The organism is Nonomuraea sp. NPDC049028 (assembly GCF_043197735.1).
In the GTDB taxonomy this organism is placed as follows: domain Bacteria; phylum Actinomycetota; class Actinomycetes; order Streptosporangiales; family Streptosporangiaceae; genus Nonomuraea.
In genome coordinates this window covers 226,429-282,351 of record NZ_JBICTR010000006.1, presented here as the reverse complement: position 1 = coordinate 282,351, position 55,923 = coordinate 226,429, and the positions used below count along the sequence as shown (strand labels likewise).

Sequence of the window (55,923 nt, the reverse complement as noted above, 5' to 3'; positions counted from 1 at the left end):
CCGTACTTGGCGTGGCCCAGCTCGTGCGCCACGACCAGCTCGACCTCGGACTGCGGGGCCCGCAGCAGCGTGTCGTACACGACGATCCGGCGCGTGGCGCCGAAGCCGGAGACGTAGGCGTTGAGCGCGTTCGTCCGGCGGGAGGCGTCGGCGATCAGCACGTCCTCGACCGGGACATGGGCGCGCTCGGCCAGCATCATCAGGTTCGCCCTGAGCGCGCCGCCCGGCATCGGCCGGAAGTCGTTGAACAGCGGCTCGAACACGACCGGGTACACGAACGAGGCCACCAAGGTGAACGCGAACGCGCCCGCGGCGGCCGGGATCCACCAGCGCCGCAGCCACCTGGCCAGCGCCACCACGACCAGCACCATGATGGACTGCAGCACCACGTTCACGGCCAGGCTCTTGAGCCGGTCGCCGGTCCAGCCGGCCCAGTCCTGCGTGGACAGGCCGTAGTCGCGCAGCCGCACCTCGTACCAGATGCCCAGGGGCCACCTGATCGCCTCGACGATCGCGGTCAGCACCACCACCCCGAGCACGACCCGCACCCACCACGGCCCGCGCAGCTTACTCAGCACCTTGGCACCGAACGGCGTGAGCACGAGCAACCCCGCGAACAGCACGGTCAGCCCGAGGGAGAGGTAACCGGGCAGGCTCGTGGCCGCGTCGAAGGCGGCGGCCCTGGCGATCTCGGCGGCACTGAAGTCGCGCGCCGGATCCGGCGTCACCGTGGGGGTGCCCGAGGGCATCACCCGCCAGGGCGTCGTGAACGCCACCACGGCCAGGATCACCACACCGAGCACGACCAGCGCCCAACCGGCACCGGCCCGGCCGAACGCGACGTCCCCACCGTCCGCGACCCAGCCACCTGACACGGCACGGTCGCTCGGCGCGGCACGGTCGTCTGGCGCGGCACGGTCGCTCGCTGTGGCACGGTCGTCTGGCACGGCGCGGTCCCTTGGTGCGGCGCGGTCGTGTGGCGCGGCGGTACCGCCTGACGTGGCGGGGTCGCTTGATGCGGCGTCCTCGCCGGGCTGTGGTGCCGGGTTCCGATCGGGGCCCGCGTCGTCGTCAGGCGGCGGCATGCTGTCGTCGGTGCCCTGCAGATCGTCCATCCGCGTTCCCCTTACGCAAGCTGGTCCCGCACGTAGTCGCGCCACCGTGCCGTCAGCGTCCCTGCCGAGAGCCCGAGCCTGGTGAGCCCCCGGTCGATGCCACCCGTCTGGGCATCACGGTAGAGCCTCACCAGAGTCCCCTCACCGAACCGCTCGGCGATGAAGCGACACGCCAGCCACGCCTCCTGGTACGCCCGTGCCAGACGTGCAGGCTCCCGGCTGGACGGTGCGAATGCCGCAGGCCCTGGCAATTCGCCCGGCAAGTGCCCGGCCCGCACCTCGGCGGCCAACTCAGCGGCGGCCACCCGGACCGGCAACCCCGCGTCCCGGTAGCCCACGTAGTCGGCGAACCCCTCATAGAGCCACACCGGCAACCGCTTCGTCCCGGCCGCGACGTGAGTGAGCTCGTGCGTGAGCACGATGTCCCGCCCGGTGGGGGTCAGCCGGGCGAAGTTCTCGGGCACCACGACCACTCTCCCGCCATCGGCCACCGCCGCCAGCCCGTCGACACTCCCCACCCCGGCCACCCGAGCAGCCTCGGCCGCCGAGCCGGGCACGAGCACCACGGGCCGTACGGGGCGGCCGAGCACGGCGGAGACCCGCGACCCGGCGGCATCGGCCCGGCGCGCCAGATCACGAAGCGACTCGGGCGCCGCGTGCTGACCGACGACGACCGAACGCACACCTCGTACGACCTCGGAGCCGTCCCCCCAGAGTCCCCGCGCCTCCGCCGGAAGCTCACGATCACCGGCCGCCGGGGTGTGGACGGTCGCCGACTGATCAGGCCCACCGGTCGACAGGTCACGAACCGCTGCCGAGAGGCCGTCCGTCCCTGGAGACCGGTGCGGGGCGGCGCTGGCCGAGGCGAGGGCCAGGAGCAGCACCCCCACCCCCAAGACTCGGCGGCTCACCTGCACGGACACGTTCCCCGATCGTAGTCGTCCCGCGCCGCGAACCGGCCGTCGCGGAGAGACCCGGCTCCTCGTCGCGCAGAGGCCCGGCACGTCGTCGCGCAAAGCGTCGGCTCGTCGTCGCGGAAGGGCCCGGAACACGCGAAGGTCCCGTCCCAGCTGGGACGGGACCTTCGTGACGGTCTTGCAGGCCGGATCAGGCCGGACTTACAGGCCGGGACGCACCGCGCCCACGAACGACGCCTTGCGCCATCCGCTGAGCTTCTCGACGCGCACCGTCGAACCCGTCCTCGGCGAATGGACCATCTTGCCGTTGCCGACATACATGCCCACATGGCCGAGCCCATAGAAGAACATCAGGTCACCTGGCTTCAGATTCTTCCAGGAGACCTTCTTCTTGATGCGGGCGAACTGGCTGTTCGTCACGCGCGGGATCTTGACGCCGGCCTTCTTCCAGGCGTACTGGACGAGACCGGAGCAGTCGAAGGAACCAGGTCCTGTGGCCCCGTAACTGTACGGGTCACCGATCTGGTCCTTGGCCACGGCGACGGCCGTACGGGCCTTCACCTTTTGCCGAGCGACCGCTGTTTGTTGCGCGACCTTCTTCACGGACCTGACGGCTTTCGCCGCTGTATTGGTCCCGGAAACTTCGGCCGCATCACGCGTTGTCGCCGCCTGCGCCGTCGGGGCAGGGAGGACCAAACCTCCGGCCGTCACGGTCATCGTGAGCGCTGCGCCACTCAGGGCAATGCGGGACAGACGGGGGTTACTGGGGGAGGTAGACAGGATTTCTCCTTGGGACTTCCACGAACGCCTACCGGGTTAGCTGACGGATTCGGGCCTGGAAGTCGCCCTACGGCGCAATACGCGCCGATTCACCCCTGATCCCGGGAGCGGGATCGCTGGGTCCCCGGCTCCGTGCCTCCTGGCTGCACGGACTCGGCAGGCCACCGCCACGTAATGACATGTAGAAGGGCGGCGACCTAACGGATTTCTTTTCTGTCCACATCGGGGACCCGATGGAGAGTCGCGACGCCATGGCTTGTTCGCCGCGACGCCAGAAGCTACGCCCTTGAGTAACGAGCTGGCAAAGCCGTCATGGGGTTGTCAGGATCACTCAGAGGTGTCAGTAAAGTCCCCAACCCCAGCTGGAGCGCCGGGTTATGTTATTCAAATGTGACCCTTCTCACACTTGACGACACAGTGATCTGTCAGGTCCCTTTTGTCACTCTTGTCACACTGGTCCCGCTAGCAACACGCCCAGAGGGCGCGTGATCGTGTCGCGACTGCGCGGATGTGGCCGTCGCCAGGGTCGCCGACGGGCCGGGATCAGTGATCGTCGTCACCCGCTGAAGGCGTTCCAGCAGCGTTCAGCGACCCGGCCAGCGGCATCGGCCTGCGCGCCGAGGTCCGGCGACCAGCAAATCGGGATCAGTTGAACAGCCGGTCGGGTGCAGTTGAATAAGCGGCCAGAGCCCGTTGAACAGCCGGTCGGAGCCCGCTGACCACCGGGCCGAGTTCGTTGACCACCGGGCCGAGTTCGTTGACCACCCGGCCGAGGTCCATTGACCACCCGGCCGAGGTCCATTGACCACCGGGCCGAGGTCCGTTGGCCGGCAAGCCGGCAAGCCCACGTGGACCGCCAAGCGTTAATCGGCGGACCATCCGGTCCATGGCCACCGGAAACCACGGACCGGGTCAAGAGGACGCACGTCACGGCGCCCAGCGCGCTCCACCGGAGGAGCGTGTCCCTGGACAGAGCCCAGCCACGGACGGCGGGTGGGGCTCACCGTGCTTGCCGTACAGAAATCAGTGGTTCTTCACCCGGAACAACCTACGGACGGATAGCTCCCACCAGGGTGCCGCCATAGGAGGACAGAGTGACGACCTTGACCACGTCGCCGGTCTGGGGGGCGTGCACGATCTGCCCGTTGCCCGCATAAATGCTGACATGCCCAAGCCCTGAGCTGAAGATCAGGTCGCCGGGCTGCAGGTCCTTCAGATCCACCTTGCGGGACGACCCCCAGGCCCACTGCTGCCACGTGGTCCGGGGCAGCGACACGCCCCCAGCGCGCCACGACGCCTGCGTGAGGCCCGAGCAGTCCCAGCCGCTCGGTCCCGTGCCGCCGAACACGTACGGCTTGCCCACCTGCGCGTAAGCGAACCTGAGCACCGCCGCCGCGTTGCCGGAGGCCGAGCCCGTGTACTTGATGCCGGTGCTGTTGGGGTCACCGGTCTTGTAGGCGCCGAGCTTGTCCAGCAGCTTCTTCTGCTTCGCGATCAGCTTGCGGACCTCCGAGCGCTCCTTCTCGACCCCGTCGCGCTCCTTGTCGGCCGCCTGCAGCGCCGCCTCGGCCTTGTCGCGTTCGTCCTTGAGCCCGCGGTTCTCGCGATCGAAGGCCGCCAGCCGCGCCACCTTCTCCTCCGACAGCTGCCCCGCGAGCGCCATGCCGCCCAGCAGGCCCGTGGGATCCGGCTGGCCGATCATCGTGGGCCAGGAAGTGGCGTCGGGGCCGCGCGTGTAGGTATCGACGGCCATGTCGATGACCTGGGCGCGCAGGGTGGCGACCGTCTCAAGCTTGCGTTTGTAGCTGGCGTTCAGCTTGCCGTATTCGCCTTGGGCCGCCTTGTACTTCTCGGTCGCCGTGTTGTAGCGGTCGACGACCTTGTCGGCCTGATCGTTCAGCTTCTTGAGCTTGGCTTTCGCCTGTTTGATCGTGGGCTTCGGCGCGGCCAGTGCCTCGCTTGTGGGGAAAAGCAGCAGCCCGATCGCGAGTCCCGCGGCCAGTGGCGCCCGGCCAAACCTCACAGTGTCGCCTCCAGGGGAATATATCTGGGGCGAAATGGTACAGAAGTGGCGGGTGTGCTTTCACCCTAACAACCGATTCGTAATCTACGCGCGGCCCAGCCTGCGCAGCAGCAGAGCCGACGGAACCGGTCTGGCTCCCATACGCCGGACGGACTCGGCCACCTCACGGTCAGAGGAGACCACCGCCATGGCCCGGCCCGGCGGCTCGGCGCGGACGAGCTGGCGGATCAGGTCGTCGGCGATCTCGCCGGGTGCGCTGAAGAGCACCCGCACCCCGCGCGGCGCCACCACCTGGACGGGCGCGTTGAGCTCGGCGCCGTCGAAGACCACGGTCACCTCGACCCTGGTCTGCGCGACCAGCCCGCCGAGGCCGGTCATCAGCCGGTTGCGCTGATCGGCCAGGGTCAGCGTGCCGTAGCCGGTCTTGGTCACGTTGTAGCCATCGATGATCAGGTGCACCTGCGGCAGCGCGAGCAGCTGGTCGAGCAGCTGCGGGTCGTCGTCGGCCAGCGCGCGGGCGGGCACGCCCCTGACGCCGGGGCGCTCGCCCGTGAGCGCGGCCACCGAGTCGGCGGGCCTGCTGATCATGGTGGGCAGAGCCAGCTCCCTGCGCAGCCCGGCGGAGGCGTCCTGGAGCGCGTCGAGCAGCACCCTGACGCGGGCGTCCTCGATGCTCCTGCCCTCACGCGCGGCCCGGCGCGAGGCTTCGAGCTGCTTCTCCACGTCGGCCAGCCGCTCGCGGAGCCGGCGCAGCTCGGACTCGCCCGCGCTGCCCGCGGCCGTGGCGGCGGACCTGGCGTCGTCGGCCGCGTGCTCCATCTCCTCGGCGCGGCGCACCGCCGCCTTGCTCCGCTCGCGGGCCTCGTGGAGCTTGCGGCGCAGGTCGGAGTTCTCGGCGCGGGCCGCCCTGAGCTGCTCGCGCAGCCGGTCGGACTCGTCCTTGGCGGCGCTCTTCTGGGCGGCGAGCTGCTCGCGCAGCCGGGTCACCACCTCCTCGCGCTCGGTCCCCTCGGCCGCGACCGCCGACTGCTCGAGATCGGCCCGAGCGGCCTCGACCATCTCCGCCCAGCCGACCGGCCGCGTCAGATAGGCCGCGGCGGCCACCAGCACGGGGTCGGCGGCGGGTGGCACGTTGCCCTCGATCAGCGAGGCGACGAGCTCGGGCCATCCGGCGGCCACCGACTCGGCGACCACCTCGCGGAACTCTTTGTCGTTCTCCAGCTGGGCGGCGATGGGCGCGCTGCCCAGTTTGGCGCGCTTGCGCGGGTCGAACTTGGCGATGCCGCGCAGCGGCGGCGGAATCGTGGCAGCGGGCATGGACCCGAGGACCTGCGCCGCCAGATCGACGACGTTGAGTCTCACCTGCTCGGGAAGCGGGCGAGACAGACCTTCACCCGCTGAACTCATCCCACGGTCCCTTCGTGACATGCCCTTTCAGACAAGGGTACGGCTGTCGTGTACCTGTCCGTAACGGCAGGTCGGATATGGACAAGCGCTTGCTAGGGGTATACGACTGGGCCGGGACCCGCGTTCACCCGGTGTTCATCCAGGAGGCCCACCGTGACGGACGAGATGCGCACCTCCACCCGTGACCTGGAGGAACTGCACGATCGGCTGGGAATCTGGCTCAGCGGGCGAGTTGACCGGCCGGTGACGGTGTCCGAGCTGTCGAGGCCGATGGAAAACGGCATGTCCAGCGAAACGCTCTTCTTCACCGCGTCCTGGCCCGGAGAGCGCGTCCGGTGCGTGGCCAGGATGGCGCCCGCCCAGGAAGCGGTGCCCGTCTTCCCTTCCTACGATCTGCGGGCCCAGTTCGAGATCATGCGCTCGGCCAGGGAGAAAGCTGGAATTCCAGCACCCAGGGCCCTCTGGTTCGAGCCCGACCCCGGCCCGCTGGGCACTCCCTTTTTCATCATGGAACGGGAGGATGGTGACGTACCGCCCGACGTCCTGCCGTACACGTTCGAGGGCTGGATGCTCGACGCGGCGCCGCATGATCGGCGCCGGCTGCAGGACGCGACAGTGGCGATCGTGGCCGCGCTGCACGACGCGCCGTTCACCGAGGGGGACCTGGCCGTACTCCCGGAGGGCGGGCTGCGCCGCCACGTGGACGGGCAGCGCGCCTATTACGAGTGGGCGCACGGCGGGATGCGGATCCCGCTGCTGGAGCGGGGCTTCGACTGGCTGGAGGCGCACTGGCCGCGCGACCCTGGACCCGACGTGCTCTGCTGGGGCGACGCCCGCATCGGGAACGTGATGTATCGGGACTTCAGGCCGGTGGCGGTGTTCGACTGGGAGATGGCCGCGGTGGGGCCGCGCGAGCTCGATCTGGCGTGGATGATCTTCCTGCACCGTTTCTTCCAGGACATTACCGAGGCCATCGGCATGCCCGGAATTCCCGACTTCATGCGACGCGAAGACGTTTGCGGGAAATATCGGGAGCTGACGGGTTATCAGGTGCGGGACATGGAGTTCTACGAGATGTACGCGGCGCTGCGGCACGGGGCCATCATGGCCAGGGTGTGGCAGCGCCGGATCCACTTCGGCGAGCAGCCCATGCCGGACGACCCCGACGACCTGGTGCTGCACCGGGCCACGATCGAGCGGATGCTCAAAGGCTGGCGTCGTACACCGTGAGCGCGATCTGCACCCGGTTGTTGAGGTCCAGCTTGGTGAGGATCCGCGAGACGTGCGCCTTGACCGTGGCCACGCTCATGTAGAGCTCGCGGCCGATGGCGGCGTTCGACTTCCCCTGGCCGACGGCCAGCGCCACGTCGCGCTCGCGCTCGCTGAGCTTGGCCAGCAGGTCACGGGCCCTGTCCGTACGCCGGCCCGCGTGGCCGCCGTCCTCGGAGACGTGCGTGATGAGCTGGCGGGTCACGGCGGGCGACAGGATCGGCTCGCCGGCCGTCACCTTCCGGATCGCCTCGACCAGCTCGCGCGGCGGAATGTCCTTCAGCAGGAACCCCGCCGCCCCCGCGCGCAGCGCCCGCACCACCTGGGCGTCGGCATGGAAGGTGGTCAGCACCACCACCTCGGGCGGCGACTCGGCCGCGCGCAGCGCCTCCGTCGCGGTGAGCCCGTCGACGTCGGGCATCCGGATGTCCATCAGCACCACGTCGGGCCGGTGCGCGGCGATCAGCGGCGGCACCTCCGAGCCGTCGCCCGCCTCGGCCACGATCTCGATGTCGCCCGTCCCGCCGAGGATCATCGACAGTCCGGCTCGCACCAGGGCGTCGTCGTCGACGATCAGCACGCGGATCGGCGCGGTCATGCGTCCTCCCGGGAAGTCTCCACCGGCCAAGGTAACCAGGCGCGCACCAGGAAGTCGCCTTCGCGGGTCGCGCCGTGCTCGAGTCGCCCGCCCGCGAGCTGGGCCCGCTCGGTCAGGCCGATGAGCCCGGCACCGGCTCCGGGGATGCGCGTGCTCTGGCGTACCCGAAGCGGGTTACGGACCTCGGCCGTCAGGCCCGCCCCCGGACCGCCGGCGACCGTGACCGTCACGGGAGCACCGCTCGCGTGCTTGCGCGCGTTCGTGAGCGCCTCCTGGACGATGCGGTAGACGTTGCGGCCCAGCCCCTCCGGCGCGTCACCGGCGTCGAGCGCGAAGTCCACCTCCATGCCCGCCTCATGGCACTCCTCGATCAGCGGGGACAGGTCGGCCAGCGTGGGCTGCGGGCGGTCGGGGACGGGGTCACCGGCCGCGGGTGCCGAGTGGCGCAGCACGCCGATCACCTCGCGCAGGTCCTGCAGCGCGTGGTGGGCGCTGTTCCTGATCGCCCCGGCGGCTCTGGCGATCTCCTCGGCGGGCGCGTCCGGCCGGAACTCCAGCGCGCCCGCGTGCAGGCTGAGCATGGAGATGCGGTGCGCGAGCACGTCGTGCATCTCCCTGGCGATCCGCTCGCGCTCGAGCCGCTTGGCCTCCTCCGCCGCGCTGTCGGCGCGCTGCCTGAGCGACCAGACGAGCTGCCGCCTGGCCCGGACCACGATGCCCCAGGCGAACACGGTCAGCACGATGGCCGCCCCGAAGACGTTCTGCCCCAGCAGGCCCAGCTCCTTGTCGGGCCTGAGCATGGAGAACGGGATCAGCGTCAGGATGCCGAGCAGTGCGACCGGCCCGGAGATCTTGAACGGCCGGTGCACCGCCACGGTGAACAGGGCGACGACCGCGGGCCCGCCCACCAGCGTCAGATAGATCGACAGCACCGTGGTCACCAGCGCCAGCCCGACCGGCCACCTGCGGCGCAACCACACCGCCGCGCAGGCCAGCGCGCCGACCACCTGCTCGATCGCCACCACGGGCGTCGGCTGCCCCTCCAGGTCCGGCATGCTCAGCAGAGCCAGCCCGCAAGCGGCCAGGAACATCAGGACGTCGACGATCCAGTCGCGGGTCGAGCGCCGCACCGGACGCCGCTCGTCGCCGTCCCCCAGCAGGACCGAGGGCAGCAGCCACCGGTATTCCGTCACGTTCCACGAGGTTAGAGCCTGCCCGGGCCCAAGGACAGCGACCAAAGTCGATGGTCGCCGAGACCTACGGCCGACGCGGCGGGCATCGCGGGCGCGGAACGCTGGATGGCGTGAAAGTGATTCTGTACCTGTTGGGCTGGCTGCTGGTGGCGCAGGGCGTCGGCGGCGTGGTCAACACCCTGCTGGGCTGGTGGCGGTGGGCCCACGACCTGCTGCTGGTCAACATCCTGCCGTTCCTCCACGGCCGCGAGATCTTCGCCGCCATCGTGATCGGCGTGCTCGGGCTGGTGCTGCTCTCGGCCTCGGCGTCGATGCGCAAGACGGAGGGCCGGACGTGAGCACCGCCGCGCGACCACGCGAGCCGGACGTGAGCACGACGACGCTGCGTCCGCCGCGCAACCAGGCCGACAGGCGGGCTATCTCCTGGTGGACGGTCCAGGCGATGATCCTGGCCGTGCCGGTGGCCGCCGCCGCGGTGGCGGCCTACTGGCTGTTCACCGAGCGGTCCGTCTGGCTGGGGATCGTGACGGCCGTCTTCGCGGCGGGCTGCCTGCTGCTGGCAGTGGCCGCGCCACGCGCGTACTACCGGGTGGAGCGCTGGGAGGTCACCGGCGAGGCCGTCTACACGCGCAAGGGCTGGCTGACCCACACCTGGCGGGTCGCGCCGATGTCGCGCATCCAGACGGTCGACACCGCGCGGGGGCCGGTGCAGCGGCTGTTCGGGCTGGCGGACGTCACGGTGACCACGGGCTCGGCGGCGGGCGCGATCAAGATCGAGGCGCTGGACCACGAGCTGGCGGCCGAGCTGGCACAGCGGCTCACCACGATCACCCAGGCGACACCGGGGGACGCGACGTGAGCTGGCGGAAACTCTCCTCACGGAGCCTGGGCGCATCGGCGGTGCTGTCGCTGGCGATCGTGGTGCCCGCGGTGACCGTCTTGGTGCGCACGCTGATCGGGCTCGACTGGTCGCTGGGCGCCACGGTCGCGGCGGGCGCGGGCGCGGCGGCGCTGATCGTGGCCGGGGTCCTGGCGTACGACGGGGCCCGGCTCCGCTCCACCCAGTGGCGGCTCACCACGGAGCGCCTGGAACTGCGCTCGGGCATCGCCGTACGGCAGCACCGCTCGATCCCGCGCGACCGCGTGCGCAGCGTCGACCTCACGGCGGATCCGGTACGGCGGGTGTTCGGGCTGACCGTCGTCAAGGTCGGCACCGGAGAGCACCCGGGCGAGGGGACCGAGCTCACCCTTGACCCGCTGGCCAGGTGGGAGGCCGAGGAGCTGCGCCGTACCCTGCTGCGGACCGGCGAGGTCCCGCTCGGGGACGACCGCGCGATGGCGGAGCTGCGGTGGGCCTGGATCAGGTACGCGCCGCTGTCGGTGTGGTCGTTCGCGGGCGGCGCGCTGGTGCTGGGGGCGCTCTACAAGCTGCTGGACGCGTTCGGCGTGAACCTGTTCACCACCGGGACGGCGGCGGGTGCCTGGGGCTGGGTCACGGGGCAGCCGTGGCTGGCGGTGCCGCTGCTCGTGGCGGCCAACGTGGTGATCGGGGTGGCGGGCGCGCTGCTGCTGTTCGCCGAGTCGTGGGGGCGCTACCGGCTGGAGCGCGAACCGGGGCGGCTACGGCTGCGACGTGGGCTGCTGACCAGCCGGTCCCTGACGCTGGAGGAGCGGCGGCTGCGCGGCGTGGAGATCAGCGAGCCACTGCTGCTGCGGCTGGGCGGCGGCGCGCGGGTCAAGGCCGTCGCCACCGGGCTGCGCAAGGCGGCCGAGAACGAAACGGAGGACGTGGCCGCGCTCACCCCACCACTCCCCCGCCCGGTGGCCGAACAGATCGCCGAACGCGTCATGGGTCTGGGACGGCCCGGAGCGGTGGCCTCGCGGGCGGAGCCGGGGCAGGCCGCGACGTCGCCCGCAGTGGGACCGTGGCGGGCCGGGCTGGTGGCGCATCCTGCGGCGGCCCGGCGCAGGCGCCTCGTCCGCGCGGTCGTCGCCGTCGTGGTGCTGGCCGCGTTGGCCGGGGTGCCGCCGCTCCTCTGGACGTGGCAGGCGGGCTGGATCTGGCCTGCGGCCGTGCTGGTCATCGGGCTCCCGACCGGCCTGTGGCTGGCCGCCGACGCCTACCGGGGGCTCGGCCACGCGCTCGGTCCGCACCACCTGATCACCAGGAAGGGCTCGGCCGCACGGCGTACGGTCGCGCTCGACCGGAGCGGCATCGTCGGCTGGACGGTCGAGCAGTCGTTCTTCCAGCGCCGCGCCGGTCTGCTCACGCTTTCGGCGACGACGGCGGCGGGAGACGGGCACTACGACGTGGTCGACGTCGGCACGGGCGAGGGGCTCGACCTGGCGGCACGCGCCGTACCCGGCCTGCTGGAGCCCTTCCTCGCCGGGAAAAGCAGCGAGCCGCGGATCTCCCCCGGCTTGCCCACGCCCCTGTATTGGACAAGCTAGATCACGCGGCTCATTTGCTTTGCGGGGCCCACGCTATTTGCCGCACTTGCAACGCACTTGCAGAGCTGTAACCGTCGCCGTCAAGCTCAGGCCGGGTGGACGATCCACGACGGGAGGATTCGCGGCGGCTCGAAGGGCGGGCTCACCTGCCGAGCCCGCGCCACGCGAGCCGCCAGCGGGCGGCCGGGTGCCTCTGCGGGGAGCTGAGCGGCCCCCAGAGGTCCGGCGCGACGCCGGTCATGCCGGTGACCGTGAGCGAGCTCGCGATGCGCGACAGCGGCCACTGGACGGCCTGAAGCGCCCAGCCAGGCCGGACGCCCACCATCCGGTCGGGCCGGTCGGGCCCGCTGGCCGGTCAGCTGCCGATCGGCTTCTTGGCCAGCTCGGCCAGGTACGTCTTGGCCAGGGACAGCGCCCCGTCACGCGCTTCCTTGTCGGACATCAGCTTGACCTTGGGCGAGTTGACGGGCTCGTCCTTGGGCCGCTCGGCGCCCGAGTAGTCCACCACGATCACCATCGCCCCCTGCCGCAGCAGCACCGTGCCCGTGGAGGCGAACGTCTCGCCGTGCGTGATCCGCACGTACTGGCTGAAGGCCGCCTCTCCCAGGCCCTTGACCTCGGACAGCCCGCTCCACGAGATGCCGCCGATGGTGGAGCCCGCGTTGGCGCCGCGGCTGCCGCGCTGCCCCGTGTAGTAGGCGCGCGCGGCCGGCGCGTCCTCGACGCCGGCCCGGTTGGTGAAGCGGTGCGTGGTGATCAGCGCGCTGCGGATCCGCTTGACATCGGCGCCCACGGGGATGTCCAGGTTCAGCCACCGGCACTCGGTCTGCGCGTCGTTGCCCACCTCGGTGCCGCGGGCGCGCGGCGTGGGAGTGGGGACCAGCCGGCTGACCGGGTCTTTCATGGCCTGGCAGGCGGCCGGGAAGATGGCGAGGTTCGTGGGCGAGGGCGTCCCCTCGGGCTTGGGCGTGCTGGTGACGGCGGCCTTGTCCGGCTGGGCCAGCACGTTGGGGTGCTGCGCCTTCCAGGCCGCTACGCCCTTGGCGATGTGCCCGAGTACGGTGCTGGCCTCGCGGATCCCGTTGGCCTCGGTGACCGACTGGGTGGTCGCGTTACTGAGGATCTGCGCGTCCTTGCGCTGCTGGTCGGCTTGGTACTTGACCTTGATCGTCATGTCGTCGACGCGGGCGTGGGCCTCGCCGAAGGAGTACCACAGCAGCTTGCCGGAACGGCGCCAGGTGTATTGGGCGAACGCGGCGTCACCGATGCCGGGCACGTCCTTGACCGGGGAGACGTACTCCTTCTCCCCCTTCTTCGGCGTGGGCTTGGCCGTCTCGGCGTACTTGCCGCCGCCGTAGTCGATGTCGTAGGAGTTCTGGGCCATGGTCCGGCCGGTCTTGGCGCCGTCGCCGCGGTGCTGCTCGACGCGGACGTCGATCTCCCGGCTGCGCCAGTATTCGCCGAACGAGATGCGGCGGTTGACCCAGTTGCAGGTGAAGCTGAGCGTGTAGTCGGAGTCGTTGGAGCCCTTGGCCACCGTCGCCTGAGGCACGAGGCGATCGGCCTCGCTCTTGGGCAGCATCGAGCACACGTCGAGCGCCGGCGCCGCCGCCGAGACGGGCGACTTGACCGGCTTGGCGCCGGTCGAAGGTGTGGAGCGGGCGACCTTCCCGTACACGATGTACGCACCCGCGCCGCCCCCGATCAGCACGACCACCGCGACGGCCACCACGGGCAGGATCCACGACCGCCTGCGCGGCGGAGGCGGAGGCGGGGGCGGGGGCGGCCCCCAGGGCGATCCGGGCGGTCCGGGTGGCATGGTCGGCTGCTCGAACTGCCTGCCCTGGATCGGATAGGGGTTGGTCGGCGGCTCGAACGCGCTACCGGGATTCACGAGGAACTCCTGAGGTTGCCCTGACTTGCGGGGAAACATGCTAGTCACACCACTTGCAAGATGCTTGCGAAGGGCTTCAGTCGCGCAGCGCCGCGGAGACCACGCGGGCGGACTCGATCGCCGTCTCCCTGTCGGCCGGGGAACTCGGCGGAACGTCCTCGCGGCGCAGGATGACCTCGCCCACGAGATTACTCGTACGGAAGAGCAGCGTGGTGTCCGATCGGCCGGATTTGGTGCTGCTCATGTAGAGCTCGTAGGTGTCCTGCACGAACGCCGCCTCGCCCACGCCCGGCACGTCGGCCAGGGGACCGACGGTCTTGCGGAAGACCGTGCCCTTCGCCGCCGCGCGGCTGCCGCGCTCGCTGTCGAACCGCAGCCGGGCCACGGCGGGACCGCTGTAGTCGCCGTCGGGCTGCTCGGCCCTGGTCCGCACGGTGATCGAGCGGACGATCCGGGAGCCGTCGCGCACCTGCCACACGCACTCGCCCGGCCTGGTGCGTTGCCGCTGCACCGCGCCCGTAGACGCCTGCCCGGGATCCTTCAGCAGTTGCCCGGCCTTTGCGTCACCGATCAGCCCGCACGGGTCGGGCGCCGCCGCGTAGCTGCCCGTCTCCTTCGGCCCGTTCAGTACGCTCACGCCGTACCAGCCGCCCACCCCCACCACGGCGACGGCGGCCAGCACGGCGGGCACGAGCCACCATCGGCGAGCACCGGAAGCGGGCACGAGGCGAGCGCCGGAAGCGGGCACGCCGCTCAACCGCTCGCCGACCTGCTCGGCCGACGGCCGGGCCGCGGGGTCCTTGGCCAACATGGCCATCAGCAGCCCGCCGAGCTCGCGCCCCGCCCTGGCCGGAAACGGCGGGTCGTGCAGCAGCACCGCGGCGGCCACCGCGGCCGGCAGGGCGCGCTCGAACGGCGGCCGGCCCTCCACCGCGGTGTAGAGGCTCGCGCCGAGCGACCACAGGTCGGAGGCGGGGCCGGCGGCATGCTCGTTCAGCCGCTCGGGGGCCATGTAGCCGGGCGAGCCCGCCGTGCCCCGCCGATCGCCCCGGCCGCCCATCGGAGTCGCGATGCCGAAGTCGGTGAGCATGGCCGAGCCGTCGGCGTCGAGCATGATGTTGCCCGGCTTGACGTCCTGATGGAGGATGCCGTGCGCGTGCGCCACCCGCAGCGCCGACAGCACCTGCGCCCCGATGCGGGCCACGGCCTGCGGCGGCAGCGGGCCGCGCTCCTCGATGACCTTGTCCAGCGAGCGCCCGGCGACCAGGTCCATGACGATCCACGGCTGGTCGCCGTCGAGCACCACGTCGTGGACGAGCACGATGGCGGGATCGCGCAGCCGCCCCGCGGACCTGGCCTCATGGATCGCCCGATCGGCGAACTCGGCCCGCTGGCGCGGCGTCAGCCCGGCCGGCACCCGCATCTGCTTGACCGCGACCTGCCGGTCGAGCGTCTGGTCGAGCGCCCGCCACACGGTGCCCGCGCCGCCCTCGCCGAGCCGCTCCACCAGGCGGTAACGGCCGGCCAGGAGGTAGAAGTCAGCCTGCACTGCGCAACGCCCGCTCGCTGGCCCGTGCAGCCTTCAGCGCCGACTGCCTGATGTCCTCGTCGGTGGGCTTGGTGGCGAGCGTGGTGTACTCGACGCTCACCACCAGGTTGGCCAGCCGGTAGTAGACGTGGGCGGAGTGCACCCGCCCCGACGGCCCGGCGAGCTCGAAGGCGAAGCCCTCCTCCCCGACGCCGGTGAGGGCGTGGACCGGAGTGCGCTTGGCCTTGAGTGAGTTCTTCACCCCGATCTCCGGCCAGGTCCAGTCGACCTGGTCGTACTTGGCCCAGTAGCGCTGCTGGTTGCCCAGCAGCGTGTGGGCCGTCACCGGAGTCATCGACCAGGGGTCGGCGGTGTCGGAGTCCTTCTGGAGCTGCAGCCCCACGCCGCTGCCCTGAACCGGCCAGCCGCACTTGGGGCCCACCTCGTCGGAGCCGGGCTGTGGCTTGGGCGGCTGCCGGGTGTTCAGCAGCTCGCCGATCTCGGCCTGGGCGAGGAGCGAGCACACGTTCATGGGGACGCTGAAGGCTTCTGGCACCTTGTCCTGATTTTTCGTCACAAAGTAGGTGACGCCGACGGCGATCAGCAGCACCGCCACGGCGGCGGCGATCCAGACGATCGCCTTACCGCGGCGCTTCACCCGGCCGGGCGCGGTGAGATCGTGCTGCGTCGCGAGCCGGACCGTCCGCCCCGCCGCGACCTCCCCGAGCGCGTGCATGGCGGCCCGCGCGTCGAGGCGGGCGGCGGGATGGCGCGCCATCATGGCGGCGAGGACCGGCCCGATCGGACCGGGCACGACCGGCGGCGGCAGCGTCAGCGTCGCCCTGATCCGCTCGGCCGGCGAGCCGCCGTAGGCCGGCCCACCCGCGGCGGCGGTGAACAGCGTGGCGCCCAGCGACCAGATGTCGCTGGCCGAGCCGCCCGGCTCACCCTCCAGCCGCTCGGGCGCGATGAAGCCGGGCGAGCCGATCATCAGCCCCTGCTCCGTCAGCGTCGCCTGCCCCTCCTGCCGGGCGATGCCGAAGTCGGTGAGCACCACCCGGCCGCCGTCGGTGAGGAAGACGTTGCCCGGCTTGACGTCGCGATGCTGCAACCCCTGCGCGTGCGCGGCGGACAGCGCGTCCAGGACGCGCGCCCCGATGTCGGCGACCTGCTCCTGCGGCATCGCCCCGCGCTCCCGGACCGCGTCCGCGAGCGTCCGGCCCCGCAGCAGCTCCATGACCAGCCACGGCCGCTCGTGCTCGACGATGACGTCGTGCAGCGCCACGATGCCCGGATGCCGCAGCCGCGCGGTCGCCTGCGCCTCGCGTACGGCCCGAGTCACGAGGTCGCCGCGCTCCTTGGCGGACAGGCCCTCGGGCAGCGTGAGCTCCTTGACCGCCACCTCGCGGTCAAGCATCTCGTCCCTGGCCAGCCACACCCTGCCCATGCCGCCGCTACCGAGCGGCCGCAGCAGTGAGTAGCGGCTGGCGAGTCTTCCCCCGGACATAAACGGAAGGGTAACTAAGGATCAAGCCAGACAGTTATTCGTTCGAAACTGATAACTGTCGGTCTACCTCTCTATGGTCTTGGTTCGTGGATCCGGTTCAAGGCACTCTCGACGAGCTCGGCACTCCGCTGAGCGACGTCACGTTCGTCGTGTTCGACCTCGAGACGACCGGGGGTTCCCCGGCCGATCACATGATCACCGAGATCGGCGCGGTCAAGGTGCGGGCGGGCGAGGTGCTCGGGGAGTTCTCCACGCTGGTCGATCCCGGCGGGCCGATCCCGCCGTTCATCTCCGTGCTGACCGGCATCACCGACGCCATGGTGGTGGCCGCGCCGCGCATCGAGTCGGTGCTGCCGGCCTTCCTCGAGTTCATCCGCGGCACGACCCTGGTCGCCCACAACGCGAGCTTCGACACCCGTTTCGTCAAGGCGGCCTGCGCGGCCCACGGCTATCCCCCACCGGCCAACCCGGTCGTCGACACCGTCGACCTGGCCCGCCGCGTGCTGACTCGTGACGAGACGCCCAACGCCAAGCTCGCCACGCTGGCCAGGTTCTTCCGCAGCCCGACCGACCCCTGCCACCGCGCCCTGCAGGACGCCAAGGCCACCGTCCACGTGCTCCACGGGCTGATCGAGCGGGCCGGCTCCTTCCAGGTCCACACGCTCGAAGAGCTCAAGTCCTTCGTCCGCGCCCCCACTCCCGAGCAGCAGCGCAAGCGCCACCTGGCCGAGTCGGTGCCCCACTCCCCCGGCGTCTACCTCTTCGAGGACGAACGCGGCGAGGTCCTCTACATCGGCAAGAGCACCAACCTGCGCAACCGCGTCCGCTCCTACTTCACCGCCAGCGAGACCCGCCCGCGCATCCGCGAGATGATCGGCATCGCCGAGCGGGTCCGCCACATCGTCTGCGCCACCGCCCTCGAAGCCGAAGTACGCGAGCTGCGCCTGATCGGCGGCGCCAAACCCCGCTACAACCGCAGGTCGCGCTTCCCGGAGAAGGTCGTCTGGCTCAAGCTGACCGACGAGCCGTTCCCCCGCCTGTCGATCGTGCGCGAGCTCAAGGACGACGGCGCCGCCTACCTCGGTCCCTTCTCCAGCAGCCGCTCGGCCGACGACGCCCGCATCGCCCTGCACGAGGCGGTGCCGCTGCGCCAATGCACGCAGCCGATCAGCCTGCGCACCCACCGAGCGGCCTGCGTCCTCTACGAGATGGGCCGCTGCGGAGCGCCGTGCGAGGGCAGGGAGAGTCAGACCGACTACGCGCTGCACGCCCAGGCCGCCCGCCGGGCCATGACCCTCGACGCCTCGTCCGTCTTCTCCGCGGTGTCGGCCCGTATGGAGCGCCTCTCGGTCGAGCAGCGCTACGAGGAGGCCTCCGTCGACCGTGACCGTCTCGCGGCCTTCGTCCGCACCGCGGCCCGCATGCAGCGCCTCACGGCCATCACCCGCATCCCCCAGCTGGTCGCCGCCAGCCCGGCCTTCGACGGCGGCTGGGACATCCACGTCATCCGCTACGGCCGGCTCAGCGCGGCCGGCGTCATGCCCCGCGGCGCCCACCCCGTCCCCTATGTCGAGTCCCTCGTGGCCATGGCCGAGAGCGTCATCCCCGGCCCCGGGCCCGTCCACGCGGCCAGCGCCGAGGAGACCGAGTGCATCCTGCGCTGGCTGGAGTCACCGGGGGTGCGCCTGGTGGAGGTCGACGGCGAGTGGAGCCTGCCCGCCCACGGCGCCGCCCGCCACAAGGCCCGCATCGACCTCGCCTACCGCGGCCTCGATCAGGGCCGCTAGAGTTGGCCCATGGTCACGGCTATCGTCCACATCAACGCCGAGGTAGACCGGATCCCGGAGGTCGCCCAGACGATCGCCGAGATCGAGGGGGTCAGCGAGGTCTACTCCATCACCGGCGAATACGACCTGCTGGCGATGGTCCGGGTGGCCGCCTACGAGCAGATCGCCGAGGTGATCCCGGGGCGCCTCAACAAGGTGGCCGGTGTGCTCCACACCGAGACCCACATCGCCTTCCGCACCTACTCCAAGCACGATCTCGACGCGGCGTTCTCGATCGGCTTCGGCGAAAGCGACTAGCTCCACTCCTCCGGCCTCGGGCTGAGCGCCGCCGCCTATAGAGGCGCGATCAGTTTTTACGGCAGGCACGGTGAGCCCCAATGCGCGTGCGGGGCTGGGCCCTGTCCAGGGATACGGTCCTGAGGTGTGCGGGGCTGGGCGCCGTGACGAGACGGTGAGACCGTGGCTTCCGGCGACCCCTCACCGCAACCGCCATGCACCGCTCACTACGCCCGCCGTGTGCGGCTCGATTACTCGCCGTGGGACAGCCGCTTGATCACGCCGGACTCGACGCCGTGCGAGAAGTCACCCGCGCGAGAGAACACCGGTCCTGAAGACACCTGACGCCAAAAGAACGGGCCCGGGCGGATGATCCGCCCGGGCCCGAACCGAAGAGAAACTACCGCGTCACGGAGTGGTCGTCGCCGGCTCCGATCGCCGCGTGCTCCTCCTCATGCTCATGCCCATGCCCGTCGCCGAGAGGAATCTTCTCCCCTCCGTACGCCTTGGACATCCGGGCGCGCAGCTTGCCGAGCGGGCCGCGCATCCCCTTCGGCGGGATGCCCGCGCTGTCGGGCGCGGCCGGCAGCATCAGCACCGGCTCCTTGCCCTGGACGTGCGCGGCGATGTCGTCGTCCGCCGGCGTGTGCAGCTCGATGTACTCGCCGTGCGGCAGCCGCTTGATCACACCCGACTCGACGCCGTGCGAGACGACACCCGCGTCGTAGCGCTGCAGGCCGAGGCAGATGCGATACGTGATCAGGTACGCCAGTGCGGGCGCCACGAAGATCAGCACCCGCCCCGCGTACGTGGTCACGTTCAGGCTGATGTGGAAGTTGGCCGAGATCTCGTCGTTGGCGCCGAGCAACCAGAGCACACCGTAGAACGTGATGGCCGTCATGCCGATCGCGGTGCGGTGCGGGTTGTTGCGCGGACGCTCGGCGATGTGGTGCTCGCGCTTGTCGCCCGTGACCCAGCGTTCCAGGAACGGATAGAGCGCCAGGCCCGTCATGATGATGCCCATGGGCACCAGCGCCGGGATGATGACGCTGAGCGGCAGTGTCCCGGCATGGGACGTGCCGAACAGGTTGATCTCCCACGGCACCATGATGCGCAGCGCGCCTTCGAGGAAGCCCATGTAGAAGTCGGGCTGCGAACCGGCCGAAATGTCGGCGGGCGTGTAGGGCCCGAACAGCCAGATCGGGTTGATCTGGGCGAAGGTCGCCAACCCCGCCACCACCGCGAACGTGAACAGGAAGTACGCGCCCGCCTTGGCCATGAAGGCCGGGTAGAACGGCGCTCCCACCACGTTGTGGTTGTTGCGGTTCTTGCCGGGCATCTGGGTGTGCTTCTGCGTCCACATGAGCACCATGTGGGCGGAGACGAGCGCCAGGATGATGCCTGGGATGAGCAGAATGTGCAGTGAGTAGAACCGGGAGATGACATCCTCACCCGGATATTCCCCGCCGAACAGGAAGAACGTGACGTACGTGCCGACCAGCGGCAGCGAGATCGCCACACCCTCGGTGATCCGCAGACCGGCGCCGGACAGCAGGTCGTCAGGCAGGGAGTAGCCGGTCAGGCCCTCGGCGAGCGCCAGCGTCAGCAGCCCGACGCCGATCAGCCAGTTGAGCTCGCGCGGCTTGCGGTAGGCGCCGGTGAAGAACACCCGCAGCGCGTGCACCATCATGCCGGCCACGAACATCAGGGCCGCCCAGTGGTGCATCTGCCGCATGAGCAGACCACCCCGGACGTCGAAGCTGAGCTCCAGCGACGACGCGTAGGCCTGGGACATCATGACGCCCTTGAGCGGGGCGTACGACCCGTCGTAGGCGATCTCCGCCATGCTCGGCTTGAACCAGAACGTCAGGAACGTACCGGTCAGCAGCAGGATGACGAAGGAGTAGAGCGCGATCTCGCCCAGCAGGAACGACCAGTGGTCGGGGAAGACCTTGCGAAAGTTGCGCTTGAGGAAGTTGCCCGCGCCGAGGCGCTCGTCGAGGAAGTTCGACGGGCCGGCGATGGCCTTGGGTACGGTGGTCAGCTCGCTCATGCCTGGCCTCCCTTGGACCTGGCCTCGGCTTCGGCGTCGCCGCGCTCCCAGTAGCTGGGACCGGGCGGCACGTTGAAGTCCCCCTCGGCGACGAGGAAACCCTCTCCGTCGACCGTGATCGGCAGCTGCGGCAGCGGCCGGGCCGCCGGGCCGAAGATGACCTTCGCTCCGTCGGCGGCGTCGAAGGTCGACTGGTGGCAGGGGCAGAGGATGTGGTGGGTGGTCTGCTCGTAGAGGGCCGCGGGGCAGCCCACGTGCGTGCAGATCTTGGAGTAGGCGACGATCCCGTCGTGGGTCCAGTTCTGGTTGGTCCCGGACTTGATCTCTTCGGGGCGGAACTTGATCAGGATCAGCGTCGCCTTGGCCAGGGCGTTCAGGTCGTGCTGGTAGCCATCGGGCACCACCGACAGGATGCCGCCCGGCGAGTTGAAGTCGGCCGCGCGGATCGGCTGGCCGGTGCCCTCGACGACGAGCCTGCGCGGCTTGCCGTCCTTGGTCTTCTCACCCCAGACCGTGTGCCGCAGCGTCTTGTTGAAGGCGGCGCCGGGCATCTTGGAGTTGTCGAGGTCACGCAGCAGCACCACCGGGAGCAGGCCCAGCGGCGCGGCCGCGAGCAGCAGCGTGCGGCGCAGCAGCTTGCGCTTGACGAAACCGCTCTCGTTGGCGCCCTGAATGAAGGTCTCGGCGACGACCCCCCGCTCCTCCTCGCCGGAGACCATGGGGTGGCGCTCCTGGACCAGGGAGTATTTCGGCATGATCATGCGGACCCAGATCACGATGCCGGAGGCCAGCCCCAGCAGCGCGATCGTCAGCGTGCCGCCGAGCGCCAGGTTGGACACGCCGGTGCTCTCCGGGCTGCCGACCTGGAAGTAGACGTACGAGATGATGAACGCGATGGCCGCGAGGAACGTGACCGTGAAGCAGAGCGCCACGATCTTCTCGGCCTTGCGCGCCTTCTGCTCGTCCTGCAGCGTGACGCCCGGGATCTCTACCTCGACGTCCTCGCGTTCGGGGGCGCCGAGCATCGAGGTGCCCGGCGCGGGGGTGCCGATGACGCGCCGTGGGACGCGCTCGTCCGGCTGCTCGATCTCATGCTCGTTGTCTGTCATGACTTCTGTCGCTTCTTCGCGGTGATCCAGATGGCGGCGAGGGCGAGGGCGCTGAGGCCCGCTATCCAAGCTACGAGACCTTCGGTGACCGGGCCAATACGCCCGAGGCCAAAACCTCCCGGGTCCTTCTGCTCGCGAACATTGGTGATGTAGGCGATCATGCTGCGCTTCTCTTCAGGCGTGATCGTCGAGTCGTTGAAGACCGGCATCGCCTGCGGGCCGGTGATCATGGCCTCGTAGATCTGCGTGGGAGACGCCTGGTTCAGGTTGGGGGCGTATTTGCCCTGCGTCAGCGCGCCGCCCGCGCCGGCCCAGTTGTGGCACTGGATGCAGTTGGCGCGGAACAGCTCACCGCCCTTGCCCGCGTCGCCGAGCTTGGCGTCGACCTGCTCCTTGCCGGGCACCTGCGGGCCGCCGCCGAGCGACTGCACGTAGGCGCCGAGCTTGCGGATCGAGTCCGGGTTGACCCACTTGCTCTCCGGCTTGCGCGGCGCCTGGGCGCCGGAGTCGGCCGCGGGCATGCGGCCGGTGCTCACCTGGAAGTCGACGGCCGCGGCCCCGACGCCGATGAGCGTGGGAGCCTTCCCGCTGATGCCCTGCGCGTTGAGCCCGTGGCAGCTGGAGCAGTGCAGCTCGAACAGGGCCTTGCCCTCGGCCACGTCGTCGACCCTGCCTGACGCGAGGGCCGCGTCAGCAGGCTTACCCACCTGAACAAAGGCGGTGTATGCCATCCCGACCAGCGCCAACGCGAAAATCAGGACGGCGTATCTCGCGAGGGGATGCCGCCGCCAAGCGGTGATCCTAGTCACAGAGATCCCGTTCCTTAACGAATAATGTAGATGGTCGCGAAAAGACCGATCCAGACGACGTCGACGAAGTGCCAGTAGTAGGACACGACGATGGCGCTGGTGGCCTGCTCATGCGTGAAGCGCTTCGCGGCGTACGTCCGTCCCAGCATGAAGAGGAACGCGATCAGGCCACCCGTTACGTGCAGGCCGTGGAAGCCCGTCGTCAGGTAGAACACCGAGGTGAAGGCGTTCGCGGACAGGGTCGCGCCCTCCTTCGCCAGCTCGCCGTACTCGTACAGCTGACCGGCGACGAAGACCGCGCCCATCAGGAAGCTCACGAGATACCAGAAGCGGAGCTTGCCGACCTGCCCCTTCTCCGCGGCCCATACGCCCAGCTGGCACGTCACACTCGACAGGACCAGGATGATCGTGTTGACCGTCGCGAACGGGATGTTCAGGTGAGCGCCTTCGGCTTCCACGCCCTTCTGCAGGAGCGCGGGGCCCCACTCGAGGCCGTTGCCCTCGCTCACCGACCGGATGGTGAAGTACATCGCGAACAGCGCCGCGAAGAACATGAGCTCAGAGGACAGCCAGACGATCGTACCGACGCTGACCAGATTGGGTCTGCGGTACGGCTGTGCTGTCGTCGTCGAAGTTATTGCGGATGCTGTCGCCACGGGCAGCATTATTGCGGCTTCTGTGGGCGGTCCCGCGCACGACCCCCCCGTAAGCAGGAACAAACATGCCCGTAACCTCAAAAAATGAGGACAAAACGCCCGCCAGAGACAGCGGCCTGGGATTGCGGGCCGGGGCACCGGTACGATCCCAGGTGACCATACAGCTACGACCGATAGTGAGCGCGACCGTGAGCACCGACGACACGATGAGGGTCCTCGTCTACAGCGACGACGCCGCCACCCGTGAAGAGGTTCGGCTGGCGATCGGCCGGCGACCCGCCGCCGATGTCCCCCTCGTGGAGATCGTGGAGTGCGCCACCGAGCCCAAGGTTCACCAGTGGCTGGGCTCCGGCGAGATCGACGTGGCCATCCTCGACGGCGAGACCCAGCCCGCCGGCGGCATGGGCGTCTCGCGCCAGGCCAAGGACGAGGTCTACGACTGCCCGCCCGTCTGCCTGATCATCGCCCGGCGCGACGACCGCTGGCTGGCCGACTGGTCCAAGGCCGACGCCGTGGTCCCGCAGCCGCTGGAGCCCATGGTCCTGGCCGACACCGTCGCCGACCTGATGCGCCGCCGCGCCTCGACCCGACTCAACGCGAAGTAGGTGCCCGCCGTGGATGCCCGGACGACCTGGCCCGCCCTGCTCTCGGCTCTCCTGTCGGGTGAGCATCTGACCGCCGATGAGACCTCCTGGGCGATGCGGGAGATCATGTCCGGCTCCGCGACGTCGGCCCAGATCGCCGGGTTCGCGGTCGCGCTGCGGGCCAAGGGCGAGACGGTGGCCGAGGTCGTGGGCCTGGCCCGCACCATGCTGGAGCTGGCCACCCCGCTCGACGTCGAGGGCCCGGTCGTCGACGTCGTCGGCACCGGCGGCGACCGCGCCCACACGGTCAACGTCTCGACGATGGCCGCCATCGTGGCCGCCGGCGCGGGCGCCCGCGTGGTCAAGCACGGCAACCGCGCCGCCTCCTCCTCGTGCGGCGCCGCCGACGTGCTGGAGCACCTGGGCATCCGCCTCGACCTGACGCCCGAGCAGACGGCCCTCGTCGCCCGCGAGGCGGGCATCGCCTTCTGCTTCGCCCCGGTCTACCACCCCGCGCTGCGCTTCGCCGGGCCGCCGCGCAAGGAGATCGGCGTCCCGACGGTCTTCAACTTCCTCGGCCCGCTCACCAACCCGGCCCGCCCCGCCGCCCAGGCCATCGGTGTCTTCGACAAGAACATGCTGCCGGTCCTCGCGGGCGTCTTCGCCGAGCGCGGCGTCTCCGCCCTGGTCTTCCGCGGCGACGACGGCCTCGACGAGCTCACGATCGCCACGACCTCCACGGTCTGGATCGTCAAGGAAGGCGCCGCGACCCAGACCGTCTTCGACCCCTCCGTTCTCGGCATCCCCCGGGCCGACGCGGGCGCCCTCAAGGGCGGCGACGTCGACTTCAACGCCCAGGCGGTCCATGACCTCCTGCGCGGCAAGACGGGCCCGGTGCGCGACGCCGTGCTGCTCAACGCGGCGGCGGCCCTGGTGGCGCTGGACGGACCCGGCGACGACCTCGACGCGGCGATGATCGACGGCTACGCGCGCGCCGTCCAGGCCGTCGACTCCGGCCGCGCCGCCGCCGCCCTGGACCGCTGGATAGAGACCAGCCGCTCCCTCAGCCCGGCTTGACCCCATCGGGACCTGGCGACCGCAGGACGCTCAAGAGGGCTCCCACGAGGACCCCAGGGACGGACAGAGGGCCTCAGCCGTAGCGCCTTGCACGGGCCTTCCGCGATAAGAGCTCTCAGCGGTTAAGGAGCGTTCAGCGGTTAAGGAGCGTTCAGCGGTTAAGGAGTGTTCAGCGGTTAAGGAGCGTTCAGCGGTTAAGGAGTGTTCAGCGGTTGAGGAGTGTTCAGCGGTTGAGGAGTGTTCAGCGGTTGAGGAGTGTTCAGCGGTTGAGGAGTGTTCAGCGGTTGGGGAGTGTTCAGCGGTTGAGGAGTGTTCAGCGGTTGAGGAGCATGGTGGGGGCGGCCTTGAGTGAGCTCCACTTGAGCCACTCCCGCCAGCTCTCCTGCCAGTGCCCCCACCCGTTGGTCGGCTCCAGCACCCGGGGCGAGCCCGTGATGATGATCGGGTCCCCGATCAGTGTGTTCTTGAGGAACCAGGCCGCGTTCTCCGGGCTGACGTTCACGCACCCGTGGCTCACGTTGGCGTAGCCCTGCGAGCCGACCGACCACGGCGCGCTGTGGATGTACTCGCCGCTGTTGGAGATGCGCACGGTGTCGTAGACGGTCAGCTGGTAGTAGCCCGCCGAGCCGGGCCCGATGCCGGGTGAGGTCATGACGGTCACCGGCTCCCTGGACATGGCCAGGTGGATGCCGGAGGTCGTGTAGTACTTCCAGTCGCCGCCCTGGCCGGCGCTCATCGGCATGGTGCGGATCGTCTTGCCGTCACGGCGGACCGTCAGCACGTGGACGTCGGTGCTGCCCTTGGTGATCTGCGAACGGCCGATCTTGAAGTCGAAGGCGAAGTCGCGCTTGCCGTACACGCCCTCGGCCCCGCGTACGCCGGCCAGGTGGGCCTCCATGCGGACGTTGGTGTGGGCCGGCCAGTAGTGCAGCGGCCGGAAGTCCACGTGCCGGTCGTCGAACCAGTGCCAGGCTCCCTCGACCGGCTTCGAGCTGTGGATGACGAGATTGCGCTCGACCGCCACCCGGTCGGTGATCGGCTGGTCGAACGTGACCATGACCGGCATGCCGACGCCGACCGTCAGACCGGTGTCGTAGCGGTTCGGCGTCACCGTCTCGATGTCGAAGGTCTTGGTCGCCTTGACCGTCGAGAACGTGCTGGTGCTCTCGATCGGCTTGCCGTCGGCTCCGGCGGCGAGCGTGGTGATCGTGTACGTGGTGCCCGGCCTGGCGGTACGGGTGCTGCGCCAGGCGGTGCCGTCGGCGCTGAGCACGCCCGGCAGTTCGCCCGCCTTGCCGCCGCCCTGGATCCGGACGCTCTTGAGGGTGCCGGACTGCGCGGTGACGACCACGGTCTGGTCCGTCGGGATATTTCCGGCTTTGTTGAGTGGATTCACCACCACGGTGGCCGCCACAGGCGGCTTCGCGACCCCGTCACCGACCGCGGCGGTCTGACCGGCCGCGGCCCCGGCAGCCGGACCCCCGGTGGCGGCACCGGTCGCCCCGGCGCTTCCGGAAGGGTCGGTCTGGGTCCCAGAACACGATGTCAGCAGGGCCAGGGCCAGCAGCCCGGCGGATCCATGAGCCAAGCGCCCCACGTGCACTCCCCCGTCCGAGATCGATCCATTCCCCTCACTTGTTACCCTGAGTGCTTGATTCGTCACATCCGTGTACCGGCAAAGAACAACAAAAAGCGGGCGTCCTCTCCCAGAAGAGGACACCCGCCGAAAGTCTCGCGGTCAGTGCGAGAAGTTACCCCGGTAGTACTGGAACACGAATCCGATCATGGCCATGATGATCAGGAACACGCCGATCAGGAACATCCAGAACCCGATCACGAACCCGGCGAACGCGAACGCCGCCGCCAGGCAGAGGAACAGCGGCCACCAGCTGCTCGGGCTGAAGAACCCGATCTCACCGGCGCCGTCGCTGATCTCGGCCTGCTTGTTGTCCTCGGGCTGGTCGCCGATGCGCCGCGCCGTGAACATCAGGTAGTAGCCGATCATGAACGCGAAGCCGACCGAGATGGCCATGGCCGTGGTGCCGACCGGCTCCCCGTGCCCGGTGTCCGCCTTGGTCCAGAACCAGTAAGCGACGTCCACGCCGGCGAAGAACAGGCCGCACAGCAGGAACAGCCAACCCTGTACCTTCATCAGGCCTCGACCTCCTGGGGCGTCTTGGCGGACACGTGCGGGTAGTGCAGGTCGAACGCGGGACGCTCGGACCGGATCCGCGGCAGCATGGTGAAGTTGTGCCGCGGCGGCGGGCAGGAGGTCGCCCATTCGAGCGAGTTGCCGTAGCCCCACGGGTCGTCGACCGTGACCTTGGGCGCGCTGCGCGCGGTCTTCCAGACGTTGTAGAAGAACGGCAGCACCGACAGGCCGAGCACGAAGGCGCCGACCGACGAGATGAGGTTCAGGTCGGTGAAGCCGTCGGCCGGGCTGTAGTCGGCGTAGCGGCGCGGGAAGCCGACGACGCCGAGCCAGTGCTGGATCAGGAACGTCGCGTGGAAGCCGATGAACAGCAGCCAGAACTGCAGCTTGCCGAGCTTGTCGTCGAGCATCTTGCCGGTGAACTTGGGCCACCAGAAGTAGAAGCCGGCGAACATCGCGAACACCACCGTGCCGAACACCACGTAGTGGAAGTGGGCCACGACGAAGTAGGTGTCGCTGATCTGGAAGTCGAGCGGCGGCGAGGCCAGGATGACGCCGGTCAGGCCGCCCAGCAGGAAGGTGATCAGGAAGCCGATCGAGAACAGCATCGGCGACTCGAACGTGAGGTGCCCACGCCACATCGTGCCGATCCAGTTGAAGAACTTCACGCCCGTCGGCACCGCGATGAGGAACGTCATGAACGAGAAGAACGGCAGCAACACCTGCCCGGTCGGGAACATGTGGTGCGCCCAGACCGTGATCGACAGGCCGGCGATCGAGATCGTCGCGGCCACGAGGCTGATGTAGCCGAAGATCGGCTTGCGGCTGAACACCGGGAAGATCTCACTCACGATGCCGAAGAACGGCAGCGCGATGATGTAGACCTCCGGATGGCCGAAGAACCAGAACAGGTGCTGCCACAGCAGCGCCCCTCCGTTCTCCGGGGTGAAGATGTGGGTGCCGAGCTTACGGTCGGCCTCCAGCGCCAGCAGCGCGGCGGCCAGCACCGGGAAGGCCATCAGCACGAGCATGCTGGTCAGCAGGATGTTCCAGGTGAAGATCGGCATGCGGAACATCGTCATGCCCGGCGCGCGCATGCAGATGATCGTGGTGATGAAGTTGACCGAGCCGAGGATCGTACCCAGGCCCGACAGCGCCAGACCCATGATCCACAGGTCACCGCCCATGCCCGGCGAGCTGATCGCGGTCGACAGCGGCGTGTAGGCGAACCACCCGAAGGAGGCGGCGCCGTTGGGCGTGAAGAAGCCCGACACCGCGATGATGCTGCCGAACAGGTAGAGCCAGTAGCTCACCATGTTCAGCCGGGGGAAGGCCACGTCCGGCGCGCCGATCTGCAGCGGCATCAGCTCGTTGGCGAACCCGGCGAACAGCGGCGTCGCGAACATCAGCAGCATGATCGTGCCGTGCATGGTGAACAGCTGGTTGAACTGCTCGTTGCTGGTGAACTGCAGCCCCGGCTGCGCCAGCTCGGCCCGCATGATCAGCGCCATGACGCCGCCGATCAGGAAGAAGGCGAACGACGTGATCAGATAGAGGTGACCGATGATCTTGTGGTCGGTGCTGGACAGCCACTTCACGACCACCGCGCCCTTGGAGGCGCGCCTCGGGGTCGTCGAGATTGGCTCTTGGATGGCGGTCACTGGGCACTCCCAGCCTGAGTTGCGATGTACTGGTTCCACTCAGCGTCGCGGACGAGCTTCACCGAGAAGAGCATGCGGCTGTGGTCGACGCCGCACAGCTCAGCGCAGCGACCCGCGAAGGTGCCGGTCTTGTCGAGCGTCTTGATCTCGAAGAAGCGCCCCTTGTTGTCCTTGGGCAGCCCCGGGATGACGTCACGCTTGAACAGGAACGCCGGCACCCAGAAGGAGTGGATGACGTCGGGCGACTCCAGCTCGAACTCCACTGTCTTGCTCGCAGGCAACACGAGCTGCGGGCCCGACTTGTAGTCGCTCACAGGCTGGCCCACGACCGGCTTCAACGTCTTGCCGTTGACCGTCGTGGTGAACCGCCAGCTCCACTGGAACGCCTCCACCTTGACCTTGACGTCAGGATGGCCGGAGAGCACCTGCAGATCCCGGCTGTCGCGCGCGGTGAAGAAGAAGAACACCGACACCATCACCAGCGGGATCAAGGTGTAGAGCATCTCGATCGGCAGGTTGTAACGGACCTGCGGCGGGAGCTCGGCCTTGGCCTTGCGCTTCACATGGAACACACACGCCCAGATGATCAGGACGATGACCACGGCGCCCGTGGCGAGTGCGGCGACCCAGGCCCCGTTCCAAAGATTCTGGACGATGTCGCCCTGGCTGGTGATGTGCTCAGGAAGCAGACCCTTGGACCAATCGGCCTTGGGAACGTCATTAGCACATGCCGTAGCGGAGGCCAGCAGCAACGCCAAAGCGGCGGCTCGCGGCACTCTGCGCCGGGCCAACGAACGCCGTGTCGAACGGCGAGTCGGACTCACGGATCGCCTACCCCACAGATGAAGCCCAGGAGTCCTCCTGGGCGCTCGTATGTCTAAAAGCACAGCTGATTGCAGACACATTAGCGTGCAAGAGCCCCGCCCTCCCGCGCGCCCCCTCGATGGCGTACGGCAAGTGGGACGATGGGTCTCGTGGCGTACTTTGACGCGGCCTCGACCGAGCCGCTCCATCCCCAGGCCCGCGAGGCGCTCCTGGCGGCGATCGATGTCGGCTGGGCCGACCCCGCGAGGTTGTACGGCCAGGCCCGCCGTGCGCACCTGCTGCTGGAGCAGGCCCGTACGGAAGTGGCCGAGGCGCTCGGCGCGCGCCCGGACGAGGTGTCGTTCACCTCTTCGGGCACACAGGCCGTGCATCTCGGCGTGCTCGGCACCCTACACGGCAGGCGGAGGGCTGGGCGGCATCTGGTGACCAGCGCGGTCGAGCACTCCAGCGTGCTGCACGCCGCCAGCCTGCACGAACGCGGCGGCGGTACGGTGGAGATCGTGGGGGTGGATCTGCGCGGACGCGTCGACCCGGCCGCCTTCAAGGCCGCCGTCGCCAGGCCCGACACGGGCCTGGCCTGCCTGCAGACGGCCAACCACGAGGTCGGCACGCTCCAGCCGGTGGCGGAGGTGGCCGCGGCCTGCCGGGAGCACGGCGTCCCGCTGCTGGTCGACGCCGCGCAGACGGCCGGTCGGCTGCCGATTCCGGAGGGCTGGTCGGTGCTGACGGCCAGCGCCCACAAGTGGGGCGGTCCCGCCGGGGTGGGCGTGCTGGTGGTGCGCAAGGGCACGCGGTTCAGGTCGTTCCTGCCGGAGGACGAGCGCGAGCGGCGCCGGGTCCCCGGGTTCGAGAACGTACCGGGCATCGTCGCCGCCGCGGCCGCGCTGCGCGCGATGACCGCCGAGGCGGCGCGCGAACGTTCCCGGCTCTCCGCGCTCGTCGACAAGATCAGGCGGACCGTGCCGGAGATCGTGCCCGACGTGGAGGTGATCGGCGATCCGGTCGAGCGGGCGCCCCACATCGTGACCTTCTCCTGCCTCTACGTCGACGGGGAGGTCCTGCTCACCGAGCTGGACAAGGCCGGATTCGCAGTATCGTCCGGGAGTTCGTGCACCGCTAGTACGCTTCGTCCATCGCACGTTCTGGAAGCCATGGGCGTGCTCACGCATGGGAATGTCCGGGTGTCATTGCCCAGGGGCGCTTCCGCGGCCGAGGTCGACAGGTTCCTCGCCGTGCTGCCCGATGTGGTGCACCGAATCCGGCAGGACGCAGGAGTCGCATGACCGAGGTTATTCAGCCGGCGTTGACGATCGACGCGCTCGGGAAGAAGTGCCCGATCCCGATCATCATGCTCGCCGAGCAGATCAACTACGTCCCGCTCAACGCCGTGATAGCCGTCCTTGCCGACGATCCGGCCGCGTTCACGGACGTCCCCGCGTGGTGCCGCCTGAAGTCCCACCGCCACGTGGGCTCCTACGAGCTGCCGCAGGGCGGCTGGTCCATCCACGTACGCCGCAATTACTGATATTTCGTACGTACGGCGCAGAGCACCCCAAAGTGGGTAGGAAGCCCCTCGGGTCAGACCATCGACTTCTGGGGGGAAGACATGACGGATGGACATTCACATCGGACCGCGCGCGACCTGATGAGCCAGGGCGCGGAGTGCATCCCCGCCCACGAGACGCTCGATCGGGCCGCGCAAATGATGCGTGACAGCCATGTCGGGGCACTGCCGGTCTGCGTGGACGACCGCGTGACCGGGATCATCACCGACCGCGACATCGTGATCAAGTGCGTGGCCGAGGGCCGTGCCCCGTCGGCCATGCGGGCGGGCGACCTGGTGGTCGGGCTGGTCTCGGTGCCGGCCGACGCCACGGTCGAGGAGGCCCTCCAGCTCATGGAGGAGCACCAGATCAAGCGGCTGCCGGTGATGGCGGACATGCGGATCGTCGGCATGATCACCGAGGCCGACCTGGCCAGGCACCTGCCCGACGATCAGCTGGTCGAGTTCGTCCACCGGGTGTACATGGACGCCTGACCACCTGCCGCATCGCGGGCCGCGCACGCCCTGCGATGTCGCGGGCCGCGTACAGGGCGCGTCTTCGCGGGGGAACACACCACCCCGCCGCACCGACCGTGCGGCGGGGCGATCCGCGTAGGGAGGCGGTGGCGGGTCAGGCGTGGTGGCAGCGGACGAGGTCCGCGATCTCCTCGGCGGCCCCGGCCCCGTAGGCGGCGCCGAAGCGCTCCAGGAAGGCCTTCTGCCCGAGCTCGTACTCCTGGCCGCCGACCCGCTCCAGCACGTGCGTGGCGGTCAGGTTGCCGAGCTGGCCGCAGCGCTCCAGCGGCAGGCCCCAGGCCAGACCGGACAGGAAGCCGGCGCGGAAGGCGTCGCCGACGCCGGTCGGGTCGGCCTTGCCCTGCTCCGGCGCGGGAGCGACCTGGATGGACGGCTCGCCCGCGCGGTCGATGACGGCGCCCTTGGGGCCGAGCGTGGTGACGCGGACGCCCACCCGGTCGAGGATCTCGGCGTCGGACCAGCCGGTCTTCTGCTCGATGAGCCCCTTCTCGTAGTCGTTGGAGAACAGGTAGGCGGCGCCGTCGACGAGGTCACGGATCTGCTCGTCGCCCATGCGCGCGAGCTGCTGCGAGGGGTCGGCGGCGAACGGGATGCCACGCTGGCGGCACTCGTCGGTGTGGCGCAGCATGGCGTCGGGGTCGTTGGGGCTGATGAGCACCAGGTCGAGCCCGCCCACGCGGTCGGAGACGGGCCGCAGCTCGATGAGCCGCGCCTCGGCCATCGCGCCGGTGTAGAACGAGGCGATCTGGTTGTGATGCTCGTCCGTGGTGCACAGGAAGCGGGCCGTGTGATGGTTCTCGGAGACGTGCACGGAATCGCAGTCCACGCCGTGGCGCTCCAGCCAGGAGCGGTAGTCGGCGAAGTCCGAGCCGACCGCGCCCACGAGAATCGGCTTGAGCCCCAGGCAGCCCATGCCGAAGGCGATGTTCGCCGCGCACCCACCGCGACGGATCTGCAGGTCGTCGACCAAGAAGGAGAGCGACACCCGATCGAGCTGCTCGGCGATGAGCTGATCGCCGAAGCTTCCTGGGAAGGTCATCAGGTGGTCGGTCGCGATGGAGCCGGTGACGGCGATGCGCACGGGATTCTTCTTCCTCGTTGTCGGCAAGCCAATGAACCAAACGAGGATACGCGAGTAAGGATACGCGAAGGTCCCGCGTCGCACGGATGCGAGCGGGACCTTAGACGCATCGACTAGTTGAACGAGTCGCCACAGGCACAGGAGCCGGTGGCGTTGGGGTTGTCGATGGTGAAGCCCTGCTTCTCGATCGTGTCGACGAAGTCGATGGAGGCGCCCAGCAGGTAAGGGGCGCTCATCCTGTCGGTGACCACGCTCACGCCGCCGAAGTCGGACACGACATCGCCGTCCATCGAACGGTCGTCGAAGAAGAGCTGGTAGCGCAGACCGGAGCAGCCACCCGGCTGCACGGCCACGCGCAGCTGCAGGCCCTCTTCGCCCTGCTGCTCAAGCAGGGCCTTGACCTTGGCGGCGGCCGCGTCAGTCAGGATCAGGCCCTGCGTCGTGGTCTCGCTGCTCTCAACCGTCATCTGCTGACTCCCTAACCCGGCTGTCTGTTTACGACGTCCTACTTAGACGCTACCAACACATCCCCTGTGCTACACATTCCCAGCCCTCCGGACCCCCGGAATAAGCGCTACGGGCGATATGTCATGATGAGTATCGTCAGTTCGACGATAAGGGGGTATGGCCATGGCCACCCAGACTGGGCTGCCGCTCTTCGTACTCGGCCGGGACGCCGATCCGCACAGCGAGAAGGGGGTCGACTGTCCTGGTGAGCTGCCACCGGCCTCCGATCCGGACCTGGTGGAGCGGGCGCGCAAGGCCAAGGAGACGCTCGGTGACCGTTTGTTCGTGCTGGGTCACCACTATCAGCGTGACGAGGTCATCCAGTTCGCCGACGTCACCGGCGACTCCTTCAAACTCGCGCAGCAGGCCGCGGCCAGGCCGGAGGCGGAGTTCATCGTCTTCTGCGGCGTGCACTTCATGGCCGAGTCCGCCGACATCCTGACCGGCCAGGAGCAGAAGGTGATCCTGCCAGACCTGGCGGCGGGCTGCTCGATGGCGGACATGGCCACCTTCGACCAGGTCGAGGAGTGCTGGGAGTCGCTGGAGGACGCCGGTCTCGCCGATCAGGTGATTCCCGTCACGTACATGAACTCCAGCGCCGACATCAAGGCCTTCTGCGGCCGCAACGGCGGCGCGGTCTGCACCTCCTCCAATGCCAAGAGGGCCCTTGATTGGGCCTTTGAGCAGGGAGAGAAGGTACTGTTCCTGCCCGACCAGCATCTGGGCCGCAACACCGCGGTGCTGGAGATGGGCATGTCGCTGGACGACTGCGTCGTCTGGAACCCCCACCGCCCGAACGGCGGCCTCACCCGCGAGCAGCTCGACCGCGCCAAGATGATCCTGTGGAAGGGCCACTGCTCGGTGCACGGCCGTTTCACGGCCGAGTCGGTCGATGACGTACGGCGGCGCATCCCGGGCGTCAACGTGCTCGTGCACCCGGAGTGCAAGCACGAGGTGGTGCTCAAGGCCGACCACGTCGGCTCGACCGAGCACATCATCAAGACGCTGGAGGCGGCTCCGGCGGGTTCGAGCTGGGCGATCGGCACCGAGCTGAACCTGGTCAAGCGGCTCGCCACGCAGTTCCCCGACAAGAACGTCTCGTTCCTGGACAGGACGGTCTGCTACTGCTCGACGATGAACCGGATCGACCTGCCGCACCTGGTGTGGGCACTGGAGTCACTGGCGCTCGGGGAGGTCGTCAACCAGATCACGGTCGACGCCGACACCACCCACTGGGCCAAGGTCGCCCTGGACCGCATGCTGGCCCTCCCCTAACGCCGGGGCTCCCCTGCCACGACGGACCGCCCTTATCCGCTCCCCCGCAGGGGGTAATCCCCCCAAAGGACCCCAGCCCACAACGGACCGCTTCTTTCCCACCCCGGCAGGGGAACCCCCGAAGGGACCCCAGCCACAACGGACCGTCGCAGGGATCGAGACGGTCGCGCGACGAACCCCACTAATCACCGAAGGCGTACACAACCCGGACGCCAACCGACAAGGTCTGGCGTCCGGGGCTGATCGACGCCTTCTCCTCCGCCGCCAGCGCGGCGAACGCCATCGGCTGCGGCCCGCCCACCGACTCCTCGGTCACCGAGACGACCCCGCCCAGCGGGCGCCCGGCGAGTTCGGCGTACTGGGCGGCCTTGGCGGCGGCGTCACGGAACGCCCGTGTCCTCGCCTGCGCCAGGGCCCCGCTGGGGTCGGACAGCTCGAACGAGACGCCGTTCAGCCGCGCCTCCTCCCCCACCGCCGCCACGGTGTCGATCACCCGGTCGGCCCGCGACAGGTCGCGGACCAGCGCCTCGACGCCCTGCGCGGCTCTGTATGCGGCCACCTTGGGATAGACCTCGTACTCGGGACCAAGGGACAACTCGCTGGTACGCAGGTCCTCCGGGGCGATGCCGGCCCCCGTCAGCGCCTCTGTGAGCCGGACGGCGGCGGCCCTGACGGCGGCGAAGGCTTCGGCGGCCGCGGTCCTGCGCACCTCCACGCCCGCGTTCAGGCGCATGACGTCGGGCGCGGCCGAGACCGCCCCCTCGCCGGCGACGGCGATCTGCTCGTGCTCCGTTTCCACGCGCACCCCCTTGGGTCCGTAGGATCGGCGGGTTCGTCAGGGCGTACCGCGGCTGAAGCGCATGCCCATCTTGTCGAACTCGGCCCGCTTGGCCGCGGTGGCCAGCACTCTGATGACCTGCCCCTTCAGATCGATCACAACCGCCTCGTATCCGGCGCCCTTGACCCGCCACACGGCCAGGTGCTGGTCATCCCACCAGCCGATGAGCCGGTTGGTGGCGAACGGGATGGTCACGGGCGTGCCGCCGCCGCCCGTCGTGGACCTGGCGCAGACCGCGCCGCCCGCCGCGGTGCAGTGGGACAGGAACAGCCCGCCCGACGGGGAGACGTCGTCGCCCTCCACCCAGACGGGCGAGCCCGCGCTGGTCAGCGTGCGCAGCGCGTTGCCGTCCAGGTCGTAGAACTTCATCCGGCCGCCCACCCACGTACCGACGGCCTGCCCGCCGGCGTCCCAGAAGAAGCGCCACTCGCCCGCGCCCTTCTCCTTGACCTGGTAGACCTTGCCCGTGCCCCGCGCGACGTCGATGACGCCGTAGCCGTACTCGACGCTTTCCCCGCTCTCATCCTTGAAGAGCGTGACCAGGCCGAGCTTGCCGTCCGGCGACCAGCGTGGCGTCGTCGGGAACACCGGCCTCATGCTGAGCTTCACCGTGCGCTTGGCGCCGGTCCGGTGGTCGATGATCGACACGAGGGAGTAGCCGTCGCCGCTGTAGTCGACGTCGGTGGCGAGCGCGCGGGCTCCGTCGGCGTCCAGGGCGTACTCGAAGTAGTGGTTGTCGAGCGTGAAGTCGTCGGAGGCGGCCCGCCGGATGTAGACGCCCTTGCCGCCGTTCAGGCTGTAGGAGGCCAGCTTGATCGGGTCGGAGCCGTTCTCCCTGATCTCGACGGAGGTGCCGGGCAGCGCGATCGTCCGGGTGCTCTGGTCCGGGCTCGGGGTCGGCGTCGGGGTGGGGGTGGGGGTGGGGGTGGGGGTCGGGGTGTACGAGGCGTCCGGGCTGTTCGTGTTCTCCGGTGTCGGCGAGGAGGTGCCGATCGGGCCGGGCAGGGACGCAAGCCGTACCGCGACGATGCCGCCCACGGTGGCCAGCGCCAGCGTGCACGCGACCGCCGTGGCGACGATCCATCCGATGCCCCGCCTGCCGCCCGTCCGGGCGGGCGGCTGGGTCAGCGGGAGCCGCTGTTGGTATAACGGCCGCGCGTACGGGGGCGGCGGAGGCTGCTGGTACGGCATGTGCGCCGACGGCACCGGCCCCGAGCCACCCGGCGCCCGAGGTGTGGAGCCCATCGCCGGGATGGGACCCGAGGTGACCGGCGGGATGGGGCCCGAGGCGGCCACGGCGGTCCCCTGGTGCAGGAGGCTGGGTGGGGCGCCGCCGGACTGGTGTTGGAGGCCGGGTGCGGCGCCGCCGGGCCCGTGGCCGAGCAGCCGCATCAGCGCCTCGCCCGCCGTCGGCCGCCGCCCGGGATCCTTGGCCAGGCAGTCCGTCACCAGCGAGCGCAGCGCCGGATCCTGAATCGGCGTGACGTCGGCGTCGGTATGGATGATCCGGTTCACCACCGCCGGCAGGCTGTCCTGCCCGAACGGCGGCTGCCCGGAAGCGGCGAACAGCAGCGTGCACGCCCACGCGAACATGTCCGCCTGAGGCCCGGGAGCCGCCTCCGTGAGCTGTTCGGGCGCCATGAACGACGGTGTGCCGATGGCGCTGGCCGTCAGCGACGAGGTCAGGTCGAGCGCCCTGGCGATGCCGAAGTCGATCACCCGGGGGCCGTCGGAGGCCAGCACGACGTTCGACGGCTTGAAGTCGCGGTGCACGATGCCCGCCTGGTGGATGGCGACGAGCGCGGTCACCGTACCGATCGCCAGGCGGTGCAGGGACGTCCCCGAGCGCGGACCGTCCGTACGCACCACGTCGTCGAGTGTCGGCCCGTCGATGTACTCGCTGACGATGTACGGCAGACCGCCGAACAGCCCCGTCTCGATGACCTGAGCGGTGCAGAAAGGGGCGACCCGCCGGGCCATCGCCACCTCGCGGACGAACCGTTCGGACGCCTCGTGGTCTCCGGCCAGGTCCGCGCGGAGCAGCTTCACCGCGACCCGCGCGCCGTTGGCGGCGGTCGCGAGGTAGACGGTCCCCTGCCCGCCCTCGCCCAGCCGCCCCGACAGGGTGTACGCCCCGACCGACGCGGGATCCCCTGGCCTGAGGGCCACGAGGTCCGGCATTGCAACCCCCATATATGGCGTCTTTTCCGCCATTCTGGTGGGTTCCGCGGCTCCGCGTCAGCCCATCGACCCACACACCAGCCAGAACACGCCGGTCGCGTCGTCCCGCGGTCCGCCGCCGAGGCCGGGCGCGCCGTCGCGTCACGGCCCCGGACGGTGTCACGCCACAGGCCGCGGGCGCGTCGCGTCACAGGCCGCGAACGGCGTCGATGATCGCGCCAGCGGCGGTGAGGTGGATGCGGCGGGTCGAGGAGGTCAGGCGGACGTGGTCGGCGTTCAGGTCGCCCGCCAGCCGCTCCTGACGTCGTGCCCTCCCGCCCGCGCTGATCACGGCCACCGGGCTGATCACCGTCACCGGTACGTCGGGAAAGGCGTGCCGCGCCCGGACAAGGCGCAGGTCGGCCGCCATGTCCCGCCGGGCCAGAAACTCCCCAACGGCCGCGGCGAGCACCCGGCCGGTACGGTACCCGCGCCCCCGGTCCGGCAGTCCACTGACCAGCCGATGGACGACCGGCCCCGCCAGGAAGGCGAGCGCGGCGGCGCCCCAGGCACCGCCCAGCGCGGGCAGCCATCGGCCGACGGACCGGCCGAGCGACGAGGCGCGCCGGTCACGGTCGGCGCGGCTCGGGTCGACGAGCACCAGCCGGGACACGCACATCGGATGCAGCCTGACGAACGCCTCCGCGTGCCAGGCGGCCACCGAGTGGGCCACCACGGTGACCTGTTCGGGATGGGCGGGGGCCAGGGCGGCCAGGCGGGCCGCCTCCCCGTACAGAGTGGGTGGAGCCGGCGAGGCGGGACTGCGGCCGAGACCGGGCCGGTCGAAGCGGATCACCCGGTGGCTCCGGGCCAGTTCGGCGGCCACCCCGTCCCAGTGGGACGACGCACCGCCCAGCCCCGCGCTGATGAGCACGACCGGCCCCACGCCCTGAACGACCACATGCGGCCCCTGACCAAGCGACAGCGGAGGGTCGTCGGCCTCCAGCAGTCGCAGCGCGACGTACACCAGCCAAATCGCCACAAGCGTCGCCTGCCCGCGCTGCGCCAGCCCGGCCGGATATCCGCCCGCGATGGCCGCCAGCGTCAGTGCGGTGACGCCCAGGGCCGCGCCGGTGATCAGCCAGGCGAGGCAGGTGTCCCAGTATCGGCTCAGCAGGGCCATCGCGGCCAGCACGGCGGCCGTGGCCAGCACGCCGGTTACGACGTGGACGTGGTGCGAGAGCGACAGCGGGCCGAGCTCGCAGACGGGATCGCCCAGCGCGGCGCAGTCGAGCGGGAACAGCCCACCGGCGAGCACGAGAACGCCGAAGGCCGCCAGCCCGAGCCAGGCGAACCGCTCCCGCCGCACCCTGGGGGTCAGCGCCACCCCGAGCACGATCGCCAGGCCCGCCAGCACGTCGGCGGTCCTGAACAGGCGCGTCGCGGGCTGGTCGCGCGCCGCCAGCTCGCCGACCAGGCCGTCGCTCCGGTCGACCAGCGGGCTGGTGAACTGGCCGGGCATCCAGGCGCTGTACAGCACGGCCGCCACCACGAAGGCGGTGGCCGCGAGCACCAGCAGTCGTCGCTCCACGTGATCATTAGATCACCCGGTGCGATCAGAGGCCGGGGGCGCCCCATACCGGGAACCAGCGGCCGAGGTCCTGTTCCAGCGGTAGCTCGCCCTCCAGCGCGCCTCTGGCCTGGAGTTCGAGCGCGTTGTCGCGGTGCTGGCCGGACAGCGGCGCGAAGGGGTAGAACGTGCCGCGCTTGTACAGGTAGACGACCGCCAACCGCCGGCCGTTGGGATCGGTGAACGACACCAGCGAGCAGAGCAGCGAGGGACCGAATCCGGCGCCCTCCAGCGAGGCGTTGACCGCGTGCAGCTCGGTGACCAGGTCGCTGATGTCGTCGGGCGATCGGCGCACCAGGAGCCAGGTGTAGCCGTAACCGTCGGAGGACTTGTCGACGCGGTCGCCGAGCAGCGCCTGCACGTCGCTTTCGAGGGTGGCGAACGCGCCGCCCTCCGCCGCGCGGAAGGACACCGAGCCGAGACCGGTGGGAACGAGACCGGTGGCGGCCTGCAGTGTCACCGCCGCGGATGGCAGCGCGAACAGTGCGTCGAGGTTGGGTGGTGCGGGCTTCGACCGGCCTAGCAGGGTGTCGAGCCAGCCCATACTGTCAGCCCCTTCCGAGTTGGGCGGAGATCCTGGCCAGCTGCTCCAGGCGGCGCTCCAGCGGTGGGTGAGTGGAGAACAGGGTGGCGATGGAGGCGCCCTTGGCCAGCGCCGGGGCGAAGTAGAAGGCGTTGAACGGCGCCGCCTCACGCAGGTCTTGGCTCGGGATCCTGGCCATGTCGCCGGTGACCTTGGTCAGCGCGCTGGCCAGGGCCGACGGCCGCTGGGTGAGCAGCGCGCCCGCCCGGTCCGCGGCCAGTTCGCGGTAGCGCGACAGGGCTCGGGTGAGCAGGAAGCTGATCGCGTACACGACGATCGAGACCAGCATGATGATCAGCCCGATCGGCACGCCGCCGTTGTTGTCGCGGCTGCGCCCCAGCCCTGTGTACAGGGCGAACCTGGTCATCAGACCGGCCACGATGCCGAGGAACGAGGCGATCGTCATGACCGCGACGTCACGGTGGGCGACATGCGACAGCTCGTGTGCCAGCACGCCCTCCAACTCCTGGGGCTCCAGGCGGCGCAGGATGCCGGTCGTCACGCAGAGGACGGAATTGTTCTGGTTGCGACCGGTGGCGAAGGCGTTGGGGACGTCGGAATCCGCTATCGCCACCCGCGGCTTGGGCATGTCGGCCATCGCGCACAGGCGGTCGACCATGCCATGGAGCTCGGGAGCCTCTTGCGGCGAGACCTCCCGGCCGTGCATCGCGAACAACGCGATGCGATCGGACAGGAAGTACTGCGCGAGCAGCAGGCCCCCGGCGAGTACCAGCACGACCAGTCCTTGAACGCCCACAGCGATGAGGACGCCCATGAAGGCCACGTAGAGCAGCCCCAGCAGGAACATCGTCACGACCATGCGGGTGGTCAGACCGCGGTCGGGTGCGAACCGCGTGTTCACGGCTAGCCCGGGATGAGGCCCTGGTCGCCCAGCATCTCCCGGACCTCCTCGATCGAGGCGTCCGCGGGGGGAAGGATCAGCTCTGACGGCTCAAGGCTGTCGTCGGGAAGCGACTTGCCCACGAGGCGAACCTTGTCGAGCAGGGCGTGCAACTTGACCCGGAAGCTCGCCTCGTCGTCGGACTCGATGGCCGACTCGAGCTCGCTGTCGAGCTGGTTGAGCACGGAGATGTCGTCGGCCGAGATCTCGACCTGCCCCTCGCCCATGATTCTGACGATCATGCGCCCTCCCCAGGCTGGCGCAGCTGCTGCGTGTTCTGAGGCTGAGCCTGCTGGGGCGCGGCCTGCTGGCCGCCCTGGCCCGGCTCGATGGCGCTCTTGGGCGCCGGACCCTGGCCGAGCTCGGCCTTCATCCTGGCCAGCTCCAGCTCCACGTCCATGCCGCCGCCCATACGGTCGAGCTCGGCCTGGATGTCGTCGCCGCGCGTGCCGCTGTAGTCATCGAGCGCGCCGCTGGCGAGCAGCTCGTCGATGGCACCGGCGCGGGCCTGCATCTGCGCGGTCTTGTCCTCGGCGCGCTGGATCGCGAGACCGACGTCGCCCATCTCCTCGGAGATGCCGGAGAAGGCCTCGTTGATGCGCGTCTGCGCCTCGGCCGCGGTGTAGGTGGCCTTGATCGTCTCCTTCTTCGTACGGAAGGAGTCGACCTTCGCCTGCAGCCGCTGGGAAGCCGTGGTCAGCTTCTCCTCCTCGGCCTGCAGGTTCTCATGCTGGATCTTCAGGTCGGCCATCTGCGACTGCAGATTGGACCGGCGCTGGAGGGCCTCGCGGGCCAGGTCCTCGCGCCCGACGGACAGCGCCTTGCGGCCCTGCTCCTCATAGCGCCTGGCCTGCTGTTCGAGGCCGTTGACCTGCAATTCCACCCGCTTGCGCGAGGTGGCGACGTCCGCCACGCCCCGGCGTACCTTTTGCAGCAACTCCAGTTGCCGCTGGTAGGAATAGTCGAGGGTCTCGCGCGGATCCTCCATTTTGTCCAGGGCCTTGTTGGCCTTGGACTTGAAGATCATCGAAAGTCTCTTCATCACGCTCATGCGCGTCGGCCGTCCCCTTCTTAGGTCGTGCTGGTGTTCACCCAGTGCAGCGCAGCCGCCTTGGGATTACCCTACGCATAACGCACGGGGGCGTCACTAAGTTGCCATCCAGGTAGGGTTGACGTCGTGTTGCGACGCCGTTCCCAAACCTCCGTGGACGACACCCCCGTCCCCATTGACGATCCTAAGCCCCAGGGCAAGGGTCGTCCCACACCCAAGCGCCGGGACGCGGAAGGCAGACGGCGCCAGCCGGTCACCGCGCCCAAGGACCGCAAAGAGGCCTATCGACAGGCCCGCGCCAAGCAGACTGTCGAGCGCGAGCGGGCCCGCAAGGGCATGCTCGCGGGCGACGAACGCTATTTCCCGGCCCGCGACAAGGGCCCGGCGCGCAAGTTCGCGCGCGACTGGGTCGACTCGCGGCGGCTGCCGAGCCAATACTTCCTGCCGTTCTCGCTGGTGATCCTGCTGGCGACGTGGATCCCGTGGCCCGCCGACATCCGTCCGCTGGTGCTCGGCTACGTGATCACGATCGGCTGGCCGATCATGATGATCGGTGTGCTCTTCACCTCGATCTTCGTGGCCTGGCGGATCAAGAAGCTGGTGGCGGAGAAGTATCCCAAGGAGAACCTGCGCGGCGTCGGCTTCTACGCCGCGATGCGGGCCCTGCAGATCCGCAAGCTGCGCTTCCCGCCGCCCGCGGTCCTGCCGGGCGGCAAGCCGGTGCCGCCCAAGAAGTAACGCGGTTCACTCCCCCTTTTCCCAGCGCAGCATCCCTCGCGTGACCGTGGGCCGCCAGCCGTCGAACTCCGTACGGTTCTCCAGGCTGTCGGCGACGGTCCGCATCAGCGCGTAGTAGGAGGGCAGGCGCGGGCTCATGCCGGAGACCATGTCGTCCCAGCCGACCTTGCCGCCGATGGAGTCGACCACGGCGTATTCGAGGTCCGCTCCCTCACGCTGACCGAAGGAGAGGACGGGGATCGTCCGGCCGTGCCACCACCCGATCGCCGGGTCGGTGCCGTTGTTGGCGCAGAGAGCCCGCCAGGTATCCCTGATGTCGCGGATGCCGAGGTTGACGGTGCCGTCGAACCAGGCGCCGAAGCCGAAGGCGCCGGCCCCTCTGGAGCCGTTGTGGCGCAGCAGCGAGGCGCGCAGGCTGTCGGGGAAGTCCACGCCCATCTGCGACTCGGCCACAGCGATCGTCTTGGCGCGGCCCGGACGGCCCAGCGTCGCGTACGTCTTGGGCGCGTTGGCCTTCAGCCACCGCTCGACGCGCCGCCACTGGCGGTCGACCGCGCGTTTCACCTTGGGGTCCAGCGGCCGGACGGTGACCGGCCGCGGCTCGGGGTGGCAGAACGGATCGGGTACGGCGGGCGAAGGCGTCGAGGCCGCTTGGTCGGGAGCGAGCTCGTCGGGAGTGGGCCCGGCGGAAACGGACTCGGCGGGAATGGGCTCGTCGGTGGCGGGCTGGGCGGGAGCGGTGGCGGCCATGGCCGAGCGCCTCGCGGCGTCGCGGAACATCTCGCCGAGAGGGTCTTCTTCCCGGTCGTGGATCGGCATGCCCATGAGGGCGAACACCCCGAAGACCACCGCGGTCAGCGCGGCCACGCCGAGCAGCGCCATCATCGGCCGGGCCCTGCCGCGCACCCGGTAACGCGCCAGATCAGCCCCGCTGGGGCGGCCCAGGATCGGCTCGGGGCCGCTCGGCTCCGTCCCTTGCTCAGGCCCCTGCTTCAGGCTGCGGGCCCGGCGGCGCAGCCGTACCGCTATCGCGGTCAGGATGGCCGCGGTCAGCGCCAACCGTACGAGCTTCAGCACGTCGCGCACCCTATCCCGATTTAGATCACTTCATGAGACGGGCCTAAGGTCGGATCTATGGAATTCCGTACCCTCGGTCGCAGCGGTCTCAAGGTCAGCGAGATCAGCTACGGCAACTGGCTCACCCATGGCTCCCAGGTCGAGGAGGACGCCGCCAAGCAGTGCGTGCAGGCGGCGCTCGACGAGGGCATCACGACGTTCGACACCGCCGATGTCTATGCCGGCACCAAGGCCGAGTCGGTGCTCGGCCGGGCCCTGAAGGGCGTACGCAGGGAATCGCTGGAGATCTTCACCAAGGTCTACTGGCCGACGGGCCCCGGTCCGAACGACCGCGGCCTGTCCCGTAAGCACATCACCGAGTCCATCCACGGCTCGCTGCGACGCTTGCAGACCGACTACGTCGACCTGTACCAGGCGCACCGCTTCGACTTCGAGACGCCACTGGAGGAGACGCTCAAGACCTTCGACGATCTCGTACGGCAGGGCAAGGTCCTCTACATCGGCGTCAGCGAGTGGACGGCCGACCAGATCGCCCAGGCGCTGAAGATCGCCGACGACATGGGCTTCGACCGGATCGTGTCCAGCCAGCCTCAGTACTCGATGCTCTGGCGGGTCATCGAGCCGGAGGTCGTGCCGCTCAGCGAGCGTGAGGGCATCGGCCAGATCGTCTGGTCGCCCATCGCGCAGGGCGTACTGACCGGCAAGTACCTGCCGGGCCAGGCCCCGCCGGCAGGCTCCAGGGCGACCGACACGGCCGGCGGCGCCGACATGATCGCCCGCTTCATGAACGACGACGTCCTCACCCGCGTACAGGAGCTCCAGCCGATCGCCGCCGATCTGGGCCTCACCATGGCGCAGCTCGCAGTCGCCTGGGTCCTGCAGAACCCGAACGTCTCCAGCGCCATCGTCGGCGCCTCCCGCCCCGAGCAGGTGCGCGACAACGTCAAGGCGGTCGGGGTCAAGCTCGACTCCGACGTACTGGAGCGGATCGACTCCGTGCTCGGCCCGGTGGTCGAGCGCGATCCCGCCAAGACGGCCAGCCCGCCGAAGCGCCCATAACATCCCCGGCAGCAAAAACCCCTTGAGCAACAATGACGCTCAAGGGGTTTTTCATTTCTCTTGCTTCACTCCGGACGCAATGACAATCCCGTGTATTCGACCCGGTCCTCGTCGAGCAGCGCCACCTGCTCGACCCCGGATTCCAGCAGCTCACCCCAGTTCTCGCCGAGCCAGGACTCCGCGTCCGCCTGGCTCGGAAAAACTTCTCGCGGCAAAGGGCGATCCGTTACCTCACCACCATTTGCATTTTCATAACGCCACCGCCATGTCATGCCATACGCTCCTTTTCCGCAGGTTCGCCGGCGCACCCTCCGACGGCACTGGAACCTTACTCCCGAGCTTGGAGGTCAATCGATGCTGCGCGCGTATCGTGTGGCGACAGAAGTCGCCGTCGCGGCGGCCGCCTTCCTCGCCGCCCCCTCCCCTGCCCTTGCCGCCTCCTCGGCCTTCCCCGCCCTGGCCACGCCCTCGGCCCTCCCTGCCCTGGCCACACCCTCGGCCCTCCCTGCCCTCGCCATGCCCTTGGCCCTCCCTGCCCTCGCCGCATTCTCCGTCTTCCCCGCCCTCGCCACACCCTCCGTCGGACCCAGCGACCCCGTCCCCGGAGCGCCCGATCCCAACGCCGTACGCCTATGGAGCGTCTGGCAGAGCGACGGCACCGCGTGGCTCGCGAGCTCCGCCAAGGAGGTCCCGCCGGACGGCTCGGTGATCGGCTGGCGCTTCTCCGCCTCGCCCGACGGCACCGCGACGGAGCCGCCCGGGGGCGACCTGCCGTCGTTCCAGACGGTGTGCGGCAAGGACGCCGCGGCTTCTGGCAGCAAGCGGGTCGTGGTCAGGGTGGACTTCGGCGACCCCGAATCTGACGCCTTCCCCGGCGAGCAACCGCCCGCGGAGGGGCTGACGAAGTGCGTGACGGGCGCGGAGACCGCCTCCACGGCCCAACTACTGGCCACGGCCGCCAAGGCCCGTGTGAACGCTCAGGGGGACGTGGTGGCGATCAACGCCTACCCAGCCGGGGCCGCCGCCGGCATCGACCTCGGCACCCCCGCCTCACCCGCCGACTCCTCGTCGGACGGCGCCTCGTCGGACGGACCGCCACTCACGCTGATTTGGGGCGGCGCGGTCGCCCTCGTCCTCCTCAGCGGCGGCGCCATTGTGGCCACCCGCCGCCACCCCCGAACCCCCTCCCACTGACCCACACCCCACGCCCACGCCCCGACACCAGGCGCAAATGTTCCGAAAGCGGCATTCCACTTCGTGCCACTCCCCAACCCCAAGGCCCCCCGCCCGCCGAAACCAGCAGCCCCGCCGTAGGCCACCCACCCCCAACGGCCCTCAGGCCGCCGGGAGCGGCAGCTCCGTTGCGGGCCGGGATGCCGAGGTCTATGTACGCTCGGCCCGGTGAAACTCCTTCTCGCCGGTACCGCAGGCCGCACAGGCTGGCCGGAGCCGGGTTGCCCGTGCGCCTCATGTGCCGGGCTCCCCTACGGCCACCGACGACCGTTCGAGCTCGTGGTCGACGGTGTGACGCGGTTCCCGTTCGACGATGTGCCGCCCGGTTACCGGGCCCTGGCCGACGGTCACGGCCTGGAGGGCCCCGATGGCACCCGTCTGCTGTACGCGCGCCCTGCCGCGACGGCAGCCCCGGACGCCACCACGGTTCCGGACGTGACAGCGACCCCGGAGGCGGCGGCGTCCCCGGCTGGCCCGTACGACATCGTGCTGATCGATCCGCTCGACCGGCCCGAGCGGATCGGGCTCCTGCGCCGGGCGGGCCTGGTGGCCGACGGCACCCAGGTGGTGGCCGTCGGCCTGGACCACCGGGTCAGGTCCGAGGAGGAGTTGTCACGGCGGCTCGCCCTGTGGGGCGTACGAGCCGTGCCGGACGGGACGACTCTCGACACCGCGCTCGCCGTCCCACCGGCTTCACAGGCTCCAGCACAGCCGAGGAGAACTCTGCTGCTGGGCGGTTCCCGTTCGGGCAAGTCGGCGGAGGCTGAGCTACGACTGGCCGCCGACCCGTACGTCACCTATGTCGCCACCGGCTCGCGCGGCGAAGGCGACGGTGAGTGGGCGGCGCGGGTACGGGCCCACCGCGAGCGCAGGCCCGCGCACTGGGCGACGGTGGAGACCACCGACCTGGCGGGGACGATCCGCGCGGCGACGACGCCGCTGCTGGTCGACGGACTGGGCACGTGGCTGGCGGCGGTGTTCGACGAGTGTGGTGCCTGGGACGGCGATCGGGCGCCGGTCGCCGCGCGGTGCGATGAGCTGGTGGCGGCGTGGCGGGGTACGACCCAGCGGATCGTGGCCGTGTCGGACGAGGTGGGCATGGGCGTGGTGCCCGCCACGGCCAGCGGGCGGGCGTTCAGGGACGAGCTGGGGCGGCTCAACGAGCGCCTCGCCGACGAGTCCGAATATGTCGCCCTGGTGATCGCCGGCCGCCCAGTGCGTCTGTGACACCGGAGATACGCGACGCCCGCGTGCGGTCCGGATCGGCCCGGCGACGGACCGCTCCGGCGTATGGCCAGGGCGGGCGGCGGACCGCTCCGGCGTACGGTCTGGCACGGCCGCGGACGACTCTGGCGTATGACCGGGCTAGTGGCGAATCGCTCTGGCGTACCAGCGACCCTCCATGCGATCCACGTGCAGGGAACGGCCGAAACAGTCGGACAGGTTCGCGGGCGTGAGGACGTCCGCGACCGGCCCCGACGCCAGGACGCGCGCGTCGCGCATGAGCATGGCGTGCGTCGTCGTGGCGGGTACCTCCTCCAGGCGGTGGGTCACCGTCACCGTGGTGAGCACCGGCCTGGTCGTCGCCAGGTCCTCCACCGCTTCGATGAGGTCTTCGCGGGCCGGCAGGTCGAGGCCGGCGAACGGCTCGTCGAGCAGCAGCACCGCCGGGTCCGCCATGAGCGATCTGGCCACCCTGATCCTGGCCCGCTCACCCTGGGAGCACACCCGGAACAGGCGCTCGGACAGGTCCTTGCAGCCCACGTCCCCCAGCAGGCGCAGTGCGCGGTCCCGCTCGGCGTCGCCGTACTTGTCCCAGAGTGGGGCGCTCGTGCCCGTGTGGCCGGTGAGCACCACGGTGAGGGCAGTGGCGCCTTCCTCCTCCAGGAGTTCCTCGTCGATCAGCCGCTGGCTGGAGGCCACCAGGCCGATGTGGCGCCGCAGCGAGCGTACGTCGGCCCGGCCGAGCCGGTGGCCGAGGACGCTGACCGTGCCCTCCGTCGGGTGCCGTACGGCCGCGGCCAGCGAGAGCAGCGTCGTCTTGCCGGCACCGTTGGGCCCGAGCACGGCCCAGTGCTCGCCGTACTCCACTCGCCAGTCGACCGCACTCAGCAGCGACTTGCCGGCGACCCGGACTCCTACGCCTTCGAGTTCAACAACGTGCATCCGGCCACCCTAGTGGCCGCCCCCGGACTCCCTCAGCGTCCGATGGGTGGGTGTTATTGCTATTTTTACGGCCGGCCCGGTGAGCCCCACCCGCCATCTGCGGCTGAGGTCTGTCCAGGGGCACGCTCCTCCGGTTCACCGGGCTGGGCGCCGTGACGTGCGCTACTTGACCCCGGTCCGTGGACACGCCGACACCATAGGGAGAGCGCGCGCGTCTTGGGCCTGGTCCGTGCACGCGTCGGCGACCGTAGGGAGAGTGTGATGGACGGGGTGCGGTTCGCTATCGGGACGTTGAGCGTGTTCCCGGTCCGGGTGACCCGGGTCGATCGCCAGGTGGCGGGGCGGGCGATGGTGCTGGCCCCGGCCATCGGGCTGGTGCTGGGCGCGGTGGCCTGTCTGCCGTTGCTGCTCCCGGGGCCGCCGTTGCTGGGTGCGGCGCTCGCGGTCGGGCTGCTGGCCGTACTGACGCGGGGGCTGCATCTGGACGGCCTGGCCGATCTCGCGGACGGGCTGGGCAGCGGGAAGCCCGCCCCTCAGGCGCTCGACATCATGAAAAAGTCGGATATTGGGCCGTTCGGGGTGATCACCCTGGTGCTGACGCTGCTCATCCAGGTGACCGCCCTTTCCGGGCTCGCGCCGACAACCCAGACAACCGCGCTGTCCGGGCTCGGGTCGGCATCCCTGGCGACCACGCTTTCCGGGCTCGAACCGCCCGCTCTGACCGGGCTCGGGCCGCCCGCCCTGGTGATCGCCTGCGTCACCGGCCGGTTGGCGCTCACCTGGGCCTGCCGGTCGGCCGTTCCCGCCGCCCGCCCCGACGGGCTCGGCGCGCTGGTCGCGGGCACGGTACGGCCGGGCGCCGCCCGGGCGGCCACCGCCCTGGCCCTGGCGGCGGCAGCGGGCCTCGGCCTGGTGGCGGGACAAGGGATGGTGTACGTCCTTCCCCTCGGCGTGGCAGCCGGGCTCGCGGCGGCCTTGCTCCTGCTCCGCCATGCCAGGCGGCGCCTGGGCGGGGTCACGGGCGACGTGCTGGGTGCCCTCGTCGAGACGGCCACGGCCACTACGCTCACGGTCTGCGCCGTGTTCGGCTGACCGACGCCACCCTTCATGGCCACCACGCTCACGATCTGCGCCGTGCTCCGCTGATGGACGCGGCCGTTCGTACCCCTTGGGAGAGCGTCACGCCTGTACGGCCGGCCGCTCCGCGATCAAGGCGTTGATCAGGGCCGCGCCGCGCTCGGCGTCGTCGATGCTCACGGCCAGTTGCCCGCCGGAGCGGTAGCGGATGATCAGGCATTCGCCGCCCCGCAGCATGATGGTGGCGCTGCCCGGCAGCCCGCGCAGGCCCCAGCCCCCGACCTGGCTCGGATACCGCGACTCGGACCACGCCTTGTCGATCTTCGACAGCCGGATCCGCCGCACCGGCCAGCCCAGCGGCCCGAACCCGATCGCCAGCCCGTCCCGGGTGACCCGGGCGGTGAGCGACGAGGTGAGCAGTCCGGCGAACAGGACGATGCCCAGCCCGGGCACCGTACCCCCGGCAGGCAGACCAGCCAGGACTCCAGTGATCGCCAGCACGCCGGCCACGGCCAGGGCGACGGCCGCGGCCATGCTCATGGCGGTCAGCCAGGAGTTGGTGATGCGGCTGACCCATACCGAGCGCTGTCCCGGCTGGAGCCGCAGCCGCGGCGGCTCCTCGCCCGCGGGCGGGCGCTGGTCGAGGCCGCCACGGCCGAGGTAGCCGGCCAGGAGCGCGGCGGCGAGCGCGACGCCGACGACGGCCGGCATGGTGCGGCCTTCCAGGTCCGCCTCCCGCCAGGTGGGCGCGTCGAGGTTGGCGAGCAGCGTCGCGCCGCTCATGCCGAGCGCGAACACGCTCATCCCGGCCAGGGACCCCCACCAGTACATCCGGCTCAGCCTGCGCTCCATCGCCTTCCCGTTCACCGCGACCCCGAACAGCACCGCCCAGGCCACACCCCAGGTCACGACGCTCACCATCAGGAAGGCGGTGAACGACTGCTCGCCATCGGGCACGAGACCCGCTCTCCAGTGCGCGGCCAGCGGGTCGGGCAGCCGACCGCGCATCGCGAGTGGCGCCGCGACCAGCGCGGCGGCGACGATCAGCCCCCAAGCGGCGGCGGCGAATCGGGAGTTCATGGCAGCTCCTCCAGCATCGTAATGAGGTCTTCGCGGCGGTAGCCGAGCCTCGTGGCCTCTTCCAGCAGTTCGCGGGCCCGCTGCAGGAGCAGCGCCCGCCCGTCGGCGCGGCCCGCGACGCTCACGCCGCGCCCCCGCCTGAACTCCAGCAGCCCCTCGTCACGCAGGTCACGCAGGGCGCGCAGCACCGTGTTGGGGTTGATGCCGAGCGCCTCGGCCAGGTCGCGGGCGGGTGGCAGCCGGTCGCCCGGCGCGTACGAGCCCTCGCCGATGGCACGGCGGATCGCGCCGGCCACCTGCTCGTGCAGGGGACGCGCGTCGTTGAGGTCCAGAGTCAGCAACATGGTGCTAATGACACTAGCACCAAGTCGCCCTGGGCGCGCGTCGGCGAATGGTAGGATGAACCCCTGTTTGTGAGTACCTCTAAACCCTGGATAGCATCGGTTTACGTGACCACTGTGCGGCTGAACTCAGCAGATCCAGTCTCTTTCGACACCGACGCGCTGATCGTCGGGTTCCGGTCCGGCCCCGAAGGCCCTCGCCCCGCCACGGGCGCCGAGTCCCTCGACGCGGCCTTCGGCGGCAGACTCGCCGCCACGCTCACCGCCGTCGGCTTCTCCGGCAAGCCCGGAGAGCTCGCCAAGGTGCCCGTGTTCGGCGCCATCACCGCTCCGCTGCTGGTCGCGGTCGGTCTCGGCGACTCTGCCGACGCCGAGACGCTACGCCGCGCCGCGGGCGCCGCCGTACGGTCCCTCGCCGGCACCGCCCGCGCCGCGCTCCTCCTGCCCGCCGAATCGGCCGACCAGGCCGAGGCCGTGGCGCTGGGCGCGCTGCTGGGCGCCTACGGGTTCTCCCGCTACCGCACCAACGGCGAGGTGAAGGCGCCCGTGGGCGACCTCACCGTACTGTCGGCGAACGAAGCGGATGGATCCGACGGGATCGCCGGCCGCGCCTCCGTGCTCGCCGAGTCGGTCACGCTCGTCCGCGACCTGGTCAACACGCCGCCCTCCGACCTGTGGCCGGCCAAGTTCGCCGAGATCGCCGAGCAGCGCGGCGGCGAGGCCGGGCTGAGCGTCGAGGTGCTCGACGAGAAGCAGCTCAAGGACGGCGGCTACGGCGGCCTCATCGGCGTCGGCCAGGGCTCGGCCAACCCGCCCCGCCTGGTCCGCCTCTCCTACACCCACCCCGAGGCCACCAAGACGCTGGCGTACGTTGGCAAGGGCATCACGTTCGACTCCGGCGGCCTGTCGCTCAAGCCGTCCGCCTCCATGGACTGGATGAAATCCGACATGGGCGGCGCGGGCGCGGTCCTGGGCGCCCTGATCGGCGTCGCCCGTCTGGCCCCGAAGGTCAACGTCGTCGGCTACCTCTGCCTGGCCGAGAACCTGCCCAGCGGCACCGCGCAGCGCCCCTCCGACGTCATCCACAGCTACAGCGGCAAGACCGTCGAGGTGCTCGACACCGACGCCGAAGGCCGCCTGGTCCTCATGGACGGCATCGCCCGCGCCGCCGAGGACTCCCCCGACCTGATCGTCGACGTGGCCACCCTCACCGGCGCGCAGATCGTCGCACTCGGCTGGCGCACGGCCGGCGTCATGGCCAACGACGACGCCGTGCGCGAGCTGGTCGTCGAGGTGGCCGGCGCCGCGGGCGAGGGCGCCTGGGGCATGCCGCTGCCGGAGGAGCTGCGCAAGGGTCTCGACTCCCCGATCGCCGACATCGCCAACCTCCAGCCCGAACGCTGGGGCAGCATGCTGGCCGCGGGCATCTTCCTGAAGGAGTTCGTGCCCGACGGGGTGCGCTGGGCGCACATCGACATGGCCGGACCCGCGTTCAACAAGGGCGAGCCGCACGGTTACACGCCGAAGGGCGGCACCGGGGCCATCACCCGCACGCTCATCGGACTGGCCGAGCGGCACGCGAGCATCTGAAACAAATGAAAAGATGACGGCATCACGAACACCCCGACAAGGAGCCTGACTGTGGCCTACGACATCGTCGTCCTGGGAGGCGGCAGCGGCGGATACGCCTGCGCGCTACGGGCGGCTGAGCTGGGCAAGACGGTCGCCCTGATCGAGAAGGACAAGATCGGCGGCACCTGCCTGCACAGGGGATGCATCCCCACCAAGGCCCTGCTGCACTCGGCCGAGGTCGCCGACGAGACCCGCGAGAGCGAGACGTTCGGCGTCAAGGCCCGGTTCGACGGCATCGACGTGCCGGCCGTCCACGCGTTCAAGGACAAGATCGTCACCCGCGCCTGGAAGGGCGTGCAGGGCCTGCTCAAGGGCGCCGGCGTGACGATCGTCGAAGGCGAGGGCCGCCTGGTCGGATCGCACCGGATCCAGGTGGGCTCCGAGGTCTACGAGGGCCGCCACATCGTCCTGGCCACCGGCTCCGCGCCCAAGTCGCTGCCCGGCCTGGACATCGACGGCGAGCGCGTCATCACCAGCGAGCACACGCTGAGGATGGACCGCGTGCCCTCCTCGGTGATCGTGCTGGGCGGCGGCGTCATCGGCGTCGAGCTGGCCAGCGTCTACCGCTCCTTCGGCGCCGAGGTGACGATCGTCGAGGCGCTGCCCCACCTGCTGCCGACCGAGGAGGAGTCGAGCTCCAAGCTGCTCGAGCGCGCCTTCCGCCGCCGCGGCATCAAGTACGAGCTGGGCGTCTTCTTCGAGGGCGTCAAGACCACCGACACCGGTGTGGTCGTCACGCTCGCCAACGGCAAGACCCTCGACGCCGAGCTGCTGCTGGTCGCGGTCGGCCGCGGCGCCGTCTCGGCCGGGATGGGCTTCGAGGAGCAGGGCATCGCGATCGAGCGCGGCGCGGTCGTGGTCGACGAGCACTGCCAGACCTCGGTCCCCGGCGTCTACGCCATCGGCGACCTGATCCCGACCCTCCAGCTGGCCCACGCCGGGTTCGCCGAGGGCATCATGGTGGCCGAGCACATCGCCGGGCTCAACCCGCCCGCCATCGACTACGCGGGCGTGCCCCGCATCACCTACTCCGACCCCGAGGTCGCCTCGGTGGGCATCACGTCCGCTCAGGCCGCCGAGCGCGGCATCGAGATCGTCGAACAGGTCTACGACCTCGCGGGCAACCCCAAGAGCCAGATCCTCGGCACCGCGGGTGCCGTCAAGGTCATCGCCCAGAAGGACGGCCCCGTCGTGGGCGTCCACATGGTGGGCCGTCGCATCGGCGAGCTCGTGACCGAGGGTCAGCTGATCTACAACTGGGAGGCGCTGCCCGCAGAGGTCGCCCAGCTCATCCACGCCCACCCGACCCAGTCCGAGGCCGTCGGTGAGGCGATGCTGGCCCTGGCCGGCAAGCCGTTGCACGTACACAACTAATTCAAGCCCTCGAAATCAGAACGCGAGAGAAGATAACGATGCCGGTCTCTGTACAGATGCCCCAGCTCGGCGAGAGCGTCACCGAGGGCACGGTGACCCGTTGGCTGAAGAAGGAGGGCGAGCGCGTCGAGGCCGACGAGCCGCTCCTCGAGGTGTCGACCGACAAGGTCGACACCGAGATCCCGTCGCCGTCCGCCGGCGTCCTCACCAAGATCGTCGTCGCTGAGGACGAGACCGTCGAGGTCGGCGCCGAGCTCGCCGTCATCGACGAGAACGGCCAGGCCGGCGGCGCCGCCACGCAGGAGGCCGCGCCGGCGCCCGCCGCGCAGCCCGAGCCGCAGCCGGAGCCCGAGCCGGCCCCGGCTCCCGCGCCGGTCTCCTCGATCCCGCAGCCCGCTCCTGCCCAGGCCCCGCCGCCCGCTCCGGCTCCCGCGCCGGTGCAGCAGGCTCCGGCCGCTCCGGCGCCCGCCCAGCAGGCTCCGGCCGCCGCCGAGCCGACCCCGCTGCCGTCCTCGGGTGACAGCCCGTACGTGACGCCGCTGGTGCGTAAGCTCGCCAACGAGCACGGTGTCGACCTCGAGTCGATCACCGGCACCGGCGTGGGCGGTCGCATCCGCAAGCAGGACGTCCTGGAGGCCGCCAAGTCGCAGCGCGAGCAGGCCGCCGCGCCGGCTCCCGCCGCCGCCCAGGCCGCTCCGGCTCCCGCCGCCGCGCCCGCTCAGGCCGCGCCGGCTCCGGTCGCCGCCGCTCCCGAGCCCGTCGAGGTCGACACCACGCTGCGCGGCCGTACGGAGAAGATGTCGCGGCTGCGGCAGACCATGTCCAAGCGCCTGGTCGAGTCGCTGCAGACCGCGGCCCAGCTCACCACGGTCGTCGAGGTCGACGTCACCAAGATCGCCCGGCTCCGCGACCAGGCGAAGGCCGACTTCCTGCGCCGCGAGGGCGTCAAGCTGTCGTTCATGCCGTTCTTCGAGATGGCGGCCATCGAGGCGCTCAAGCAGCACCCGAAGCTCAACGCCACGATCAACAACGAGACCATGGAGGTCACCTACTTCGACGTCGAGCACCTGGGCCTCGCGGTCGACACCGAGCGCGGCCTGATCGCGGCGGTCATCAAGAACGCCGGCGACCTCAACCTGGCCGGCCTCGCCCGCAAGACCGCCGACCTGGCCGAGCGCACCCGCGCCAACAAGGTGACGCCCGACGAGATCACCGGCGGCACGTTCACGCTGACCAACACGGGCAGCCGCGGCGCCCTGTTCGACACGCCGATCCTGAACCAGCCGCAGGTCGGCATGCTCGGCACCGGCGCCGTCGTGAAGCGTCCCGTCGTGATCGACACCGCTGAGGGCGAGGTCATCGCCGTTCGGTCGATGGTGTACTTGGCGCTGACGTACGACCACCGCCTCGTGGACGGCGCCGACGCGGCCCGCTTCCTGACCACCGTGAAGCGGCGCCTCGAAGAGGGTCGTTTCGAGGCTCAGCTGGGCCTCGCGTAGTTCACGCGCGCCAGGGCCGGGGATTGATCGCCTTCCTCGGCCCTGGCCCACCCACCTCGGACATCGGTGACGGCGATTCTGCGGGATCGCACCCACCGCCCTCGACTCGGTCAGCTGGTGGTGGTGACGAGGTAGACATCGCTGCCGACGACGTGGCCGAGCAGTTCCTCGACGCGATCGGCGGAGAGCGCGATCACCAGGCCCGTTCGTGGCTCGCCGCCGGACAGGTCGAGGACGGTGACGCCGGAGAAGGTGAGGGATTCCGCCTTCTCGGCCGATGTGGCGGGCGGGAGCACGAGACGCAGCATGGCCGTCGTGCCCCGGGCGGCCGCGTCGGCGTACAGATGGCCGGGGCCCGGGCGCAGGGTGATGACGGTCTTGCCGTCGACGGCGCCGCGTGGCAGACGAGGGCCCAGGGCTTCCGGGGGTACCTGCTTGCCCTCCTCGATCTGGCGCAGCACGTACCGGCCTACCGCGCCGACCGCGGACGGGCCCTTCACGTCGGTGGCGGCGAGAACCTGGTACGGGTGCAGCGTGCGGGCGGCCACCCAGCCGCCCGGCGATCGGACGGCCAGGTTGCCCGCGACGACGAGGATCCCCATGACGGTCGCCACGGCCACCAGCCACGGGCCCAACCGCAGCGGTCGTGCCTTCCGCCCGCCCCCCGAGGCACTCACCGAAGCCCCGGCGGGGTCCGGAACGGGCTCGGTGGACTTCGGGGCGGGCTCAACGGACTTCGGGGCGGATCCGGAGGGGTCCAAAAGGGGCTGCATGGGCTCGGTGGCCGGGTAGCCGAGGCTGGTGGCGTGTTCGCTGTCGGCCGCCCCGATCACCCAGAGCTTGTCCAGCTGCCGCCACTGCTCCGGCTCG

Annotated in this window: 55 protein-coding genes and 1 riboswitch (2 of these 56 cut by a window edge); of the genes, 21 read left to right on the top strand and 34 right to left on the bottom strand. The window is 70.1% G+C overall.

What is annotated here, in order from left to right:
- From ACGFJ2_RS24675 to ACGFJ2_RS24650, 6 genes are all read right to left on the bottom strand, one after another.
- Nucleotides 1-1,115 carry the 5' portion of a M48 family metallopeptidase gene (locus ACGFJ2_RS24675; protein WP_393471922.1) on the bottom strand. 409 nt of this gene lie to the left of the window's left edge, so only the first 1,115 of its 1,524 coding nucleotides appear in the window; its start codon is at nt 1,113-1,115; its stop codon lies beyond the left edge, outside the window.
- A gap of 11 nt (nt 1,116-1,126) precedes the next feature.
- Nucleotides 1,127-2,038 carry a hypothetical protein gene (locus ACGFJ2_RS24670; protein WP_393471919.1) on the bottom strand — a complete coding sequence of 304 codons (912 nt, stop codon included), beginning with the start codon at nt 2,036-2,038 and terminating at the stop codon, nt 1,127-1,129.
- Between the two features lie 195 nt (nt 2,039-2,233).
- Nucleotides 2,234-2,749 (bottom strand): C40 family peptidase, encoded by a 516-nt coding sequence (locus ACGFJ2_RS24665; RefSeq protein WP_357945002.1) that lies wholly within the window; start codon nt 2,747-2,749, stop codon nt 2,234-2,236.
- 73 nt (nt 2,750-2,822) lie between these two features.
- A riboswitch (cyclic di-AMP (ydaO/yuaA leader) is annotated at nt 2,823-2,981 on the bottom strand.
- 476 nt (nt 2,982-3,457) lie between these two features.
- Nucleotides 3,458-3,592, bottom strand: coding sequence for a hypothetical protein (locus ACGFJ2_RS24660; RefSeq protein WP_393471915.1), 135 nt, complete (start codon nt 3,590-3,592; stop codon nt 3,458-3,460).
- A gap of 268 nt (nt 3,593-3,860) precedes the next feature.
- Nucleotides 3,861-4,835 carry a C40 family peptidase gene (locus ACGFJ2_RS24655; RefSeq protein WP_357945000.1) on the bottom strand — a complete coding sequence of 325 codons (975 nt, stop codon included), beginning with the start codon at nt 4,833-4,835 and terminating at the stop codon, nt 3,861-3,863.
- Between the two features lie 84 nt (nt 4,836-4,919).
- Nucleotides 4,920-6,197 (bottom strand): NYN domain-containing protein, encoded by a 1,278-nt coding sequence (locus tag ACGFJ2_RS24650; protein WP_393471912.1) that lies wholly within the window; start codon nt 6,195-6,197, stop codon nt 4,920-4,922.
- A gap of 198 nt (nt 6,198-6,395) precedes the next feature.
- Between ACGFJ2_RS24650 and ACGFJ2_RS24645 the strand changes: the two genes are divergently transcribed.
- Complete coding sequence (locus ACGFJ2_RS24645) at nt 6,396-7,472, top strand: phosphotransferase family protein (RefSeq protein WP_357944994.1); 1,077 nt, start codon at nt 6,396-6,398, stop codon at nt 7,470-7,472.
- Here the strand turns inward: ACGFJ2_RS24645 and ACGFJ2_RS24640 are convergent.
- On the bottom strand, nt 7,447-8,109 hold the full coding sequence (locus ACGFJ2_RS24640; RefSeq protein ID WP_393471909.1) for a response regulator: 663 nt from the start codon (nt 8,107-8,109) through the stop codon (nt 7,447-7,449). The genes ACGFJ2_RS24645 and ACGFJ2_RS24640 overlap by 26 nt on opposite strands.
- On the bottom strand, nt 8,106-9,302 hold the full coding sequence (locus ACGFJ2_RS24635; protein ID WP_357944989.1) for a histidine kinase: 1,197 nt from the start codon (nt 9,300-9,302) through the stop codon (nt 8,106-8,108). The genes ACGFJ2_RS24640 and ACGFJ2_RS24635 overlap by 4 nt, the downstream gene beginning before the upstream one ends.
- A 110-nt stretch (nt 9,303-9,412) precedes the next feature.
- Here ACGFJ2_RS24635 and ACGFJ2_RS24630 point away from each other — a divergent pair, with 110 nt between their 5' ends.
- The 4 genes from ACGFJ2_RS24630 (at nt 9,413) to ACGFJ2_RS24615 (ending at nt 12,049) form a co-directional block, all read left to right on the top strand.
- Complete coding sequence (locus ACGFJ2_RS24630; protein WP_393471906.1) at nt 9,413-9,640, top strand: hypothetical protein; 228 nt, start codon at nt 9,413-9,415, stop codon at nt 9,638-9,640.
- Complete coding sequence (locus ACGFJ2_RS24625; protein WP_393471903.1) at nt 9,637-10,161, top strand: PH domain-containing protein; 525 nt, start codon at nt 9,637-9,639, stop codon at nt 10,159-10,161. Before ACGFJ2_RS24630 ends, ACGFJ2_RS24625 begins: the two co-directional genes overlap by 4 nt.
- Nucleotides 10,158-11,753 (top strand): PH domain-containing protein, encoded by a 1,596-nt coding sequence (locus ACGFJ2_RS24620; RefSeq protein WP_393471900.1) that lies wholly within the window; start codon nt 10,158-10,160, stop codon nt 11,751-11,753. Before ACGFJ2_RS24625 ends, ACGFJ2_RS24620 begins: the two co-directional genes overlap by 4 nt.
- A gap of 95 nt (nt 11,754-11,848) precedes the next feature.
- On the top strand, nt 11,849-12,049 hold the full coding sequence (locus ACGFJ2_RS24615) for a hypothetical protein (RefSeq protein WP_357944981.1): 201 nt from the start codon (nt 11,849-11,851) through the stop codon (nt 12,047-12,049).
- 59 nt (nt 12,050-12,108) lie between these two features.
- On the opposite strand, the gene ACGFJ2_RS24610 is transcribed toward ACGFJ2_RS24615, so the two are convergent.
- The 3 genes from ACGFJ2_RS24610 to ACGFJ2_RS24600 all read right to left on the bottom strand — a co-directional run bounded on the left by ACGFJ2_RS24610 (nt 12,109) and on the right by ACGFJ2_RS24600 (nt 16,682).
- Entirely contained in the window at nt 12,109-13,647 is a 1,539-nt protein-coding gene (locus tag ACGFJ2_RS24610) for a hypothetical protein (protein ID WP_393471897.1), read from the bottom strand.
- Nucleotides 13,648-13,723: 76 nt separating this feature from the next.
- The gene (locus ACGFJ2_RS24605) at nt 13,724-15,196 is read right to left on the bottom strand and encodes a serine/threonine-protein kinase (protein ID WP_357944976.1); all 1,473 of its coding nucleotides are present in this window, start codon (nt 15,194-15,196) and stop codon (nt 13,724-13,726) included.
- A complete protein-coding gene (locus ACGFJ2_RS24600) occupies nt 15,186-16,682 on the bottom strand; it encodes a serine/threonine-protein kinase (protein WP_393471893.1) in 1,497 nt (498 codons plus the stop codon). The genes ACGFJ2_RS24605 and ACGFJ2_RS24600 overlap by 11 nt, the downstream gene beginning before the upstream one ends.
- Nucleotides 16,683-16,768: 86 nt before the next feature.
- Between ACGFJ2_RS24600 and ACGFJ2_RS24595 the strand changes: the two genes are divergently transcribed.
- A complete protein-coding gene (locus ACGFJ2_RS24595) occupies nt 16,769-18,469 on the top strand; it encodes a DEDD exonuclease domain-containing protein (protein WP_393471890.1) in 1,701 nt (566 codons plus the stop codon).
- A 9-nt stretch (nt 18,470-18,478) separates the two neighbouring features.
- Nucleotides 18,479-18,766, top strand: a complete 288-nt coding sequence (locus ACGFJ2_RS24590; RefSeq protein WP_225298448.1) for an Lrp/AsnC family transcriptional regulator — start codon at nt 18,479-18,481, stop codon at nt 18,764-18,766.
- A gap of 379 nt (nt 18,767-19,145) precedes the next feature.
- Here the strand turns inward: ACGFJ2_RS24590 and ACGFJ2_RS24585 are convergent, their stop codons facing one another.
- Genes ACGFJ2_RS24585 through ACGFJ2_RS24570 form a run of 4 tightly spaced genes read right to left on the bottom strand, consistent with a single transcriptional unit; the run spans nt 19,146 to nt 23,381 of the window.
- Nucleotides 19,146-20,798: a ubiquinol-cytochrome c reductase cytochrome b subunit gene (locus ACGFJ2_RS24585; protein WP_357944967.1), complete on the bottom strand. Its 1,653-nt coding sequence runs from the start codon at nt 20,796-20,798 to the stop codon at nt 19,146-19,148.
- The gene (locus ACGFJ2_RS24580; protein WP_393471886.1) at nt 20,795-21,907 is read right to left on the bottom strand and encodes a Rieske 2Fe-2S domain-containing protein; all 1,113 of its coding nucleotides are present in this window, start codon (nt 21,905-21,907) and stop codon (nt 20,795-20,797) included. Before ACGFJ2_RS24580 ends, ACGFJ2_RS24585 begins: the two co-directional genes overlap by 4 nt.
- Nucleotides 21,904-22,716 (bottom strand): c-type cytochrome, encoded by an 813-nt coding sequence (locus tag ACGFJ2_RS24575; protein WP_357944962.1) that lies wholly within the window; start codon nt 22,714-22,716, stop codon nt 21,904-21,906. Before ACGFJ2_RS24575 ends, ACGFJ2_RS24580 begins: the two co-directional genes overlap by 4 nt.
- A gap of 14 nt (nt 22,717-22,730) precedes the next feature.
- A complete protein-coding gene (locus tag ACGFJ2_RS24570) occupies nt 22,731-23,381 on the bottom strand; it encodes a heme-copper oxidase subunit III (RefSeq protein ID WP_225298440.1) in 651 nt (216 codons plus the stop codon).
- 197 nt (nt 23,382-23,578) lie between these two features.
- On the opposite strand from ACGFJ2_RS24570, the gene ACGFJ2_RS24565 reads away from it, so the two are divergent.
- Together ACGFJ2_RS24565 and trpD are read left to right on the top strand one after the other, a co-directional pair.
- On the top strand, nt 23,579-23,977 hold the full coding sequence (locus tag ACGFJ2_RS24565) for a hypothetical protein (protein WP_357641975.1): 399 nt from the start codon (nt 23,579-23,581) through the stop codon (nt 23,975-23,977).
- 9 nt (nt 23,978-23,986) lie between these two features.
- Nucleotides 23,987-25,033: an anthranilate phosphoribosyltransferase gene (trpD, locus tag ACGFJ2_RS24560; protein WP_357944960.1), complete on the top strand. Its 1,047-nt coding sequence runs from the start codon at nt 23,987-23,989 to the stop codon at nt 25,031-25,033.
- 313 nt (nt 25,034-25,346) lie between these two features.
- Here the strand turns inward: trpD and ACGFJ2_RS24555 are convergent, their stop codons facing one another.
- The 4 genes from ACGFJ2_RS24555 to ACGFJ2_RS24540 form a co-directional block, all read right to left on the bottom strand.
- Complete coding sequence (locus tag ACGFJ2_RS24555) at nt 25,347-26,630, bottom strand: Ig-like domain-containing protein (RefSeq protein WP_357944957.1); 1,284 nt, start codon at nt 26,628-26,630, stop codon at nt 25,347-25,349.
- Nucleotides 26,631-26,771: 141 nt separating this feature from the next.
- Entirely contained in the window at nt 26,772-27,185 is a 414-nt protein-coding gene (locus tag ACGFJ2_RS24550) for a cytochrome c oxidase subunit 4 (RefSeq protein WP_225298434.1), read from the bottom strand.
- Complete coding sequence (gene ctaD / locus ACGFJ2_RS24545; protein WP_357944954.1) at nt 27,185-28,846, bottom strand: cytochrome c oxidase subunit I; 1,662 nt, start codon at nt 28,844-28,846, stop codon at nt 27,185-27,187. The genes ACGFJ2_RS24550 and ctaD overlap by 1 nt, the downstream gene beginning before the upstream one ends.
- Nucleotides 28,843-29,637: a cytochrome c oxidase subunit II gene (locus tag ACGFJ2_RS24540; RefSeq protein WP_393471880.1), complete on the bottom strand. Its 795-nt coding sequence runs from the start codon at nt 29,635-29,637 to the stop codon at nt 28,843-28,845. The genes ctaD and ACGFJ2_RS24540 overlap by 4 nt, the downstream gene beginning before the upstream one ends.
- Nucleotides 29,638-29,811: 174 nt before the next feature.
- Here ACGFJ2_RS24540 and ACGFJ2_RS24535 point away from each other — a divergent pair, with 174 nt between their 5' ends.
- The 3 genes from ACGFJ2_RS24535 (at nt 29,812) to ACGFJ2_RS24525 (ending at nt 31,709) form a co-directional block, all read left to right on the top strand.
- Nucleotides 29,812-30,954 (top strand): cysteine desulfurase family protein, encoded by a 1,143-nt coding sequence (locus ACGFJ2_RS24535; RefSeq protein WP_363989482.1) that lies wholly within the window; start codon nt 29,812-29,814, stop codon nt 30,952-30,954.
- Nucleotides 30,951-31,196, top strand: coding sequence for a sulfurtransferase TusA family protein (locus ACGFJ2_RS24530; RefSeq protein WP_225298426.1), 246 nt, complete (start codon nt 30,951-30,953; stop codon nt 31,194-31,196). Before ACGFJ2_RS24535 ends, ACGFJ2_RS24530 begins: the two co-directional genes overlap by 4 nt.
- An 81-nt stretch (nt 31,197-31,277) precedes the next feature.
- A complete protein-coding gene (locus ACGFJ2_RS24525) occupies nt 31,278-31,709 on the top strand; it encodes a CBS domain-containing protein (RefSeq protein WP_357944947.1) in 432 nt (143 codons plus the stop codon).
- 136 nt (nt 31,710-31,845) lie between these two features.
- Here ACGFJ2_RS24525 and ACGFJ2_RS24520 read toward each other — a convergent pair whose 3' ends face one another.
- Both ACGFJ2_RS24520 and ACGFJ2_RS24515 read right to left on the bottom strand, forming a co-directional pair.
- A complete protein-coding gene (locus ACGFJ2_RS24520; protein WP_357944945.1) occupies nt 31,846-32,832 on the bottom strand; it encodes a carbohydrate kinase family protein in 987 nt (328 codons plus the stop codon).
- A gap of 113 nt (nt 32,833-32,945) precedes the next feature.
- Entirely contained in the window at nt 32,946-33,299 is a 354-nt protein-coding gene (locus tag ACGFJ2_RS24515) for an iron-sulfur cluster assembly accessory protein (protein WP_357944942.1), read from the bottom strand.
- 157 nt (nt 33,300-33,456) lie between these two features.
- On the opposite strand from ACGFJ2_RS24515, the gene nadA reads away from it, so the two are divergent.
- A complete protein-coding gene (nadA, locus tag ACGFJ2_RS24510; protein ID WP_358188206.1) occupies nt 33,457-34,614 on the top strand; it encodes a quinolinate synthase NadA in 1,158 nt (385 codons plus the stop codon).
- Between the two features lie 181 nt (nt 34,615-34,795).
- Here the strand turns inward: nadA and ACGFJ2_RS24505 are convergent, their stop codons facing one another.
- From ACGFJ2_RS24505 to ACGFJ2_RS24475, 7 genes are all read right to left on the bottom strand, one after another.
- Entirely contained in the window at nt 34,796-35,413 is a 618-nt protein-coding gene (locus ACGFJ2_RS24505) for an SIMPL domain-containing protein (protein ID WP_357944938.1), read from the bottom strand.
- A 36-nt stretch (nt 35,414-35,449) separates the two neighbouring features.
- On the bottom strand, nt 35,450-37,633 hold the full coding sequence (locus ACGFJ2_RS24500; protein WP_393471872.1) for a protein kinase: 2,184 nt from the start codon (nt 37,631-37,633) through the stop codon (nt 35,450-35,452).
- 187 nt (nt 37,634-37,820) lie between these two features.
- On the bottom strand, nt 37,821-39,203 hold the full coding sequence (locus ACGFJ2_RS24495) for an alpha/beta fold hydrolase (protein WP_357944933.1): 1,383 nt from the start codon (nt 39,201-39,203) through the stop codon (nt 37,821-37,823).
- A gap of 25 nt (nt 39,204-39,228) precedes the next feature.
- Entirely contained in the window at nt 39,229-39,786 is a 558-nt protein-coding gene (locus ACGFJ2_RS24490; protein ID WP_357944931.1) for a hypothetical protein, read from the bottom strand.
- Between the two features lie 4 nt (nt 39,787-39,790).
- Nucleotides 39,791-40,687: a zinc metalloprotease HtpX gene (gene htpX, locus ACGFJ2_RS24485; RefSeq protein WP_358188227.1), complete on the bottom strand. Its 897-nt coding sequence runs from the start codon at nt 40,685-40,687 to the stop codon at nt 39,791-39,793.
- A gap of 2 nt (nt 40,688-40,689) precedes the next feature.
- Complete coding sequence (locus ACGFJ2_RS24480) at nt 40,690-40,968, bottom strand: hypothetical protein (RefSeq protein WP_357944926.1); 279 nt, start codon at nt 40,966-40,968, stop codon at nt 40,690-40,692.
- Nucleotides 40,965-41,777: a PspA/IM30 family protein gene (locus ACGFJ2_RS24475; protein WP_357944923.1), complete on the bottom strand. Its 813-nt coding sequence runs from the start codon at nt 41,775-41,777 to the stop codon at nt 40,965-40,967. The genes ACGFJ2_RS24480 and ACGFJ2_RS24475 overlap by 4 nt, the downstream gene beginning before the upstream one ends.
- 153 nt (nt 41,778-41,930) lie before the next feature.
- On the opposite strand from ACGFJ2_RS24475, the gene ACGFJ2_RS24470 reads away from it, so the two are divergent.
- Nucleotides 41,931-42,515: a DUF3043 domain-containing protein gene (locus ACGFJ2_RS24470; RefSeq protein ID WP_225298405.1), complete on the top strand. Its 585-nt coding sequence runs from the start codon at nt 41,931-41,933 to the stop codon at nt 42,513-42,515.
- A 6-nt stretch (nt 42,516-42,521) separates the two neighbouring features.
- On the opposite strand, the gene ACGFJ2_RS24465 is transcribed toward ACGFJ2_RS24470, so the two are convergent.
- Complete coding sequence (locus ACGFJ2_RS24465; protein ID WP_393471865.1) at nt 42,522-43,592, bottom strand: SMI1/KNR4 family protein; 1,071 nt, start codon at nt 43,590-43,592, stop codon at nt 42,522-42,524.
- 57 nt (nt 43,593-43,649) lie between these two features.
- Here ACGFJ2_RS24465 and ACGFJ2_RS24460 point away from each other — a divergent pair, with 57 nt between their 5' ends.
- Nucleotides 43,650-44,651, top strand: a complete 1,002-nt coding sequence (locus ACGFJ2_RS24460; RefSeq protein ID WP_357944918.1) for an aldo/keto reductase family protein — start codon at nt 43,650-43,652, stop codon at nt 44,649-44,651.
- A 65-nt stretch (nt 44,652-44,716) separates the two neighbouring features.
- On the opposite strand, the gene ACGFJ2_RS24455 is transcribed toward ACGFJ2_RS24460, so the two are convergent.
- Complete coding sequence (locus tag ACGFJ2_RS24455) at nt 44,717-44,866, bottom strand: hypothetical protein (RefSeq protein WP_393471862.1); 150 nt, start codon at nt 44,864-44,866, stop codon at nt 44,717-44,719.
- 157 nt (nt 44,867-45,023) lie between these two features.
- Here ACGFJ2_RS24455 and ACGFJ2_RS24450 point away from each other — a divergent pair, with 157 nt between their 5' ends.
- Both ACGFJ2_RS24450 and ACGFJ2_RS24445 read left to right on the top strand, forming a co-directional pair.
- Entirely contained in the window at nt 45,024-45,845 is an 822-nt protein-coding gene (locus ACGFJ2_RS24450; RefSeq protein ID WP_393471859.1) for an SCO2322 family protein, read from the top strand.
- 318 nt (nt 45,846-46,163) lie between these two features.
- Nucleotides 46,164-47,111: a bifunctional adenosylcobinamide kinase/adenosylcobinamide-phosphate guanylyltransferase gene (locus tag ACGFJ2_RS24445; protein ID WP_393471856.1), complete on the top strand. Its 948-nt coding sequence runs from the start codon at nt 46,164-46,166 to the stop codon at nt 47,109-47,111.
- A gap of 138 nt (nt 47,112-47,249) precedes the next feature.
- Here the strand turns inward: ACGFJ2_RS24445 and ACGFJ2_RS24440 are convergent, their stop codons facing one another.
- Entirely contained in the window at nt 47,250-48,050 is an 801-nt protein-coding gene (locus tag ACGFJ2_RS24440; RefSeq protein ID WP_357944910.1) for an ATP-binding cassette domain-containing protein, read from the bottom strand.
- 261 nt (nt 48,051-48,311) lie between these two features.
- Here ACGFJ2_RS24440 and ACGFJ2_RS24435 point away from each other — a divergent pair, with 261 nt between their 5' ends.
- Nucleotides 48,312-49,142: an adenosylcobinamide-GDP ribazoletransferase gene (locus ACGFJ2_RS24435; protein WP_393471852.1), complete on the top strand. Its 831-nt coding sequence runs from the start codon at nt 48,312-48,314 to the stop codon at nt 49,140-49,142.
- Nucleotides 49,143-49,229: 87 nt separating this feature from the next.
- On the opposite strand, the gene ACGFJ2_RS24430 is transcribed toward ACGFJ2_RS24435, so the two are convergent.
- Together ACGFJ2_RS24430 and ACGFJ2_RS24425 are read right to left on the bottom strand one after the other, a co-directional pair.
- Nucleotides 49,230-50,207, bottom strand: coding sequence for a hypothetical protein (locus ACGFJ2_RS24430; RefSeq protein WP_393471849.1), 978 nt, complete (start codon nt 50,205-50,207; stop codon nt 49,230-49,232).
- The gene (locus ACGFJ2_RS24425; RefSeq protein WP_357944901.1) at nt 50,204-50,551 is read right to left on the bottom strand and encodes a GntR family transcriptional regulator; all 348 of its coding nucleotides are present in this window, start codon (nt 50,549-50,551) and stop codon (nt 50,204-50,206) included. Before ACGFJ2_RS24425 ends, ACGFJ2_RS24430 begins: the two co-directional genes overlap by 4 nt.
- Nucleotides 50,552-50,656: 105 nt before the next feature.
- On the opposite strand from ACGFJ2_RS24425, the gene ACGFJ2_RS24420 reads away from it, so the two are divergent.
- Genes ACGFJ2_RS24420 through sucB form a run of 3 tightly spaced genes read left to right on the top strand, consistent with a single transcriptional unit; the run spans nt 50,657 to nt 55,053 of the window.
- The gene (locus ACGFJ2_RS24420) at nt 50,657-52,138 is read left to right on the top strand and encodes a leucyl aminopeptidase (RefSeq protein ID WP_357944898.1); all 1,482 of its coding nucleotides are present in this window, start codon (nt 50,657-50,659) and stop codon (nt 52,136-52,138) included.
- Between the two features lie 51 nt (nt 52,139-52,189).
- Nucleotides 52,190-53,554: a dihydrolipoyl dehydrogenase gene (gene lpdA / locus ACGFJ2_RS24415; protein WP_357944895.1), complete on the top strand. Its 1,365-nt coding sequence runs from the start codon at nt 52,190-52,192 to the stop codon at nt 53,552-53,554.
- Nucleotides 53,555-53,592: 38 nt separating this feature from the next.
- A complete protein-coding gene (sucB, locus tag ACGFJ2_RS24410; RefSeq protein WP_393471844.1) occupies nt 53,593-55,053 on the top strand; it encodes a 2-oxoglutarate dehydrogenase, E2 component, dihydrolipoamide succinyltransferase in 1,461 nt (486 codons plus the stop codon).
- Nucleotides 55,054-55,163: 110 nt separating this feature from the next.
- Here the strand turns inward: sucB and ACGFJ2_RS24405 are convergent, their stop codons facing one another.
- Nucleotides 55,164-55,923: the 3' portion of a hypothetical protein gene (locus ACGFJ2_RS24405; protein WP_357944890.1), read on the bottom strand. The gene runs 773 nt beyond the window's last position; 760 of the gene's 1,533 nt are visible here — the last part of the coding sequence; its start codon lies off the right edge, out of view; it ends in the stop codon at nt 55,164-55,166.

Coding starts and splice junctions, on each gene's coding strand:
- ACGFJ2_RS24665 (WP_357945002.1), bottom strand. CDS start 2,749: ATGACCGTGACGGCCGGAGGTTTGGTCCTCCCTGCCCCGACGGCGCAG.
- ACGFJ2_RS24660 (WP_393471915.1), bottom strand. CDS start 3,592: ATGGACCTCGGCCGGGTGGTCAACGAACTCGGCCCGGTGGTCAACGAA.
- ACGFJ2_RS24640 (WP_393471909.1), bottom strand. CDS start 8,109: ATGACCGCGCCGATCCGCGTGCTGATCGTCGACGACGACGCCCTGGTG.
- ACGFJ2_RS24600 (WP_393471893.1), bottom strand. CDS start 16,682: ATGTCCGGGGGAAGACTCGCCAGCCGCTACTCACTGCTGCGGCCGCTC.
- ACGFJ2_RS24590 (WP_225298448.1), top strand. CDS start 18,479: ATGGTCACGGCTATCGTCCACATCAACGCCGAGGTAGACCGGATCCCG.
- ACGFJ2_RS24585 (WP_357944967.1), bottom strand. CDS start 20,798: ATGAGCGAGCTGACCACCGTACCCAAGGCCATCGCCGGCCCGTCGAAC.
- ACGFJ2_RS24580 (WP_393471886.1), bottom strand. CDS start 21,907: ATGACAGACAACGAGCATGAGATCGAGCAGCCGGACGAGCGCGTCCCA.
- ACGFJ2_RS24570 (WP_225298440.1), bottom strand. CDS start 23,381: ATGCTGCCCGTGGCGACAGCATCCGCAATAACTTCGACGACGACAGCA.
- ACGFJ2_RS24565 (WP_357641975.1), top strand. CDS start 23,579: ATGAGGGTCCTCGTCTACAGCGACGACGCCGCCACCCGTGAAGAGGTT.
- ACGFJ2_RS24550 (WP_225298434.1), bottom strand. CDS start 27,185: ATGAAGGTACAGGGTTGGCTGTTCCTGCTGTGCGGCCTGTTCTTCGCC.
- ACGFJ2_RS24535 (WP_363989482.1), top strand. CDS start 29,812: ATGGGTCTCGTGGCGTACTTTGACGCGGCCTCGACCGAGCCGCTCCAT.
- ACGFJ2_RS24530 (WP_225298426.1), top strand. CDS start 30,951: ATGACCGAGGTTATTCAGCCGGCGTTGACGATCGACGCGCTCGGGAAG.
- ACGFJ2_RS24525 (WP_357944947.1), top strand. CDS start 31,278: ATGACGGATGGACATTCACATCGGACCGCGCGCGACCTGATGAGCCAG.
- ACGFJ2_RS24515 (WP_357944942.1), bottom strand. CDS start 33,299: ATGACGGTTGAGAGCAGCGAGACCACGACGCAGGGCCTGATCCTGACT.
- nadA (WP_358188206.1), top strand. CDS start 33,457: ATGGCCATGGCCACCCAGACTGGGCTGCCGCTCTTCGTACTCGGCCGG.
- ACGFJ2_RS24500 (WP_393471872.1), bottom strand. CDS start 37,633: ATGCCGGACCTCGTGGCCCTCAGGCCAGGGGATCCCGCGTCGGTCGGG.
- ACGFJ2_RS24490 (WP_357944931.1), bottom strand. CDS start 39,786: ATGGGCTGGCTCGACACCCTGCTAGGCCGGTCGAAGCCCGCACCACCC.
- ACGFJ2_RS24480 (WP_357944926.1), bottom strand. CDS start 40,968: ATGATCGTCAGAATCATGGGCGAGGGGCAGGTCGAGATCTCGGCCGAC.
- ACGFJ2_RS24475 (WP_357944923.1), bottom strand. CDS start 41,777: ATGAGCGTGATGAAGAGACTTTCGATGATCTTCAAGTCCAAGGCCAAC.
- ACGFJ2_RS24460 (WP_357944918.1), top strand. CDS start 43,650: ATGGAATTCCGTACCCTCGGTCGCAGCGGTCTCAAGGTCAGCGAGATC.
- ACGFJ2_RS24440 (WP_357944910.1), bottom strand. CDS start 48,050: ATGCACGTTGTTGAACTCGAAGGCGTAGGAGTCCGGGTCGCCGGCAAG.
- ACGFJ2_RS24435 (WP_393471852.1), top strand. CDS start 48,312: ATGGACGGGGTGCGGTTCGCTATCGGGACGTTGAGCGTGTTCCCGGTC.
- ACGFJ2_RS24430 (WP_393471849.1), bottom strand. CDS start 50,207: ATGAACTCCCGATTCGCCGCCGCCGCTTGGGGGCTGATCGTCGCCGCC.
- ACGFJ2_RS24425 (WP_357944901.1), bottom strand. CDS start 50,551: ATGTTGCTGACTCTGGACCTCAACGACGCGCGTCCCCTGCACGAGCAG.
- sucB (WP_393471844.1), top strand. CDS start 53,593: ATGCCGGTCTCTGTACAGATGCCCCAGCTCGGCGAGAGCGTCACCGAG.